Annotated in this window: 44 protein-coding genes, 5 tRNA genes and 2 riboswitches; of the genes, 43 read left to right on the forward strand and 6 right to left on the reverse strand. The window is 44.4% G+C overall.

Annotation, left to right across the window (positions count from 1 at the left end):
• On the forward strand, positions 1-92 hold a 92-nt coding region (locus tag KDM92_RS17480), incomplete at its 5' end, for an IS3 family transposase (RefSeq protein ID WP_212683795.1).
• A 118-nt stretch (positions 93-210) separates the two neighbouring features.
• On the opposite strand, the gene KDM92_RS17485 is transcribed toward KDM92_RS17480, so the two are convergent.
• A complete protein-coding gene (locus tag KDM92_RS17485; protein WP_212685666.1) occupies positions 211-1,005 on the reverse strand; it encodes a 3-hydroxybutyrate dehydrogenase in 795 nt (264 codons plus the stop codon).
• 117 nt (positions 1,006-1,122) lie between these two features.
• Between KDM92_RS17485 and KDM92_RS17490 the strand changes: the two genes are divergently transcribed.
• The 10 genes from KDM92_RS17490 to KDM92_RS17535 all read left to right on the forward strand — a co-directional run bounded on the left by KDM92_RS17490 (position 1,123) and on the right by KDM92_RS17535 (position 16,632).
• Positions 1,123-1,986 carry an alpha/beta fold hydrolase gene (locus tag KDM92_RS17490; RefSeq protein ID WP_212685667.1) on the forward strand — a complete coding sequence of 288 codons (864 nt, stop codon included), beginning with the start codon at positions 1,123-1,125 and terminating at the stop codon, positions 1,984-1,986.
• A gap of 55 nt (positions 1,987-2,041) precedes the next feature.
• On the forward strand, positions 2,042-2,386 hold the full coding sequence (locus tag KDM92_RS17495) for a RidA family protein (protein ID WP_212685668.1): 345 nt from the start codon (positions 2,042-2,044) through the stop codon (positions 2,384-2,386).
• 23 nt (positions 2,387-2,409) lie between these two features.
• Entirely contained in the window at positions 2,410-4,647 is a 2,238-nt protein-coding gene (locus KDM92_RS17500) for a RelA/SpoT family protein (RefSeq protein WP_212685669.1), read from the forward strand.
• A gap of 256 nt (positions 4,648-4,903) precedes the next feature.
• Positions 4,904-6,058 carry a M28 family peptidase gene (locus tag KDM92_RS17505; RefSeq protein WP_230408414.1) on the forward strand — a complete coding sequence of 385 codons (1,155 nt, stop codon included), beginning with the start codon at positions 4,904-4,906 and terminating at the stop codon, positions 6,056-6,058.
• 138 nt (positions 6,059-6,196) lie between these two features.
• A complete protein-coding gene (locus tag KDM92_RS17510; protein ID WP_212685670.1) occupies positions 6,197-7,882 on the forward strand; it encodes a M14 family zinc carboxypeptidase in 1,686 nt (561 codons plus the stop codon).
• Between the two features lie 151 nt (positions 7,883-8,033).
• A riboswitch (glycine riboswitch) is annotated at positions 8,034-8,139 on the forward strand.
• A gap of 11 nt (positions 8,140-8,150) precedes the next feature.
• Positions 8,151-8,276, forward strand: a riboswitch (glycine riboswitch).
• Between the two features lie 82 nt (positions 8,277-8,358).
• Complete coding sequence (gcvT, locus tag KDM92_RS17515) at positions 8,359-9,483, forward strand: glycine cleavage system aminomethyltransferase GcvT (RefSeq protein WP_212685671.1); 1,125 nt, start codon at positions 8,359-8,361, stop codon at positions 9,481-9,483.
• A 133-nt stretch (positions 9,484-9,616) separates the two neighbouring features.
• Entirely contained in the window at positions 9,617-9,994 is a 378-nt protein-coding gene (gene gcvH, locus KDM92_RS17520; protein ID WP_189346712.1) for a glycine cleavage system protein GcvH, read from the forward strand.
• A gap of 241 nt (positions 9,995-10,235) precedes the next feature.
• Positions 10,236-13,115, forward strand: coding sequence for an aminomethyl-transferring glycine dehydrogenase (gcvP, locus tag KDM92_RS17525; RefSeq protein ID WP_212685672.1), 2,880 nt, complete (start codon positions 10,236-10,238; stop codon positions 13,113-13,115).
• A gap of 639 nt (positions 13,116-13,754) precedes the next feature.
• A complete protein-coding gene (locus tag KDM92_RS17530) occupies positions 13,755-16,025 on the forward strand; it encodes a M9 family metallopeptidase (RefSeq protein ID WP_212685673.1) in 2,271 nt (756 codons plus the stop codon).
• 274 nt (positions 16,026-16,299) lie between these two features.
• Positions 16,300-16,632, forward strand: a complete 333-nt coding sequence (locus KDM92_RS17535; protein WP_212685674.1) for an energy transducer TonB — start codon at positions 16,300-16,302, stop codon at positions 16,630-16,632.
• 115 nt (positions 16,633-16,747) lie between these two features.
• Here the strand turns inward: KDM92_RS17535 and KDM92_RS17540 are convergent, their stop codons facing one another.
• Together KDM92_RS17540 and lexA are read right to left on the reverse strand one after the other, a co-directional pair.
• Positions 16,748-17,212 (reverse strand): Mpo1 family 2-hydroxy fatty acid dioxygenase, encoded by a 465-nt coding sequence (locus KDM92_RS17540; protein WP_212685675.1) that lies wholly within the window; start codon positions 17,210-17,212, stop codon positions 16,748-16,750.
• A 386-nt stretch (positions 17,213-17,598) separates the two neighbouring features.
• The gene (gene lexA, locus KDM92_RS17545) at positions 17,599-18,252 is read right to left on the reverse strand and encodes a transcriptional repressor LexA (protein WP_212685676.1); all 654 of its coding nucleotides are present in this window, start codon (positions 18,250-18,252) and stop codon (positions 17,599-17,601) included.
• Positions 18,253-18,552: 300 nt separating this feature from the next.
• Between lexA and rpsF the strand changes: the two genes are divergently transcribed.
• The 7 genes from rpsF to KDM92_RS17580 all read left to right on the forward strand — a co-directional run bounded on the left by rpsF (position 18,553) and on the right by KDM92_RS17580 (position 23,457).
• Complete coding sequence (gene rpsF, locus KDM92_RS17550; RefSeq protein WP_186917837.1) at positions 18,553-18,921, forward strand: 30S ribosomal protein S6; 369 nt, start codon at positions 18,553-18,555, stop codon at positions 18,919-18,921.
• A 42-nt stretch (positions 18,922-18,963) separates the two neighbouring features.
• A complete protein-coding gene (priB, locus tag KDM92_RS17555) occupies positions 18,964-19,278 on the forward strand; it encodes a primosomal replication protein N (protein ID WP_212685677.1) in 315 nt (104 codons plus the stop codon).
• A 9-nt stretch (positions 19,279-19,287) separates the two neighbouring features.
• Positions 19,288-19,572, forward strand: coding sequence for a 30S ribosomal protein S18 (gene rpsR / locus KDM92_RS17560; protein WP_186889822.1), 285 nt, complete (start codon positions 19,288-19,290; stop codon positions 19,570-19,572).
• Positions 19,573-19,609: 37 nt separating this feature from the next.
• Positions 19,610-20,062, forward strand: a complete 453-nt coding sequence (gene rplI, locus KDM92_RS17565; protein WP_189346723.1) for a 50S ribosomal protein L9 — start codon at positions 19,610-19,612, stop codon at positions 20,060-20,062.
• Positions 20,063-20,241: 179 nt separating this feature from the next.
• Positions 20,242-21,630: a replicative DNA helicase gene (locus tag KDM92_RS17570; RefSeq protein ID WP_373295247.1), complete on the forward strand. Its 1,389-nt coding sequence runs from the start codon at positions 20,242-20,244 to the stop codon at positions 21,628-21,630.
• Between the two features lie 118 nt (positions 21,631-21,748).
• Positions 21,749-22,375 carry a DUF47 domain-containing protein gene (locus KDM92_RS17575; RefSeq protein WP_189346725.1) on the forward strand — a complete coding sequence of 209 codons (627 nt, stop codon included), beginning with the start codon at positions 21,749-21,751 and terminating at the stop codon, positions 22,373-22,375.
• A gap of 71 nt (positions 22,376-22,446) precedes the next feature.
• Positions 22,447-23,457 carry an inorganic phosphate transporter gene (locus tag KDM92_RS17580; RefSeq protein ID WP_189346726.1) on the forward strand — a complete coding sequence of 337 codons (1,011 nt, stop codon included), beginning with the start codon at positions 22,447-22,449 and terminating at the stop codon, positions 23,455-23,457.
• An 85-nt stretch (positions 23,458-23,542) separates the two neighbouring features.
• On the opposite strand, the gene KDM92_RS17585 is transcribed toward KDM92_RS17580, so the two are convergent.
• From KDM92_RS17585 to KDM92_RS17595, 3 genes are all read right to left on the reverse strand, one after another.
• On the reverse strand, positions 23,543-24,301 hold the full coding sequence (locus KDM92_RS17585; RefSeq protein WP_212685679.1) for a LytR/AlgR family response regulator transcription factor: 759 nt from the start codon (positions 24,299-24,301) through the stop codon (positions 23,543-23,545).
• Positions 24,302-24,334: 33 nt separating this feature from the next.
• Positions 24,335-25,657 carry a sensor histidine kinase gene (locus KDM92_RS17590; protein WP_212685680.1) on the reverse strand — a complete coding sequence of 441 codons (1,323 nt, stop codon included), beginning with the start codon at positions 25,655-25,657 and terminating at the stop codon, positions 24,335-24,337.
• A gap of 285 nt (positions 25,658-25,942) precedes the next feature.
• Positions 25,943-28,171 (reverse strand): bifunctional diguanylate cyclase/phosphodiesterase, encoded by a 2,229-nt coding sequence (locus KDM92_RS17595; protein WP_230408415.1) that lies wholly within the window; start codon positions 28,169-28,171, stop codon positions 25,943-25,945.
• A 248-nt stretch (positions 28,172-28,419) separates the two neighbouring features.
• Here KDM92_RS17595 and aroC point away from each other — a divergent pair, with 248 nt between their 5' ends.
• From aroC to nadC, 25 genes are all read left to right on the forward strand, one after another.
• Positions 28,420-29,499 carry a chorismate synthase gene (gene aroC / locus KDM92_RS17600; protein ID WP_212685681.1) on the forward strand — a complete coding sequence of 360 codons (1,080 nt, stop codon included), beginning with the start codon at positions 28,420-28,422 and terminating at the stop codon, positions 29,497-29,499.
• 256 nt (positions 29,500-29,755) lie between these two features.
• Positions 29,756-31,159, forward strand: a complete 1,404-nt coding sequence (gene leuC, locus KDM92_RS17605) for a 3-isopropylmalate dehydratase large subunit (protein WP_212685682.1) — start codon at positions 29,756-29,758, stop codon at positions 31,157-31,159.
• A gap of 24 nt (positions 31,160-31,183) precedes the next feature.
• Positions 31,184-31,315 (forward strand): entericidin A/B family lipoprotein, encoded by a 132-nt coding sequence (locus KDM92_RS17610; protein WP_212685683.1) that lies wholly within the window; start codon positions 31,184-31,186, stop codon positions 31,313-31,315.
• A gap of 2 nt (positions 31,316-31,317) precedes the next feature.
• Complete coding sequence (gene leuD, locus KDM92_RS17615; protein WP_212685684.1) at positions 31,318-31,965, forward strand: 3-isopropylmalate dehydratase small subunit; 648 nt, start codon at positions 31,318-31,320, stop codon at positions 31,963-31,965.
• 36 nt (positions 31,966-32,001) lie between these two features.
• The gene (gene leuB, locus KDM92_RS17620) at positions 32,002-33,072 is read left to right on the forward strand and encodes a 3-isopropylmalate dehydrogenase (protein ID WP_212685685.1); all 1,071 of its coding nucleotides are present in this window, start codon (positions 32,002-32,004) and stop codon (positions 33,070-33,072) included.
• 44 nt (positions 33,073-33,116) lie between these two features.
• Positions 33,117-34,244: an aspartate-semialdehyde dehydrogenase gene (gene asd, locus KDM92_RS17625; RefSeq protein WP_212685686.1), complete on the forward strand. Its 1,128-nt coding sequence runs from the start codon at positions 33,117-33,119 to the stop codon at positions 34,242-34,244.
• Positions 34,245-34,574: 330 nt separating this feature from the next.
• Positions 34,575-37,265: a motility hub landmark protein FimV gene (locus KDM92_RS17630; protein ID WP_230408416.1), complete on the forward strand. Its 2,691-nt coding sequence runs from the start codon at positions 34,575-34,577 to the stop codon at positions 37,263-37,265.
• Positions 37,266-37,337: 72 nt separating this feature from the next.
• On the forward strand, positions 37,338-38,156 hold the full coding sequence (truA, locus tag KDM92_RS17635) for a tRNA pseudouridine(38-40) synthase TruA (RefSeq protein ID WP_212685688.1): 819 nt from the start codon (positions 37,338-37,340) through the stop codon (positions 38,154-38,156).
• Positions 38,157-38,353: 197 nt separating this feature from the next.
• Complete coding sequence (gene lepA, locus KDM92_RS17640) at positions 38,354-40,147, forward strand: translation elongation factor 4 (protein ID WP_189346736.1); 1,794 nt, start codon at positions 38,354-38,356, stop codon at positions 40,145-40,147.
• Positions 40,144-41,040 carry a signal peptidase I gene (gene lepB, locus KDM92_RS17645; protein WP_212685689.1) on the forward strand — a complete coding sequence of 299 codons (897 nt, stop codon included), beginning with the start codon at positions 40,144-40,146 and terminating at the stop codon, positions 41,038-41,040. Before lepA ends, lepB begins: the two co-directional genes overlap by 4 nt.
• Positions 41,041-41,055: 15 nt before the next feature.
• On the forward strand, positions 41,056-41,454 hold the full coding sequence (locus KDM92_RS17650) for a DUF4845 domain-containing protein (RefSeq protein WP_212685690.1): 399 nt from the start codon (positions 41,056-41,058) through the stop codon (positions 41,452-41,454).
• A 9-nt stretch (positions 41,455-41,463) separates the two neighbouring features.
• Complete coding sequence (rnc, locus tag KDM92_RS17655) at positions 41,464-42,318, forward strand: ribonuclease III (protein WP_212685691.1); 855 nt, start codon at positions 41,464-41,466, stop codon at positions 42,316-42,318.
• A 4-nt stretch (positions 42,319-42,322) separates the two neighbouring features.
• Positions 42,323-43,228: a GTPase Era gene (era, locus tag KDM92_RS17660; RefSeq protein WP_189346740.1), complete on the forward strand. Its 906-nt coding sequence runs from the start codon at positions 42,323-42,325 to the stop codon at positions 43,226-43,228.
• A 24-nt stretch (positions 43,229-43,252) separates the two neighbouring features.
• Complete coding sequence (gene recO / locus KDM92_RS17665) at positions 43,253-44,074, forward strand: DNA repair protein RecO (RefSeq protein WP_212685692.1); 822 nt, start codon at positions 43,253-43,255, stop codon at positions 44,072-44,074.
• A complete protein-coding gene (gene pdxJ / locus KDM92_RS17670) occupies positions 44,071-44,829 on the forward strand; it encodes a pyridoxine 5'-phosphate synthase (protein WP_212685693.1) in 759 nt (252 codons plus the stop codon). Before recO ends, pdxJ begins: the two co-directional genes overlap by 4 nt.
• Positions 44,826-45,239: a holo-ACP synthase gene (gene acpS, locus KDM92_RS17675; protein WP_212685694.1), complete on the forward strand. Its 414-nt coding sequence runs from the start codon at positions 44,826-44,828 to the stop codon at positions 45,237-45,239. Before pdxJ ends, acpS begins: the two co-directional genes overlap by 4 nt.
• On the forward strand, positions 45,232-47,121 hold the full coding sequence (uvrC, locus tag KDM92_RS17680) for an excinuclease ABC subunit UvrC (RefSeq protein ID WP_212685695.1): 1,890 nt from the start codon (positions 45,232-45,234) through the stop codon (positions 47,119-47,121). Before acpS ends, uvrC begins: the two co-directional genes overlap by 8 nt.
• Before the next feature lie 113 nt (positions 47,122-47,234).
• Positions 47,235-47,831, forward strand: coding sequence for a CDP-diacylglycerol--glycerol-3-phosphate 3-phosphatidyltransferase (gene pgsA, locus KDM92_RS17685; RefSeq protein WP_189346745.1), 597 nt, complete (start codon positions 47,235-47,237; stop codon positions 47,829-47,831).
• Positions 47,832-47,874: 43 nt separating this feature from the next.
• Positions 47,875-47,950, forward strand: a tRNA-Gly gene (locus tag KDM92_RS17690).
• A gap of 35 nt (positions 47,951-47,985) precedes the next feature.
• Positions 47,986-48,061 (forward strand) — tRNA-Gly (locus tag KDM92_RS17695).
• A gap of 34 nt (positions 48,062-48,095) precedes the next feature.
• Positions 48,096-48,171, forward strand: a tRNA-Gly gene (locus tag KDM92_RS17700).
• A gap of 102 nt (positions 48,172-48,273) precedes the next feature.
• Positions 48,274-48,347: transfer RNA gene (locus tag KDM92_RS17705), tRNA-Cys, on the forward strand.
• A 71-nt stretch (positions 48,348-48,418) separates the two neighbouring features.
• Positions 48,419-48,511, forward strand: a tRNA-Leu gene (locus tag KDM92_RS17710).
• A gap of 129 nt (positions 48,512-48,640) precedes the next feature.
• Positions 48,641-49,774 carry a quinolinate synthase NadA gene (nadA, locus tag KDM92_RS17715; RefSeq protein ID WP_212685696.1) on the forward strand — a complete coding sequence of 378 codons (1,134 nt, stop codon included), beginning with the start codon at positions 48,641-48,643 and terminating at the stop codon, positions 49,772-49,774.
• Positions 49,775-49,782: 8 nt separating this feature from the next.
• Complete coding sequence (gene nadC / locus KDM92_RS17720; protein ID WP_212685697.1) at positions 49,783-50,673, forward strand: carboxylating nicotinate-nucleotide diphosphorylase; 891 nt, start codon at positions 49,783-49,785, stop codon at positions 50,671-50,673.
• Positions 50,674-51,074 lie beyond the last annotated feature (401 nt).

Raw genomic sequence — 51,074 nt, forward strand, 5'->3', positions numbered from 1 at the left:
AATACATTCACTACTATAATCATGAGCGAATCAAACTAAAACTAAAAGGGCTGAGTCCTGTTCAATACAGAAATCAGCCCTCCTATGCATAACTAACAAACTGTCCAACTATTTGGGGTCACTTCATTCCTCAGGCTTTTTTTCTACTAAGGATGCTACCAACAATTATTTCTACGGATGATCGATTGAATCGATGCAATCCGCAAATCTTTATTGCGCGACCCAGCCACCATCCATATTCCAAGCAACACCACGAATCTGTGTTGCTGCATCACTGCAGAAAAATACTGCTAGTGCACCTAATTGTTCTGGTGTGACGAATTCACCCGATGGCTGTTTTTCAGAGAGTAGTGATTTCTTCGCTTCTTCATTGCTGATGTTGTCGCGCTCGGCACGCGCATCAACTTGTTTTTGAACCAGCGGTGTTAGCACAAAACCTGGGCAGATCGCATTGCAGGTGATTGCGCTATCTGCGGTTTCTAAGGCTGTGGTTTTGGTGAAACCGACTAAGCCATGTTTGGCTGCGACATAAGCCGATTTTTGCGCTGATGCGACCAAGCCGTGTACCGAGGCGACATTGATAATTCTGCCCCAATTTTTTGCACGCATAGAAGGCAAAGCGAGTCGCGTCGTATGAAAAGCTGAGCTTAAATTGATAGCGATGATGGCATCCCATTTTTCAACAGGAAAATCTTCAATTGCCGCCACATGTTGAATCCCCGCATTATTGACGAGAATGTCGACGCCACCAAATTCGTTTTGTGCTTGCGTCATCATCTCAGCGATTTGACTAGTTTGTGTCATGTCGGCGTTTGAATAAATTGTTTTGACTTGAAACTCATGTTCGATCGCAGCACGTAAAGCAGCAATTTCTTGCAAATCGCCAAAGCCATTCAAACAGATATTCGCACCTTCTGCGGCTAGTGAACGGGCAATTCCCAAACCGATTCCTGAAGTTGAACCAGTGACTAAGGCAGTTTTTCCGACGAGTGATCGAGATTGCATGCTGTTTCCTATAGAAAAATCAAAAATAGTGTGAGAAAAAAGAAGTTCAAAAGGATTTTATGCTAAACCCTCGGTAAAATGGCAGCTTACTTTCTTAATCCAACAAAGAATTTTTATATGACCGTTCGTCGTCAATTTGTGCAGTGTTTTTCTCCCGCAGGTCTTCACCGGATGTCGTATAAAGAATGGGGCGACCCGCAGAATCCCAAAGTGCTGATTTGCGTGCACGGTATCACGCGGGTTGGCGATGATTTTGATGCTTTAGCATCGGCTTTGATGGATGAATATCGGGTGATTTGTCCTGATGTTGTGGGACGCGGCTATTCAGATCGCTTGGCAAATCCTCAGCTATATCAAATACCGCAGTACGTCAGTGATATGGTGACTTTAATCGCTCGCTTAAATCCGCAAACCATAGATTGGTTTGGTACTTCAATGGGCGGTTTGATTGGTCTGATCTTGGCGTCGATGAAAGACAATCCTATTCGTAAATTGATATTGAACGATGTCGGTCCCAGTCTGCGATTCGATGGGTTGAAACGGATTGGCGAATTGATCGGACAAGACGTACGTTTTGATACGTTTGAACAAGGCGTGCAATTTATTCGCGAGGTGTCTAGTTCGTTCGGGCTGCACACAGATGCACAGTGGGAAAAACTCGCTCGTGATGTACTGCGCCAGAATGCAGAAGGTAAGTGGATACGACATTATGATTTGGGTTTGGCACTGCCTGTTCAAGCGACCACCTTGGAAGCCGCAGCGATCGGAGAAAAAATGCTTTGGGCTGCGTATGATGCCATTCGTTGTGAGACTTTATTAGTACGTGGTGCTGAATCGGATTTATTGAGCGTTGAGACTGCGCAGCAAATGCAAATTCGTGGGCCACGTGCGCAATTGATTGAGATTCCTGGTGTTGGTCATGCGCCTACTTTCATCAATGCGGATCAAATTGCGATTGCTAGAGATTTTTTGTTGAATTGAAATGACTTGAACTAAGTTTAGTTAAGTCAGATTAGGGAATGGGAGTTTGAGTGTGATGCAGCGTTTTCATGTGGGACCACGATTGTCCGAGTTTGCGATTTTTAATAAGACGGTCTATTTGGCGGGACAGGTTCCCGAGGACACGAGTCAGGATATCGTTGGGCAAACCAATAATGTTTTGGCGCAAATTGATCGGTTATTGGAAGAAGCCGGTAGTGATAAATCGCGAATTTTGATGTGTCAGATATTTATCACCGATATGGTAAATATGGCTGGTATGAATCAAGCATGGGATGCTTGGGTTGCACCAGGAAATGCGCCTCCACGCGCCACTGTGCAAGCAGCTTTGGCGAATCCAGATTGGTTGGTTGAAATTGTCGTGACTGCTGCGCAAAAGTAATGTGCATTTGAATGTAAAAATATATGGTCTCTCTATCTGCATCGCTTTCTGAGGCACAAATAGTCGAAGGATTGTCGGCTGCCGATGCCGCACGCGTTTCGCAAGCCTTGGAATTCGTTACGCCATTTTTTGAAGCTAGGAATATCGTTACAGAGCAAAATGCTTTGCAATTTGCAATCGGTGTGGCATCGACTTTGGCGATGTTGAAAACCGATGTGGATACGCGTATAGCTGGTTTGCTGTTCGAGTTGACGGAAATTAATCCTTTAGCGTCAGAAAAAATTGAAGCACAGTTTGGTAATGACATTGCTGAACTGGTAGCGGGAGTGCGCCGTTTGATGCGGCTGCGTGAAGCCACATTAACGCAGCATGATGTCGGACGAGGTAAAGACGAATCAGAGCGTACCGCGTCGCAAATGGAAGTGCTACGCAAAATGGTATTGGCGATGGCCAACGACATGCGCGTTGTGTTGGTACGTTTGGCTTCTCGCGTGACAACGCTACGTTATTTTGCCGAATGCAAGCGCGAGGATGGTGCTGCTCAGCAATACGCAAGTGAGACCATGGATTTATATGCGCCGTTGGCGAATCGTCTGGGTGTATGGCAATTGAAATGGGAGTTGGAGGATCTCTCGTTTCGCTTTTTAGAGCCGGATCAGTATAAGCGCATTGCCAAAATGCTAGAAGAGAAGCGCGTCGAGCGCGAAAGCTTCGTGGTATCAGCGATTGCCCGTTTGGAGCACGAATTAAAGACGGTTGGTGTGAAGGCGGAAGTGAGTGGCCGCCCTAAGCATATCTACAGCATCTGGAAAAAGATGAAAGGCAAGCGAGTCGATTTCGATGAGCTATATGACGTCCGCGCATTTCGTGTGATTGTTGATGATATTAAAGATTGCTATGCGGTCTTGGGGATTTTAAATAATTTGTGGACGCCGATTCCTCAAGAATTCGATGACTATATTTCGCGTCCTAAGCCAAATGGCTATAAATCATTACACACTGTGGTGGTGGTCGAAGATGGACGACCACTGGAGGTGCAAATACGTACTAAAGAAATGCACCAATTTTCAGAGTTCGGCGTAGCTGCCCATTGGCGTTACAAAGAAACGGGTGGTTCGAATTTTTCAGCGCAAGAATACGATGAAAAAATTGCTTGGTTAAGACAATTACTGGCATGGAAAAATGAAGTGTCCGATGTGGTGGTCGATCAAGAGCAATTGCAGCGTGAATGGGTCGAAAAAGTCAAAGCTGCAACGCTTGATGACCGCATATATGTGCTGACCCCGCAAGCGCGCGTAATTGAATTGCCTACCGGCGCGACCCCTGTTGATTTTGCTTATCAGCTGCATACGGATGTCGGCCATCGTTGTCGCGGTGCGCGTGTTGATGGTGTGATGGTGCCCTTGAACACGAAGTTGAAAAATGGTCAGACTGTTGAAATCATCACGCTCAAAATTGGTTCGATTCAAACTGGACCATCACGTGATTGGTTGACGCCGGAATATTCTGTCGGTACTCGCACGCGCAGTAAGATTCGTGCTTGGTTCAATGCGATTGATCAAGAGATTACGCTCTCCACCGGTCGCGGCATGATAGAAAAAACGCTGCAAAGAGAGGGTAAAACCTCGGTGAATTTAGAGGAGCTGGCTCGCAAGTTGAGCTTCGCAAGCCTCGATGATTTATTTTTGGCTGTGGGTAAGGAAGAATTCAGTCTGCGGCAGGTTGAGGCTGCGCTACGTGACGATCCCGTGGTGGAGGCTAGTCCTGAATTTATTATCTCGGGAAAAATTCGTTCATCAAGCGTCGCGCATGGAGCAAAATCAGGGGTTTTGGTTGTTGGTACGGACGGTTTGATGACGCAATTGGCGCGCTGCTGTAAGCCTGCACCGCCAGATGATATTGTGGGTTTTGTAACGCGTGGAAAAGGTGTTTCTATCCATCGATTAAGTTGCAAAAACTTTGCCGAGATGCGTAATAAGGCACCAGAGCGCGTGATACAAACTACCTGGGGAGATGGCGGTAAGGATACGGTCTATCCAGTGGATATCTTTGTGATGGCGCAAGATCGACAAGGCTTGTTGAGAGATATCTCCGAAGTGTTTTCGCGCGAGAAAATTAATGTGATCGGAGTTAACACGCAAAGCGCGAAAGGGCAGGCAAAAATGTCCTTCACTGCGGAGATCAATGGAACCAGCCAATTGCAGAAAGCATTGACGGTCATTCGTGAAGTCGGTGGTGTGCAAGAAGTACGTCGCGCTTGATTCGCCTGAGTAGTTAGGAGCCCAATTACATGCGTGCATAGCGGTGCGGAATTCTTATTTCGTAAGTATTATGGGTGTGAGTGTAAAAGTTTTTCTGTCCATTGGAACTTATTCGCAGTTTCTTGCTCTGAATAGTCGTTTTATTGATCTGATAAAAAAATATTATCGCTAGTTTGTGTAAGAAGCAGGGTGTATTGGTGTTTAGATTGATGCTTAGTAGACATGGCGAGATCTTCAAATTAAGGAGTGGGATGAAATGCAAAAGAAAATGAATCGGATGAAGTTGGCTTGTGTCGCGGCATTGGTGTCACAGTGTTTGATGGCTTCTAGTGTTAGTTTTGCGCAGGTAAAAGAGACCACTGTATCGAAGAAGGCACCTGCTATCTCAGCCGCAATGCAAGCAACAGTCGATCGTATTTCTGCTGATTCTATGCGCGGTCATTTGACATTTTTGGCTTCTGATTTGCTAGAAGGGCGTGATACACCTTCACGTGGTTTGGACTTGGCTGCCGAATACATCGCAGCACAATTTCGTGCGATTGGACTAGAAGCGGTTGGCAATGATGGCTACTTTCAAACTGCTGATTGGAATGTGTTGAAGAAAGAAATTCGTCGTCGTCCTGGTGCGCCAGTGCCTCCAGCAGAGGCAGAGCCTACAACACCGACGATAGTAAGAAATGTGATTGGCGTATTGCGCGGATCTGATCCAGTATTGCGCGATAGCTATGTATTAGTCACAGCGCATTACGATCACGTTGGTATCAAGGCAAATGAAGTTGGCGATAAGATTTTTAACGGTGCAAACGATGATGCAAGTGGCACGGTTTCGGTGATCGAATTGGCTAAAGTTTTTGCCAGCATGAAAGAGCGACCAAAACGCAGTATCGTTTTTATGACTTTCTTCGGTGAAGAAAAAGGCTTGGTCGGCTCACGCTATTATGGGAAAAATCCAGTCTTCCCTATCGAGAAAACGATTGCCGGGATTAACATCGAACAAGTTGGTCGTACTGATGATTCTGAAGGGCCGCAAGTGGCTTCTTTGGGTGTTACCGGATTTGATTTCTCTGATGTTGGCGCAATTATCAAACAAGCTGGCGATAAAACAGGGATCAATGTCTGGAAACATCCGGTAAATAGCGATAATTATTTCGGTGCAAGCGATAACAAGTCTTTAGCAGAGCAAGGGATTCCTGCGCATACGATTAGCGTTGCCTATGCTTTCCCCGATTACCATCGTCCAGGTGACGAAGCACATAAGATTGACTACGACAATATGGTAAAGGTGAATCGTGCTGTAGCGGTTGCGGTTGAGCAAATTGCGAATAGCCCAGCGATTCCTAAATGGGATGATAAAAATCCAAAGGCCGCGAAATACTTAGAGGCTTGGAAACAACGCAATCCTAACAAGTAAATTTAACTAGCAATAATTTGCGAGCATGATCGATAACGACCTGGGTAAGCGTTTGCTCAGGTCGTTTTTTTACTTTTTGGCTTCCGAAATTGAAAATTAACTAGTATCGCTAACCGCACTCATAACGCACTCATAAAAATGAAATCAATCAAGAAATCTACAATCGTTCTCATCACCTTAGTCAGCATCGTTGGATTAGCGCAGGCGAGTGATAAATCTCACGACTCTACTTGGCCACAAGCACGCTTTGAAATAAATAATTATCAAACGACCAGCTCGGTCGCTGATGTGGCGCAATTTATGTCGGCGCTACAAAAAAAAGATAAAGCTTTGAAACCCTATCAACCCAAAAATGCGCCACGAACGACGGAAACTGGGCAGCCATTGAATGCTTGGCGTTTGGCGGCGACCGGTAAAGATCCTTTGCGCGTTTACATCAACGCTGGTATTCATGCCGGCGAGGTGGAGGGTAAAGATGCGATGCAAATTATTTTGCGTGAATTAATCCAAGGAAAATATCCAGAAATTCGTCAATCGATAGAAATCGTTACCTTACCGACCTACAACGCCGATGGCGCTGATGCGCAAGATCCGCTAAACCGTCGCCATCAACCCAATCCAGCCGGCGGCGTTGGTCCGCGTGAAAATGTGTTTGGCATCGATTTAAATCGCGACATGATGAAGGCCGCTGCTGCAAACACGCGTTGGATGTTGGCGATGTATCAGGATTTTCAGCCTGCTGCGGTTTTTGATTTGCATACAACCAATGGTAGTTATCACGGCTTTCATATTACTTATGAACCAGCGTGGGCGACTGGAGGCGATGCACCATTACAAGGTTTGAATCGAAGAATGTTGACTGATGTAAGAGCGATGATGCTTAAACAGGGAATGCCAACCTACGACTATGGAAATTTTCGCTTCGATAAAGACAAAAAAATTGTTGGGTGGGAATCTGCATTTTCTTCGCCGAATTTAGTGAGTAATTATCCAACGCTGCAATATGCACTAGGTGTATTGGTGGAGTCGTATGTGTATCGTAGTTTTAAAGAGCGGATTGAAGATAATCGCTTATATGTGGTCGAGCTGTTGCGCTGGTTGGCGGCGAATAAAGAGCAAGTAAAGCGCGAACAAATGGCTGCGAAAACACGTTGGGCAGATCAATGGAAAATCAATGATGCGCGTTTGCCATTGCGCACCGAAATGACGCTTGCCGAGACGTATACTTTTGAAGTGGTTGATCCGATCAAAGATGCTAACGGCCAAATTATTGGAGAGAAGTCCCGCACGAAAATGGATTTACCCGCGTATGTCGCGTTCAAAGCCGTTGATGAAATTCGTGTGCCGCAAGGTTATCTAGTTGATCCTGCTTATGCCGAAAAGTTACGCCCGATTTTGGAAGCGCATGGTTTGAACGTGTTGCCAGGTTCGGCCCGTCCTAGGGGAGAGGCCTTGATGTATTTTCACGAAACGGAGCGCAATATTGCAAAAGATACTTTCCAAGGTGTTTTTACGGCGCAAATTAAGGGACAATGGAAAGAGCAAATGCCAGAAAAACGCGCGGGTTATGCTTGGTCCAATGAGACACTGGATAAAGCGATTTACGTGCCTTTGAATCAGCCTTTGGGTCGTTTAGGTTTTTACTTACTAGACCCGCGCAGCGCTGATGGACTTGTCTATTGGGGCTATTTGCATGCGTATTATGCACGTGGGAAAGGTATGTGGGGCGAGCCACCACGTCAACCAATTTTGGCAGTTGGTAGCGCGGCTGCGAATTATACAAGTGAGAGCGCTGCTGGAAAACCAGAGCGCGTGCAGGAGTAGCTTTATTGATGATCCAGCTTGATTAGCTTCTAACAAAATAAGCGCGTTTTTACGCTAATTTGCATAAGACAATTGACACTTTATTACGCAATAAAATGTGAAAAAAAGTGCCGTGAGAAGAAATGACCCTAAGGTTTCGGGTTATAATCGCGGCACTTGATCGGGAGAGAGCGTGGCTCAGAAAGCAAACAGAGCAAATCGCCGCCGAAGGGGCTAATACCCAACAAACTCTCAGGCAAAAGGACCGATCAGCGGGGTGGTGTGAAAACTCCCCTACTCTGGAGAGCGGTAGCAGCGCAAAATATTCACGCTGAACTACCCACCGAAGGTGCGACGAGAATTGTTCAGTGATGACTTCTCGTAATCTCTCAGGTACCAGGACAGAGGGGTAAAACGAAGCAACAGCGATGCGAATGAATTATTCGTATGCGGTTTCGTCCCTTTTTTATGTCCAATCTTGGTACTGAGGCACTCACATGACGCAAGCAACTCTTAAAGTAACTCCCTTGAACGCAGCACACCGTGCAGCCGGCGCGAAGATGGTTGATTTCGGCGGTTGGGATATGCCGGTGAACTACGGCTCCCAAATCGAAGAACATCACGCAGTCCGCACTGACGTTGGCATGTTCGACGTATCTCACATGTGCGTGGTTGATCTCAAAGGCGAGAATGTTCGCAGTTTCTTGCGCGGCCTGGTTGCTAACAATGTCGACAAATTACAAGTTTCTGGCAAAGCGCTGTATTCAGCGATGTTAAAGCCAGAAGGCACAGTGATCGACGATTTGATCATCTACTTCATGAATGAAACTTGGTTCCGTTTGGTCGTCAATGCAGGCACAGCGGAAAAAGACGTCGCATGGATGAACGCGCACAATGCAGCAACCAATGCAGGTATTACTATCACGCAGCGTCGCGATGGCGCAAATGCATATGGTTTGATCGCGGTGCAAGGTCCAAACGCACGTGCAAAAGCTTGGGAAGTTTTGCCAGAAACCAAAGCTGCCAGCGCAGAAATGAAACCATTTAATGCTGTGATCGTTGACAACACTTCCTTCGGTGAGGTGATGGTGGCGCGCACTGGTTATACAGGTGAAGACGGTTTTGAAATCGCAGTTTCCGCAGAACGCATCACTGATTTGTGGAATGCCTTGGCAGCCGCTGGAGTTAAGCCAGCAGGCTTGGGTGCACGTGATACTTTGCGTTTAGAAGCGGGTATGAATTTGTACGGCCAAGATATGGATGAAACAGTCAATCCATTAAACGCTGGTTTAGCATGGACGATTGATCTGGTCGCAGATCGTGATTTCGTCGGCAAAAAAGCTTTGCAAGAACAGGGTCAAACACAGCAATTCCTAGGTTTGATTTTGCGTGAAAAAGGCGGCATTTTGCGCGCTCATCAAAAAGTCGTTACTCCACATGGTGATGGCGAAATCACTAGCGGTACTTTCAGCCCAACTATGCAAGAAGCGATTGCATTGGCTCGTTTGCCGATGGGTGTAGCGATTGGTGACACAGTGCATGTACAGATTCGTGATAAACAATTAGCAGCAACAGTGGTGAAACTGCCGTTTGTGCGTAACGGTAAGGTTTTGGTGGCTTAATTATTTTTTGCCGCAGAGGCGCTGAGTACGCAGAGTTTTTTGAAGTATTTCTCTGCGATCTCTGCTCCTCTGCGGCAAAGGTTTTCGTTTTTTGCTTTTATAGATAATCAATTCAAATTTTTTGGAGAACAATATGACAATTCCAGCAGATCGTAAATACACAGAATCCCACGAATGGGTACGCGTTGAAGCAGACGGCACAGTTTCCGTTGGCATTACAGACTTCGCACAAGACGCACTGGGCGATATCGTTTTCGTGGACTTGCCAAAAGTCGGTGCAAGCTTGGCGGCTGGTAAAGATTGCTGCGTAATCGAATCTGTTAAAGCAGCTGGCGACGTATACGCACCAGTGGCTGGTGAAGTTGTTGCGGTAAATGACGCAGTTGTGGATGAACCTGCTTCTATCAACACCGGCGCATTTGACGCTTGGTTGTTCAAATTGAAGCCAGCAAATGCAGCAGATGTTGATGCGTTGATGTCTGCAGAAGCGTACGCAAAAAATATTGGTTGAGTTTTGAATACCCCTCTCCCGTAAGCGGGAGAGGGGCAGGGGTGAGGGCGGTGTTTATTTGTGGGTTGTCCATGAATGAGATGCTAGCGTTTGATTTTAGAACTTCCTCGTTATTCATTTATATTTATTAAACCTCCCTCACCCTAACCCTCTCCCGCTTGCGGGAGAGGGGATAAAGCCACAGTCCTAACGGACGGCTGCTCCCAATCGTTGAATTTTGTTTTACTACCCCAAAAATACCATGACACGTACTAGCCTTTCCCAACTTGAGGCACATGATGCCTTTATCGCCCGTCATATCGGCCCATCAGAAGCAGAACAAGCTGCTATGCTCAAAGTGTTGGGCTATGCGGATCGTACCGCTTTGATCGATGCGATTGTTCCAGCGAATATCCGTCGTAAAAATGTTTTGCCTTTGGCGCAATTCACAGAAGCAAAATCTGAAACCGAAGCTTTGGCAACATTGAAGGCATTGGCGAGCAAAAATAAAGTGCTCAAGTCTTTCATCGGCCAAGGCTATTACAACACGCACACGCCAGGCGTGATTTTGCGTAATATTTTTGAAAATCCAGCTTGGTACACGGCTTACACGCCATACCAACCAGAAATTTCTCAAGGTCGCTTAGAAGCGATTTTGAACTTCCAACAAGTCATCATGGACATGACAGGCATGGACATCGCGAATGCGTCTATGCTCGACGAAGGTACAGCCGCTGCCGAAGCGATGACCTTGATCCAACGTGTTGGTAAATCAAACTCTAACGTGTTCTATGTAGCGCATGACGTCTTGCCGCAGACACGTGAAATCATCGAAACACGTGCTAAACCTTTGGGCATAGAAGTGCGAACCTTGACAGGCAATGAAGCGATCGAAAACGAATGCTTCGGCGTACTCTTGCAATACCCAAGTGTCGACGGTGAAATCCGCGACTACCGCGAATTCACAGCTGCTGTCCATGCGAAAGGCGCGATGGTGATCGCTGCAGCTGATTTGTTGGCATTGACCTTAATCGAAGCGCCAGGTACTTGGGGTGCTGACGTTGTCGTCGGTAACAGCCAACGCTTTGGTGTGCCGCTCGGTTTCGGTGGTCCACACGCTGGTTACATGGGCACTAAAGACGCATTCAAACGTTCTATGCCAGGTCGCTTGGTCGGTGTGACTGTCGATGCGCAAGGTAAGCAAGCTTACCGTTTGGCGTTGCAAACACGCGAGCAACATATCCGCCGCGAAAAAGCGACTTCCAACATCTGTACAGCGCAAGTATTGTTAGCAGTGATTGCGTCGATGTACGCGGTCTATCACGGCCCAGCAGGTTTGAAACAAATCGCACAACGTACACACCGTTTGACTGGCACTTTGGCTGCTGGTTTGAAACAAATGGGCGTTGCGATCGCTAACAGCTCTTTCTTCGATACATTGACAATCAATGTTGCTGATGCCGCAGCGGTACATGCAGCAGCGCAAGCGGCAGGTTATAACTTGCGTCAGATCAGTGCGACACAAGTTGGCGTGTCTTTGGATGAGACCACAACACGTGCAGACGTTGAAGCTTTGTGGGCTATCCTCGGTCAAGGCAAAGCAGCTCCAGCATTTGACGCGACTGAAGCAAGTGTGGCCAATGCCTTCCCAGCAGCATTGGCACGTACAACAAGCTACTTGACGCATCCAACGTTTAACCGTTACCACGCAGAACATGAAATGCTGCGTTACCTGCGCAGCTTGGCGGATAAAGACTTGGCGCTCGATCGCACTATGATCCCGCTCGGTTCATGCACGATGAAGCTGAATGCAACGTCTGAAATGATTCCAGTGACATGGCCAGAGTTTTCGAACATTCACCCATTCGCACCAAACGATCAAACCATCGGCTATCGCGAAATGATTGATCAGTTAGAAGCGATGTTGTGTGCAGCGACAGGTTACGATGCAGTATCTCTGCAACCTAATGCGGGTTCACAAGGTGAGTACGCAGGTTTGTTAGTGATTCAGGCTTATCACCAATCTCGCGGTGAAGGTCATCGTAATATTTGCTTGATCCCATCTTCTGCACACGGTACTAACCCAGCTTCCGCATCGATGGTTGGCATGGAAGTGGTTGTGGTAGCTTGCGATGACAACGGAAACGTTGATTTGGCTGATTTGAAAGCGAAAGCTGAAAAACACAGTGCCAACTTGGCAGCAGCGATGGTAACTTACCCATCCACGCACGGTGTGTTTGAAGAAGGCATTCAAACTTTGTGCGAAATCGTTCATGCACACGGCGGTCAAGTGTATGTTGACGGCGCGAATATGAATGCGTTGGTCGGCGTAGCGGCTCCAGGTAAATTCGGTGGCGACGTTAGTCACTTGAACTTGCATAAAACTTTCTGTATTCCACACGGTGGTGGTGGACCAGGTGTTGGTCCAGTTGCAGTTGGCGCACACTTGGCAAAATTCTTGCCGAATCAACGCTCTAATGGTTATGTCCGTAGCGAATCTGGTATCTCTGCTGTGAGCGCGGCACCATTTGGTTCTGCCTCCATTTTGCCGATCTCATGGATGTATATCGCCATGATGGGTGCAGAGGGCTTGAAAGCCGCGACAGAAACAGCGATTTTGGCAGCGAACTACATCGCGAAGCGTTTGGCGCCACATTATCCCGTGCTGTACACAGGCCACGATGGCTTGGTTGCGCATGAATGTATTTTGGATTTGCGCCCATTGACCGATGCAACAGGCATCTCCAATGAAGACGTGGCCAAGCGTTTGATCGACTTCGGCTTCCACGCGCCAACCATGAGCTTCCCAGTACCAGGCACATTGATGATTGAGCCAACAGAAAGCGAATCACAAGCTGAGTTGGATCGTTTCATCGACGCGATGATCACGATTCGTGAAGAAATCGCTAAAGTAGCGAGTGGCGAATTCGATGCTAAAGACAATCCACTTAAAAATGCACCGCATACTGCAGAAGTATTGGTTGCTAATGAATGGAATCATGCCTATGGCCGCGAAGTGGCAGCTTATCCAGTCCCAGCTTTGCGTAAGCAAAAATACTGGGCACCAGTAGGTCGTGCTGATAACGTCTACGGTGATCGCAACTTGTTCTGCGCTTGTGTACCGATGAGCGATTACGAGTAAAAAAGGTAGTAGAAATTACGACTCGCTTATGTACTAAATACACATAAGAAGTTGGCAAAGAGGACATGTGAGGTTTGCATGTCCTTTTTTTATGGTGATTTAAGTTGTAAATGCCATGCCTTGGAAACCCTTGTTAAATAAGCTTTTCCAAGATTCCTATCTGCGTAGCTTGATATATTCTGGCTTAGCCCAGGATGTGATTTCAAGTTACTTTAAACAGTAAATAGGCTAATCAGAATTGCTGTGTGGAATAGATTCATTTTTTTACCACACCATGCAAAATTTAAATATATTTGTATGTTTTAAATTTACTTAAAATTTGGATTTATTCCGTTCTGCAGATATTTTCTCTGTTTTTGTGAATGGCAAGATAATTTCGCAATTTAAATAAAAATATATCGTTGATATTCTTTAAATATATTTATAAGATGGCTTTGTCTTTGGATCTTTGACTGATCTCTTCGGGAGGGGAGTTAGTCAGCGTGATTAGACTTGGGATTTATGTTAGACACATGAATCCTAAAAAAAGACAGACGGATGATTGCGTGCATGCGCAGCGCATACGTCAAAAGCTTGGTTTGATGATGTTGCTTGTGTAAACGTCAAACCACCCATAACTAAAATATATAGGAGTCAATGATGTCATATTTACGAGTATCCATTCTCGCTGCTGGTTTGCTTGCAGCGAGTAGTAGTTGTTTAAGTTCAGCAGCGATACAGGATCATGCGCACGATCATCAAAAGAGAAAGCAAGCACCAAGGCCAATGCAGCGCGCTGAGTTGCCGCCTAGTGTTGAACAAACGAAGTTCAATTTACCTATTAGTAAAAGTGACAAGCAAAAACTTTTCAACAAATCAAGCCGCCAGAGTAGATCGCTGATACAAGCAGATAGTGCCAGCATGGCAGTAGCCACGCCGGACTGTAAAGATATGAACAAGCTTGCAAGCTACAGCGGTGCAGCTTTGGCGGACTATCTAGTGAACTTGCCAGATTATGAGTGTACTTATGGCTTGTTTTCGTTAACGCCGGCACAAGCTGCAACGGTCTATTCCGCTTCGAATTTGAACACGATTGTAAATCGTTTTAGCCAAGAGGCGAGTGCGTATAACGCAAGCAATATTCGTTTGGTGAATTTAGCACTTTATTTGCGAGCAGGTTTTTACTTAGCAAGTGGAAGCGTTATCCCTAAGCCGGCAACTAGTGTGGTCACTAACTTGCGCACGCCGATTCAGCAACTGGTTAATGGCAGCGCGCTCTATCAATCAAATACTGCTGGTTCGACTACTGCTGGTGAAGTAATGAAGTTAATTACTAACTTGAACGATGAAGTTTTCTATTTGCCGAGTATGAAGACGGTGATTGAACGATTTACTAATACAGCGTCAAGCCCGAATGCAGCGAGTGCCTTATTGCAAGATTCTGCCGCAGGTGCCTTGACTGGTGCCTTGACTGTGTTTTTCTACGCACATTCACGTCCAGATGTGGGCACTGCGATGTTAAACCCTGTCTATTCGAGCACATTGAATAATTTTGTGGTCAACAATAAATCCGCGTTATTGAATTCTTCCGCAGCTTACCAATTAAAAGATACTGAGAATGAGGCATTTCGCTTTATGCAGTATCCGTCGCTGTTAGCAAACATTAAACCCATGGTCAAATATCAATTATCAACGTCTAGTATGACAGGCGTTGATAGCGATTTGTGGCTTAATGCGGCGGTGGCAGTTGATTATTACGATAGCGCCAATTGTGCTGAATATGGCACTTGCGGTTATAAGACTCAGCTGGCGAATGCGGTATTAAAAACCAGTTATACCTGTAGCCCAACCATTAAGATTCGTGCGCAGGATATGACAAGTGCACAACTACAAGACTCATGCAATATCTTAGCCGCTGAAGAAAATTATTTTCACAATATGTTGTTGACTAATCGTACGCCAGTAGCGAATGACAACAATAAGTCGCTGGAACTAGTTGTCTTTGATGATTACGCTAACTATAACAAGTATGCGGGTGCGATTTATGATATCGCAACCGACAATGGTGGCATGTATTTAGAAGGTGATCCAGCAGATATCAATAATCAAGCCCGATTTATCGCGCACGAGGCCTCATGGTTGCGTCCTACTTTTACCGTTTGGAATCTTGAACATGAGTATGTTCACTATCTTGATGGGCGATTCAATTTATATGGCGATTTTGGTGAAAGTATTGCTAAACCAACTGTGTGGTGGATAGAGGGACTGGGAGAATATCTTTCCTACAAAAATAACTACCAAGCAGCAATTGATGCGGCGAAACCGGGAACTTACAAGTTGAGCACCATATTAGGAAATACTTATTCAATGTCTGACTATGTCACGCGCGCGTATCGTTGGGGTTATATGGCAGTGCGTTTTATGAATGAAAGGCACCGCAGTGATATCGATGCCATACTACCGAAATTACGCAGTGGCGATTATGCGGGATACCAGAATCATATCAACGCAATTGGTACTCGATATGACGCAGAATTTGCATCTTGGGTGCAAACGGCTACTGTCAATGGTGAACCGCCGATGCCAACGCCACCAGTCGTTACTTTACCTGCCTGTTCATCAAATTCTCAATTGGGTAAAAATTGTTCCATTCGGAACTTGTCATCAAGTACGCAAGCATACGTTTACATCATGTTGCCGGCTGGGGCAAAAAACTTAAAATTATTTACCAATGGTGGGACTGGAGACGTCGATCTCTATGTAAAAAAAGCGGCTTACCCAAGCACCAGCTCCTATGATGCAGCGTCATTGAAGGCGGGAAATAATGAGAGCGTATTTTTTGCCACCCCGAGTTCAGGAACTTGGTATTACATTGTGTTGAAGGCGAAGCAAGCTTTCACTGGAGTGAATATAAATGCCAGTTACGACTAGGCTTCAGCATTTATTCATCGCTACGCTTCCCTAGTGCGTGATGATTTTGCCGGACGAGTTTGATCGCTTGTCCGGTTTTTTTATGATCGATGTGATATCAAACAAGAGAATATATTTACGGTTGGCAATAAAATCTGATGAAATTTTGTGCAAAGCTATTGCTCTATGGAAAAACTTTCTTTAGAATGTCGTCTGTTTCCATGTGGCAATCATTGTTTGATTTCTTGATCAAGTCTTCATGGGTTTCTCTCAATCTCTTTCCGGTGATCCGACTATGAAAAAAATCGTATTGGCAGTTGCTTTGTTCAGTTCCGTATTGGCAGTCAATGCTGCAGAAGTTCCTATGGTAGAAAAACAGACTTGTGAAAAAGCTGTTTATCCTAAGTCTTCTTTGATGAACGAAGAAACTGGTACGGTTATGTTGTCCGTTCTAGTTGGTGCAGATGGTAACGTGGTTGATTCCAAAGTTGATCAATCAAGCGGTTCAAAAGCACTTGATAAAGCTGCAGTTAAAATTTACGCTTCATGCAAATTTAAACCTGCGATCAAGGATGGCAAACCTCAGCAAGCTTGGGCAAAATTAGAGCACGTTTGGAGCTTGTCTTAATTCTTTGCTGTTTGAGTTAGAAAAAAACGCGTTCATGAAACGCGTTTTTTTTCGTCTTCTTCGTCTTTCGCGACCTTCTAGAAAGTGTCATGAAGCACTATAAATTTAAACAAAACTAATACGGAAGTTTCCAGCGTCGATATAAGAAACTAATCACAAATAAAGGACCAATTAAGAGGAAGCGTACATCTTCAAGAAATGACGGCTTTTTTCCTTCAATTTTGTGACCAATAAATTGAAAAATCCACGCAATGACAAAAGCGATAATCGCGACTTGTAAAATCATTTGCTGTGGTAGGTACCACAGAAACACTAACATCGCAGCAGCCATCAAACTCATACCTACCGCAAAACCGACAGACAGACTTAGGTAATACAGCAAAGCCGCCGCCGTTACCGCTAGTGCTATGCTTGGATGTATGCTCCAGACCAAAGCCAACACAGTCCACATGATCACAGGTACACAAATAAAGTGAATAACTTCATTGGTTGGATTGCGATGACTTTCTGCATATTGATTCAGCAGCAGCTCAACTTTTCTAGCAGAGGGAGGGATTTCTGTTGATTGTATGGTTTGCATTTTTTTTCTCCGTGAACAAATGCATTTAGGGTAAAACAAATTTGTTCTCGGCGATATTTCATTCACTTTGTTTCTATGGAAAACAACAGAGTGTGCACTCTAATTTTTATCGATTTTATGTCTATTTCTTGAAGTCTATTGATTGCAGAAAACATGATATCTGCTTGAAGATTGTCGATTTATGTATGCGTATACCAAATAGATTCATTCAACGTTGCGATTGTGAATAATGAAAATGCGACACACCAAGTCTATTTGGTATGCCGCATTTTTGGTATTTTTATTTAGCGATTTATGTTTGAGTCTTTCAGAGATTGTCTGGTGTGCCTTATCGCCACTGTGCTCTAGATTTGCTTACTCTCACTCAGCTTTTTTTGGGGGAGTTATTACCAACTACGCATTAAACCAACCGCGAGACCTTCAAGTGCGAAATCTGCTTCATTTTCGTTGACAAAAATTGTTGAGAAGTCGGGGTTTTCAGGATGTAATTCGATACCTGATGACGTCTTTACATAGCGTTTTACCGTAACGTCATCGCCAATGCGTGCAACGACGATTTGTCCATTGCGCGCGGTGTCGGTTTTCTTTACAGCGAGTAAATCGCCATCCATGATGCCAATGTCGCGCATTGATAAGCCACGAACACGCAATAAGAAATCAGGTTTTGCTGAGAACAGAGAAGGATCTACTTGATATGTTGATTCCACATGTTCTGTTGCTAAAATTGGAGATCCTGCGGCGACTCTACCGACCAGTGGTAAGCTCAATTGCATCAGCGCAGGATGAGGTAGTGCTAACTGTTGATTGGGCATCGCTCCGGCTAGTTCTGAGTCTCGCAAACGAATGCCGCGTGATGTGCCTGCAGCTATTTCAATCACACCTTTTCTGGCTAATGCTTGTAGATGCTCTTCCGCAGCGTTGGTTGATCGAAACCCTAATTCATTTGCAATTTCGGCACGGGTCGGTGGAAACCCTGTATTTTGAATGGCATCTTTAATTAGATTAAGAATTTGTTCTTGGCGAGCGGTGAGCTTGAGCATATGAATTCCAATTAGGCTGTATGTATAAGCAGACTGTATTTTTATACAGTGCGACTTTGAATGCAAGTGATTTTGCATTTTTTCTGCATATGCGGCGCTTAGTTGAGTGAGACCTCAGCAGAATTCGTGATTTTCAACACAAATGCGTGCCGAAAGCCACGATTTTTATGTGAGTTGCGAGGAGTAATATACTCCGGACTTGATTGTGGTGCAAAAGTGCGTTATCATCGTGGGCTGTCCTCTTCCTGCACTCGTCTTGACGCCGAGGCAGGCTATATTTTTTGTCCACAAGGAGAAATTATGCGTCATTATGAAATCGTATTTATCGTACATCCCGATCAAAGCGAGCAAGTGCCTGCGATGATCGAACGTTACAAAGCTACTGTAACAACACGTGGTGGCCAAGTTCACCGTGTTGAAGATTGGGGCCGTCGTCAATTGGCTTACATGATTCAAAAATTGGCTAAAGCTCACTATGTTTGCATGAACATTGAGTGCGACGCTGAAACTTTGCTCGAATTGGAAACAGCATTCAAATTTAATGATGCGGTTTTGCGTCACTTGACAGTGAAAATGAAAAAAGCAGAAACAGCTCCTTCTCCAATGATGAAGTCTGTGCAGAAAGAAGATTCTGCTAAGGCACAACGCGTAGAAGCGCCAGCAGCTTAATAATTTTGACTAAGAGCGTGTTAGGACTGTAGATATAAACTTGTGAATCAACTGAAAGTCGTTGCCACCGTAGTCGAGAAATCGATGTTGCGTTATACCCCAGCTGGGATTCCTATTGCAACAGCTACTTTGGTACATGCCTCTAAGCAAGAACAAGCAGGCGGCCAGCGCCAAGTTGAGTTTGAAATTCCAGCGATTGCAGCGGGTGAAATTTCAAAACGATTCTTGGAGATACAGTTAGGTGCAGCAATGGTATTTACAGGATTTTTAGCGCGTAAGAACCGCAACAGCAAAAGTATCGTTTTTCATGTGACTGAGTTTGAAGTCGTAAAAAACGAAACAAATTTACTAGATTAGGAGCCAAAAATGGCATTCGGTAAAAAATTTGATAAAAGCAAATTGAAACAAAAGCGTCAGCAACAAAATCCTTTGTTCAAGCGTAAAAAATTCTGCCGCTTCTCAGCAGGTCATGTAGCTGCTGTTGACTACAAAGACATCGATACATTGAAAGATTTCATCCAAGAAAACGGCAAAATTATGCCTGCACGTTTGACTGGTACTAAAGCTTTGTATCAACGTCAAGTTGACACAGCAGTGAAGCGCGCACGCTATTTAGCGTTGTTGCCATACACTGATTTGCACACAGCGTAATTCATCGAATAACGCAGACAGAAATTAGGAGAAAAAAATGCAAGTTATTTTGATGGATAAAGTCGTTAATCTCGGCAACTTGGGTGATGTAGTTCGTGTTAAAGATGGTTACGCTCGTAACTTCTTGATCCCACAACGTATCGCTCGTCGTGCAACTGCAGCAGCGATCGCTGAATTTGAAGCGAAACGCGCTGAGTTGGAAAAAGCAGCAGCTGCGAAGTTGGCTGAAGCACAAGCACAAGGCGAGAAATTGAACGGTTTGACAGTTCAAATTTCTCAAAAAGCAGGTGTTGATGGTCGTTTGTTCGGTTCTGTAACAAACTTCGACATCGCTGAAGCGTTGACAAAACAAGGTTTCGCAGTTGAAAAAGCGCAAGTGCGTTTGCCAACTGGTCCTTTGAAAGCAACTGGCGACCATTCTGTTTCTGTGGCATTGCACACAGACGTAGTAGTGGACGTAATCGTTGCAGTTTTGGGCGAGCAAGCGTAATTCGTTCTCTTTGAGAGCAAAAAAGAAGCCGGGTTTTCCCGGCTTTTTTTATGGGTAGATTGGCTTTATTAAAAGAGCTTGTGTATCTAGTATCGGTTCGAAAGAATCACTATTTTGAATGCGATGAATGCCACACTTCTTCTATTTTTGCGTTCGAATAAAAAGGTATAATGCGCACCATGAAACAAGCACCTGATCCTCAGCTAGACTCACTCCGTGTTCCACCTCATTCCATCGAAGCAGAGCAATCTGTCTTGGGTGGCTTGCTGCTGGATAATGCCGCTTGGGATAGGATCGCGGACTTTATCGGTGAAGAGGATTTCTATCGATTCGACCATCGTTTAATTTTTCAAGCGATTGTCAAACTGATTAACTCTTCGCGGCCAGCTGACGTTATTACCGTATTTGATTTTCTCAATGCAGCAGGAAAAGCTGATGATGCAGGCGGATTAACTTACCTGAATGCCTTAGCGCAAAACACGCCATCTGCGGCAAATATTCGTCGTTATGCCGAGATTGTTCGAGATCGCGGTGTGTTGCGTAAGTTGATTACAGCCGCCGATGAAATTGCCGGACAAGCTTTGAATCCGCAAGGTAAAGAAGTCAAGCAAATGCTGGATGAAGCGGAAGCGAAGATTTTTGCGATTGCTGAAGAGGGCGCGCGTGGCGCTCAAGGCTTTCAAGCGATTCAACCTTTGCTCACGCAAGTTGTTGAACGTATTGATGAATTATATAACCGTGATCACACCAGTGATATTACGGGGGTACCGACCGGATTTGTCGATCTGGATCGTATGACTTCTGGTTTGCAGCCAGGGGATTTAATTATTGTTGCAGGTCGTCCATCGATGGGTAAGACTGCATTTTCGATCAATATTGGTGAGAATGTAGCGATTGATAGTGGCTTGCCTGTCGCCGTGTTTTCCATGGAGATGGGCGGCGCTCAGTTAGCAATGCGTATGTTGGGTTCGGTTGGTAAGTTGGATCAGCATCGATTACGTACCGGACGATTAATTGATGAAGACTGGCCACGTCTGACTTATGCCATTCAAAAAATGAATGAAGCGCAGTTTTACATCGATGAGACGCCAGCATTAAGTTCAATTGAGTTGCGCGCTCGTTCGCGTCGTTTGTCGCGCCAGTGTGGCAAGTTAGGTTTAATTATTATCGATTACTTGCAGTTGATGGCAGGTAATTCAGGTGGCGAGAATCGTGCGACCGAGATTTCAGAAATTTCTCGAAGTATGAAAGGTTTGGCGAAAGAACTGGGTTGTCCAGTCATTGCTTTGTCGCAGCTAAACCGCTCATTGGAACAACGCCCCAATAAGCGTCCTGTTATGTCAGATTTGCGCGAATCAGGTGCGATTGAGCAAGATGCTGACGTTATTTTGTTTATTTATCGCGATCAGGTTTATAACCCCGATTCGCCAGATAAAGGCACCGCTGAGATCATTATTGGTAAGCAACGTAATGGCCCGATTGGCAGCGTCCGTTTAAGCTTCTTGGGGGAATATACCAAGTTCGATAATTACATTGGTTCCTTATCGATTTATGGTGATAATGAGTAATTTGTTTTTAGTTTTTATGTAGTAATTGGCAGTAACCACTAAGTCAGATGATCTCGGTAATCGGTAAAGCGGTATATCGAGACTTAATATAAAAATTTTCTATTTTCAGGGAAATAACATGTTCGGACGATTAATGCCCACAGAGGGTAAATTTTTTGATCTCTTCAATCAACACGCAGATTTATGTGTGAAAGGTTCGAAAGAGATGGTCGCGTTGATGACCAATTTTGACGATTTGGAAATTCGTGTACATGCGATTGAAGGTATTGAGAAGCAAGCTGACACCGTTACCTACACGGCAATTGAATTGTTGCACAAAACCTTTATTACGCCGATCGATCGCGATGATATTCACAAATTGATCACCAAGATGGATGACATTTTGGATTTGTTGGAAGATGCGGCGCAGACAATTTCTCTTTACGATATTCGTGAAATTACACCAGAAGCACAACGTTTAGCAGAGCTATGCTTGGCATGTTCACTAAAAGTGAAAGATGCCGTTGGTCTATTGCATAACATGGATAACTCACGTCAAATTTTGACAATTTGCGAAGAAATTGATCGTTTGGAATCTGATGCAGATCACGTGATGCGTGCTGCGATGTCGAAGTTGTTCCGTGATGAACCAGATGTACGTAACTTGATTAAGCTGAAGGCGATCTACGAGATTTTAGAAACCGTCACGGATCGTTGCGAAGATGTGGCGAACATCATTGAAGGCATTATTGTTGAAAACGCATAAATACTTGCCCTTTAATCTGTTTGTCTTTTGCATTGTCTAATCGATGATGCGTAAAAAGAAAGTTCACATCTATGGAAACTTTAAATCCGACTTTGACGGTCATCATTATATTGGTGATCCTCGCATTGCTTTTTGATTTTATGAATGGTTTTCACGACGCCGCAAATGCGATTGCGACCGTCGTGTCTACTGGTGTATTAAAACCTGGTCAAGCTGTGGCAATGGCAGCGCTATTCAACGTGTTAGCTTTTTTTGTGTTCAGTTTATCCGTCGCTAAAACGATAGGTAAGGGGACAATCGAGCCATCGGTGATTGATCACTATGTCATTTTTGGCGCTCTGATTGGTGCTTTGTTTTGGAACCTTGTCACTTGGTATTTTGGTATTCCATCCTCTTCTTCCCACGCTTTGATTGGTGGTTTGATTGGTGCTGCGGTCGCAAAAGGTGGTACAGACACTTTGATCGCGAGTGGTTTGTACAAAATCATCTCATTCATCGTATTGTCACCGCTTTTGGGATTTGTACTTGGATCACTAATGATGCTCATTGTATCGTGGCTTTTTGTGAAATCAACGCCAAATAAGGTTGATAAGTGGTTCCGTCGATTGCAATTGGTTTCTGCTTCCGTATTTAGCCTTGGTCATGGTGGTAATGATGCGCAGAAGACTATGGCGATTATTTGGATGCTGTTAATTGCGACAGGTTATTCTAATGCGTCTGATGCAGCGCCTCCGGCATGGGTTGTTTACTCCTGCTATGCAGCGATTGGTTTCGGCACTTTGTTTGGTGGTTGGCGTATCGTCAAAACGATGGGGCAGAAAATTACCAAGTTAAAGCCAGTTGGTGGTTTTTGTGCAGAAACTGGTGGTGCAGCAACCTTAATTTTTGCAACGATTTTTGGTATCCCTGTATCGACAACGCACACCATTACTGGCGCGATTGTTGGGGTTGGTTCGGCGCAAAAAATGTCCGCAGTTCGATGGGGTGTTGCGGGTAACATTGTTTGGGCTTGGATTTTGACTATTCCAGCTTCTGCTTTTGTGGCAGCGATTGCCTGGTGGGTGGGTACAAAAATTTTGTAATCTGTCCGCTTGAAAAAAATCCCAGACATGTCTGGGATTTTTTTTGTCTTTGAATTGACGTTAATATCTTTGATTTTGAGACTGACTACATTTGTTTAAACAAATGGACGAAACTACGACTCACTTCGAGTTTTTCTGTCAACCCTTTTATTTGTACTAAGTGTCTGCCACGCATATCTCTAACCACACCAGAAATCGCTTTTGAGTTGACTAAGGTTGACCGATGAATTTGCCAAAATAAATGTGGATCAAGTTCTTCCGCTAAATCGCGCACTGGTTTGCGGATTAAGGCCTCATAAGTTGCGGTTTGAACGCGCGTGTATTTTTCGTCTGATTGAAAAAATAGAATATCTTCAACTGGAATCAGTCGTAATTCTTGGCCAATAGAGGCTTGTATCCATTGTAGATAATTCGGCTTGGGTGCAATGCCTAGCTGTTTCGCAAGTTGCGCCAGCATATTGCTCATATCATTTGGTTCTGCCGCTGTATTTAAACGTACTTTTAGGCGTTCTACTGTTTTACTCAAGCGATCGGTATCTGCAGGCTTTAAGACATAATCAACCGCACCTTGTTCAAACGCTTCAACTGCATATTGATCATAAGCGGTAATGAAAACGATGTGTGCTTTTGTGCCGATTTCTTTTGCTGCTTCCAGGCCTGTTTTTGCAGGCATGCGAATATCTAAAAAAGCGAGATCGGGCTTGTGGGCCTCGACTAACTGGATGGCTTCCTCGCCATTTTTTGCCTCATCTAGAATTTCTAGTTCGGGCCATACTTGTTGCAAGCGCAGACGCAATTGGTCGCGCATCAATCTCTCATCATCAGCAATAATCGCAGTAGGCATGTTTTTCTCTTTCTTCGTCTATCTTATCAATGGTTATTTCGCAATTTCGTAAGGAAGCTCTATGGTAACGCAGACGCCATTAGGCTTGTTAGGAGAAATAATCATTTGTGCTTTATCTTTATAAATTAATTTAAGTCGCTCGCGAATATTTTGTAAGCCTAAGCCAGTACCGTTACTCGGTACCGCGCCGAAACCTAAACCATCATCGGTCACGCTAACGCGCAATTTATCTTGAATTAATTCTGCGCGGAATTGCAGAGTACCGCCTTCAGCTTTGACTTCTAAACCATGCTTGATAGCGTTCTCGACGAGGGACTGCAACATCATTGGTGGGAAACTCGCTTTTCTCAATTCTTCAGGCATGATGAAGTCGATATTCAGGCGCTCTTCCATGCGCATTTTTAGTAATTCTAAGTAGGATTTGACCATGTCGGCTTCGCGACCTAGATTTGTTTTTGCCGCGTTTTCGCGCATTTGTGGCAATACGGCTCTTAAATACGCGATCAAGCTACGTTGCATTTTTGCGGCACGTGGCGGATCGGTTTCAATTAAGAACTCGACGGAAGCGAGCGTGTTAAATAAGAAATGCGGCTCAACTTGTGCTTGCATCATTTGCATCTGCGCTTCACTTACTTGACGTAGCAGGGATTCACGTTCAGCGGTAGCGTTTGCTTCTTTGGCCTTTTCTTCTGCGCGGACTTTGCCACCTAGTAAAGCCTTCATGCCGAACAAGCCAAATACAAGTAGCAGCACGAAATTTTGAAACCAGCGTGATGATTTTGTTTTCTCTTCATCGGTCGCTTCGGCAGCGGCATCTGCTGCCGCGCGTTCCATTTCTGCGCGAATTTCTCTAGCTAATTCTTTCGGTAACTTGATGTGGACATCATCTTTGCCAAACGTAATTCCAGGTAATTCTGAGTTTTGCTTGGCCTCCGGTAAATCACTAACCGCTGATTCAATTTTAGACGCTACTTTTTCTTGGTTTTCATCAATGATTTGCCAACCAGAGCCATCAATTTCCACACGTTTGTCGCTACCAATCTTCTCTGGTGCTTTGATTCGAATACCCGTGTTGTCAATCTCAATTTTTTTGTCATCTATGGTGACGCTATTGCTTGATGCGGCATTCTTTGAAGCTGTTTTCTTTTGTACTTTTTTAACTTGTTTAGGTTCGTCGGGGGAGAAAAAAGTATTTTGAATAATATCTGCGGAAGCAAGCAATAACACTGCGAAGAGAAAAAACTTCCACCAAGAGAGTTTGCTTACCCAGGTCGCTGTTTTGTCGAAGGCAAAATTTAGCCAAGTCAAGGTATTACGTGTGACTAGTTTGATGGTTTCTATTGTTTTGGGATCCATTTTGGCTAACGGTGATTGATTGAAATGGGCGCTATACGCATTCACTAGAACCGATGTGGCGGTATTTATATTTGTACTTTATCGGAATGCTTAAGCGAAGGTGCGCAAAATGCGATGATCTGACAAATCACGGGTATAGAATGAAAATATCGATCTACATTATTTGTCGGGGCATTAGATCGATTTTCTTGGATTGATCTATGTGCTATGAATTGATAAATGCGTTTTAGTAACAGTCACATTCTCATGTATCTGTAATGTGAATCGACTGGTCTAATTTAAGCATTATTTACTGGCAAGCCAATTGCGTAAATCTTCTTTAGTCAGTGGTCTCGCATACAAATAACCTTGCGCTAAATGGCAGCCAAAAGACATTAGGGTATCAGCCTGATGTTCAGTTTCTACACCCTCGGCAATGACTTTAATGTTTAAACTTTGACTAAGTTGTACGATCATCTTAGCAATATTGCCTTCGCCAGATTTACTGCCGATCTCATTCACAAACGCACGATCAATTTTGAGTTTGTCGACATTCAGTTTCTGTAAGTGACTGAGCGAAGAGAAGCCAGTGCCAAAGTCATCAATCGATACTTGTGCGCCGAGTTGTTTAATTTGATGTAGTGTTTGAATTAGCAAGGCGGGATCGGTCATTGCCATTGACTCGGTGATTTCCAATTCAACGCAATGTGCCGGTGCTTTGGTGTCGGCCAGCGCGCGCTTTAAACTATCGAGGAAAAGTGGATGAGAGAATTGCGCTTGAGATACATTCACCGCCATTTTGAATTCGGTGAAACCGAGCTTGTGTAATTCCATTAACTCGAAACATGCGCTACGCAAGACCCACTCACCGATATCGACAATTAATCCAGAATATTCTGCAATTGGAATAAATTGATCCGGTGGTACAAATTGACCATCTTCGGTTTTCCAGCGCAATAGAGCTTCAGCACCAACTGCGCGCTCTGTGCGCATATCAATTTGTGGTTGGTACACGACGAACAGACGTTCATTTTCAAATGCAGCACGAAGCGCATGCATCATGCGTACGCGTTCTCGAATCTCAACACCCATATCGACAGTGAAATAGCTGAACGATGATCGTTGATGCGATTTCGCGCGTTTCAGTGCAATATTCGTATCCTTTAACGCATCTGAGCTACCACCATCGTAATTGCCAAGACGTACCAAGCCGATTGTTGACGAGAGTTGAACTTCTTGTTGATCAACGTTGAATGGCAACTGAAAGACGTTTGAAATATTTTCTGGATAAACGAGGTTTTCGTGACCCAGCAGGGCAAAGGTATCACCGCCGACTCTGGCTAAATGGCAGGCTGCGCCAAAATGATCTAATAAACGTTTCGCAACCGCGCACAGCAACATATCACCAAATTGATGACCTAAAGCATCGTTGGTTTCTGCGAAATGGTCGATGTCGATTAAACACAAGACACTCTTGTCTCGATTTGATGCAGTCAATGTATCGGTTAATGTTTGCAGTAATTTGAGGCGGTTGGCTAAGCCAGTCAGCGGATCAAAATAAGCGTATTTATGCAGCCGAGATGTGAGCATTACATTGTTGAGTCCGACCGTCACGTTGCTACAAAAAACGTCAAGTAGGCGCTTTTCTAAATCGTTAATCGGTGTTTGTAAATAAACCGCAATATTTCTTTGCCCCACGTTTTCAAAAAACAATACGGTTGCATCTGCACCAAAAATATTCTTTTTGTTGGTGATGCTTTCTTGAAGTGTTTGGTGCAATTCTGGCTGCTGAATTCGCCCGATTTTTTGCTCAATACCATTAGCAAAACTGTGGCTGCCAGCGATGATTGTGAAGTCAAGCGCACCTGTTTCTGCATCGCTATCATCTGAACTGCAAATTAAGCCTTCAACTTTTCTACCAAACAAGATATTCAGTTGTTGCAATACGCTGGAAGCAAAATTTTGCAAACCTTTTTGCGACATCAGCTCAGTACTGGCGTTAACGATGAGCTCTAATCCGCGCTGATTTGCGGTGATAGCACAAATTTGTTCATAAGAACGAATTGCTGAAGTGACCGTGGTGTAGAGTTTTGTTCTAGTAAGTTCGGATTTGGTTTTGTAGTCATTGATGTCGTAGTCGCGAATGGCATCAATTTCAGGAGCATAGCCAGGTTGACCTGTGCGTAAGATAATGCGGACATCGTGCATGCCTAAAGTTTTTCGAACATAATTGACTAAATTCAGGCCTGCATCTTCTTTCTCCATCACGACATCAAGCAAAATGACGGCGATGTTTGATTCTTGCGCCAAAATCTGTCTTGCTTCTGATGCGGAGTAGGCGTGTAAAAAACTAAGAGAGCGGTTTTGGATTTCAAGATTGCCCAGCGCGAACATCGTGGCAGAGTGCACATCCGGATCATCGTCGATAATCATGACACGCCAACTTGGCAAAGGAGTATTGGTGTCGTTTAAGTGCTCGGCACTTAACTCGTCCATGAATACTAGCGCATCGTCATTCGCATGCATTTCGCTCATCTTTGTTTATGCTCCCTAGCGGTGACATGTCGTCTTTTAAGTTATTTTATAACTGCATCATTTAGTCATGATGAGTGTTGCTCCAGTATAAAACAACTAGTGCAAAATAAAGTGTTGGTTTGGTGCAAATGTACTGTTTAAATTTGATTTTTCTATTAAACGATCATACGCACCTAGTCTTATCTCTGAAGAATTGGGTTAAGGCTGATAAAATGTGTTTAATTTTTACACCTCTATAGCGAAAAAATATGTCTGGAAATACCTTTGGTAGCTTATTTACGGTGACCACTTTCGGAGAATCTCATGGTCCGGCGATTGGTTGTATTGTTGACGGTTGTCCTCCGGGATTGGAGTTGTCTATCGAAGATATTCAACCAGATTTGGATAGAAGGCGGCCAGGGACTTCACGCCACGTTACGCAGAGGCAGGAGCCTGATACGGTCGAAATATTATCTGGTGTGTATGAAGGTAAAACCACAGGCACTCCGATCGCCTTGATGATTCGAAATCAAGATCAACGTAGTAAAGATTATGGCAATATTGTGGAGACCTTTAGGCCAGGACATGCTGATTTTGCCTACTGGCATAAATATGGCATCCGCGATCCTCGCGGTGGTGGACGATCTTCTGCAAGGTTAACCGCGCCTGTTGTTGCGGCAGCAGCAATCGCAAAGAAGTGGCTATTTCAAAAATTTGGTACAACATTCAATGGTGCTATGACTCAGCTGGGTGAGATTGCTATTCCATTCGAATCTTGGGCTCACACTTCTGAGAATCCTTTCTTTGCTGCGACGTCAGATGCAGCCTTGATCGCACGTCTTGAAGATTTTATGGATCAACTACGTAGAGTTGGTGATTCTATTGGCGCGCGCATCGACGTTGTTGCGAATAATGTGCCAGTTGGCTTGGGTGAACCGATTTACGATAAGCTCGATGCAGAAATCGCCTATGCGATGATGGGCATTAATGCAGTCAAAGGCGTAGAAATCGGTGCTGGCTTTGCTTCTATATCGCAGCGCGGTTCCGAACACGGTGATGAAATTACATCAACTGGATTCCTTACCAATAATTCGGGTGGAATTTTGGGTGGGATTTCTACTGGTCAGGAAATCCGTGTTTCTATGGCGATCAAGCCAACTTCTTCAATTCGCGTTCCTAAACAGTCGATTGATAAGCAAGGAAATTCAGTGATGGTTGAAACTTTTGGGCGTCACGATCCTTGTGTTGGTATTCGTGCTACTCCGATCGCAGAAGCTATGTTGGCACTGGTATTGATGGACCATGTTTTGCGCCATAGAGCGCAGTGTGGTGATGTCAGTGTTGCGTAAGAATGGTATGGTCGGAGCGAAGTATGATTTACATATTTCGTCCCATTTTGAGAAAAATGTTTCAAAATAAACGATGGTGATTTGTCTGAATCGCGCAAATTTTTGTGTTTATATTCTGCATTTGTGATTTTTAGCAAATTTTATTTTGAGAAAAATGCTTTTAAAATGATCGTATAAGCGGTTTTGCGTTGCACAATTGTGGCATAATCAAAAGCTGTTTTTAGCTTTATGAATTCTTTAATTTCAGGCACCGATTATGGCCAAAACGCTTTACGATAAACTTTGGGAATCGCATGTAGTGCATACCGAAGATGATGGAACTGCAATTCTTTATATTGATCGTCATCTTTTACACGAAGTCACCAGTCCTCAGGCCTTTGAAGGTCTTAAACTAGCAGGTCGTCAACCTTGGCGAACCTCCGCAAATCTGGTCGTGGCTGATCACAATGTTCCAACCACCAATCGGCAAGGTGGAATCGTTGATCCTACTTCACGATTGCAGGTCGAGACGCTTGATACGAACGCTAAACAATACGGATTAACCTACTTTGCAATGAATGATTTGCGTCAAGGCATCGTTCATGTCATTGGCCCAGAGCAGGGGGCAACTTTGCCTGGTATGACAGTGGTTTGTGGCGATTCACATACTTCAACCCATGGTGCATTTGCTTGTTTGGCACATGGGATTGGCACTTCTGAAGTTGAGCATGTGCTGGCAACGCAAACTTTACTCGCAAAGAAATCAAAGTCGATGTTGATTCGAGTCGATGGCGATACACCAGCAGGTGTAACGGCAAAAGATATCGTATTGGCGATCATCGGAAAAATTGGCACCGCTGGCGGCACCGGATATGCAATCGAATTTGCTGGCGATGCGATCGCGCGACTTTCTATGGAAGGGCGCATGACGGTCTGCAATATGGCGATTGAGGCTGGCGCACGCGCTGGCATGATTGCGGTTGATCAAACGACCATCGATTATGTAAAAGGACGACCTTTTAGCCCCAAAAACCACGATTGGGAAAAGGCGGTAGCGTACTGGAACACATTGCACAGCGATGACGGTGCCCAGTTTGATGCAGTAGTTACCTTGAATGCGCAAGATATTCAGCCACAAGTAACTTGGGGTACCTCACCGGAGATGGTGGTTGCGATTGATGGTCAAACTCCAGATCCACAAAATGAATTAGATCCGGTTAAGCGGGATGCAATTGAAAAGGCGCTCGCTTACATGGATTTGCAGCCGAATATGCCAATGAGTGCGATTCAGATTGATAAAGTATTTATTGGTTCTTGTACTAACTCTCGTATCGAGGATTTACGTGCTGCGGCACAGGTGGTTGCGGGTAAAACACGTGCTTCCAATGTGAAGTTGGCGATGGTGGTGCCGGGTTCTGGGTTGGTTAAGCAGCAAGCCGAGCAAGAGGGGTTGGATAAAATCTTTACTGCGGCAGGATTCGAATGGCGCGAGCCTGGTTGCTCTATGTGTTTGGCAATGAATGCTGATCGCTTGGAGCCTGGCGAGCGATGTGCTTCGACATCGAATCGGAATTTTGAAGGTCGCCAAGGACAGGGTGGACGTACCCATTTAGTATCGCCAGAGATGGCTGCTGCCGCAGGTATTGCAGGCCATTTTGTCGATGTACGCAATTTCGCGTAATTTATTCATGAACGGAAATTGAAAATGAAAAAAATCACTACATTCATCACTATCTCGTTAATCTTGATGGGCTTAGCCGGTTGCAATACGATTCAAGGTATCGGTAAAGATGTCAAGAAAGCAGGCGAAGTGGTTGAGAGCGCTGGAAAAAAATAGTCATGAATAAATTTACTTTGCTGCATGGCCTAGTCGCTCCTTTGGATCGTGCGAATGTCGATACAGATGCGATCATTCCTAAACAGTTTCTGAAGTCGATTCAACGAACAGGATTTGGTCCTAATTTGTTCGACGAGTGGCGCTATTTGGATCGAGGTGAACCTGGTGTTGATAACAGCAAACGGCCCTTGAATCCCGAGTTTGTGCTGAATCAAGAGCGTTATCGTGGTGCTTCTATTCTCTTGACTCGCCAAAATTTTGGCTGCGGGTCTTCGCGTGAGCACGCACCTTGGGCGCTGGAGCAGTATGGTTTTCGCGTGATTATTGCGCCGAGTTTTGCTGACATCTTTTTTAATAATTGCTTTAAAAATGGTTTGCTTCCTATCGTGCTAAACGAGGCTGTGATTGATCGTTTGTTTAATCAGCTTAGTGTGCAAGAAGGATTTGAGTTAACTGTTGATTTGGAAAGACAGCAGGTGATTGTCCGCGCTACAGGGGAAGCCTTTGAGTTTGAGGTTGACGCTTTTCGAAAGTATTGCCTATTAAATGGTTTGGATGACATTGGTCTAACCTTGGTGCATGCCGACAAAATTCGTGCTTTTGAAAAGCGAAGGATGTCAGAGCAACCCTGGCTTGCAAATACCATTTAGTTTTATTGATCAAAATATTTTTTGTTAAAGACAAGCATGAAAATTGCAATTTTACCGGGTGACGGCATTGGTCCTGAAATCGTCGATCAGGCCGTAAAAGTTTTAAAAGCCTTGGGCGAGCCCTTTGAGATGGAATTCGCTCCGGTTGGTGGTGCTGGTTACGAGGCAGCGGGTCATCCCTTGCCAGAATCGACTTTGAAATTGGCAAAAGAAGCTGATGCAGTTTTGTTTGGTGCAGTCGGTGATTGGAAGTACGATACTTTAGATCGGCCGTTACGTCCGGAGCAGGCGATTTTAGGCTTGCGTAAAAATTTGAATTTATTTGCGAATTTACGTCCAGCGATTTTGTATCCCGAATTAGCAGGCGCTTCGACCTTGAAGCCTGAAGTGGTTTCTGGTTTGGATATTTTGATTATTCGTGAGCTGACAGGCGATATTTATTTTGGACAACCGCGCGGTGTTCGTGAATGTCCAGATGGCCCATTTAAAGGTCAGCGAGAAGGCTTTGATACGATGCGTTATGCAGAAGGTGAAATTCGACGCATTGCACATGTCGCGTTTCAAGCAGCGCGTAAGCGTAATAAGCGACTCACTAGCGTTGATAAAGCAAATGTGTTGGAAACTTTCCAGTTCTGGAAAGACATCATGATTGATGTGCATAAAGAGTATCCTGATGTGGCATTGGATCACATGTATGTTGATAACGCGGCGATGCAATTGGTGCGTGCGCCTAAGAAATTTGATGTCATGGTTACTGGTAATATGTTTGGCGATATTTTGTCAGATGCTGCCGCGATGTTGACTGGTTCAATTGGCATGTTACCTTCGGCATCGCTTGATGCAAACAATAAAGGTTTGTACGAACCGTCGCATGGTTCCGCGCCCGATATTGCTGGCAAAGGTATCGCGAATCCGTTGGCAACAATTTTATCAGCCGCAATGATGTTGCGCTATTCTTTGGGTAAGGCAGAGCAAGCTGATCGTATCGAAGCAGCGGTGAAAAAAGTATTGACACAAGGCTTGCGTACGGCCGATATCTTTGAAGATGGATGTAGTAAAGTTGGTACCTCGGAAATGGGCGATGCGGTTGTGAATGCTTTAGGTTGATTTTTATGTGAAACAGGGAGACCTGTAATTTTTAGGGAAAGATGATGAAACTAGTTGGTTTGGTCGGTTGGCGTGGAATGGTTGGTTCCGTACTCATGCAGCGTATGCAGGAAGAGGGCGATTTTGCTCATATAGAACCAGTGTTTTTTTCAACTTCTAACACCGGTGGCGCAGCGCCAACGATGGCAAAGAATGAAAAAACATTGAAAGACGCAAATGATATTGAAGCGCTCAAAAAGTGCGACATTATTATTACCTGCCAAGGTGGTGACTACACCTCTGAAATTTTTCCTAAGTTACGTGGCGCTGGCTGGAGTGGTTTTTGGATCGATGCAGCATCGACATTGCGTATGGAAGATGACGCCATTATCGTGTTAGATCCTGTCAATTTAGACGTGATTAAGAATGCGATGAGCCGTGGTGTGAAGAACTATGTCGGTGGTAATTGCACAGTTTCTTGTATGCTGATGGGCTTGGGTGGCTTGTTCCAGCATGGTTTAGTTGAGTGGATGTCTTCGATGACTTACCAAGCGGCATCTGGTGGTGGTGCGCAACACATGCGCGAATTGCTGACTCAGTTTGGTTCTATCAATGCTGAAGTGAAAGCTTTGCTTGACGATCCAGCGGCAGCAATTTTAGAAATTGATCGCAAGGTTTTGGCGAAGCAACATAATTTTAGTGCAGATGAGACCAAGCAATTTGGCGTTCCTTTGGCTGGCAACTTAATCCCTTGGATCGATAAAGATTTGCACAACGGCGTTTCTAAAGAGGAATGGAAAGCCGGCGTTGAAACAAACAAAATTCTGGGTCTGGGTGAAGCATTTGGATCTAAAGCAATTCCAGTAGACGGTTTATGTGTTCGCATCGGTGCAATGCGCTGTCATTCTCAAGCATTGACAATCAAATTAACCAAAGACGTGCCGTTAGACGAAATTACCGATATGCTCGCGCAAAACAATCCTTGGGCTAAGGTCGTACCGAATACGCGTGAAGATTCGATGCGTGACTTAACGCCAGCGGCAGTCACGGGTGGTTTGACAATTCCTGTAGGTCGTTTGCGTAAAATGCAAATGGGCGGCGATTATTTGTCCGCTTTCACTGTCGGTGATCAATTGCTTTGGGGGGCGGCTGAGCCATTACGTCGTATGCTTCGAATTTTGATCGAAAAATAAAGTAACTTTATTTGTCAAAGGTTGCAATAAAAAAGGAATGAACTTCATTCCTTTTTTTTATTTGTTTATTTTATTGTTGCTGAAAATTGTCTAGTGGTAACAACGAATTGGCTATGAAAGTGCTAATTCCGCTCTTAATGTATTTACCATATCTAGAATTCACGTTAAGCTTGCGCGACAAGTAGGGTAATGTTATCTTCGGCTAACATACCTTTCGTTTGAGCAATTTTGCTTGATTCAGCAGCAATTTTGTGTTGACTAAATTTCCCAGGAAATGTTCTAAAAATGCATAATTACAAACACTTACCGATAAGTTTTTTGGGAAGTAAGATGCTTAAAGCAGCAGCCTTAACTTCATTACTTGTCTTCTCAAATGCATATGCCACGGGCTTGGGAAAGTTAACAGTACTATCCTCACTTGGTCAGCCGCTCAGGGCAGAAATAGAGTTGACTTCACCAAATAAAGAGGAAATCAATTCTCTGGTGCCGAAATTGGCGTCAATTGAAGCTTTTAGACAAGCGAATATCGAGTTTAACCCAGCATTGTTGTCTTTGCGCTTCGCTGTTGAACAGCGTGGCAACTCCTATATTATCCGCGTCACTTCGACGCAAGCCATGAATGAGCCTTGGGTTGATTTTCTTTTGGAAATGAATGCGAGTAATGGCAAATTAGTTCGTGAATATACTTTTTTGTTAGATCCAGTTGACTTATCGACAGGCCAATCTGCGCAAGTGGTAAATCCAAGTGGTTCTAGTGCAAAAAGTCTTGCTTCAGGCCAGATCGCAAGCGCAGAGCCAAAGGCGAAAGTTTTAACTGCCAATCAAGAGTCTGAAAGCATAAAAAAAACGCCAATTAAAAGTACTGCTCCTAGTAAATCTGCCAATGCGGATGGTCGCCAATATCGGGTGAAACCAGGCGATACCTTGATGCGTATTGCTTCGTCAAATTTGAATGGCGTTTCGTTAGATCAAATGCTAGTAAGTATTTACCGCGCGAATCCACAAGCGTTCGTTGGCGACAATATGAATCGTCTCAAGGCAGGACAGATTTTGACGATTCCTGAAACTGAGGAAGCGAAAGTCAGTTCAAGTAGCGAAGCTCGTCAAGTGGTGCAAACACACTCAGCAAATTTTAATGCGTACAGAAATAAGCTTGCTGGCCAAGTTTTAACGGCTCCAGCAGAATCTATCGCCCAGAAGAAACAAGCCGCTAGTGGTGCAATCACTGCAAAAGTGAAGGAAGTGCCAACTGCCGCAAATGAATCGCTCGATAAGTTAAAATTGTCAAAAGTAGCCGAAGCTGGAGTTAAAAGTGCACCTGCAAAAGGGTTTTCAGAAGAAGATCGTATTGCTAAAGATAAGGCACTTGCAGAAGCCAATGCAAGAGTTAAAGAGTTAGAGAAAAATGTTGGTGAGTTAAATAAGTTGTTGGCGATGCCATCCAAAACAGCTGCGCCAGCGGTTGCGAGTGCCGCAAGTGCTTCCAGCGCATCGAAAGCGAGTGAAGTTGCTTCTGCATCGAAACCTGCTGCAATGAGTGCATCAGCATCTGCTGCTTCAGTTGCAACAAGTACAGCATCAAGTGCAGTATCAAGTGCAAGCAAAGCTGAGAGTGCGTCTGCATCAAGTACTCAAGTTGCTAGCGCTGCTAGTGCTGCGGCAAGTGCAGCGAAGCCTAAGCGCACGCCACCGCCTCCGCCACCAGTAGTTGAGGAAGAATCCTCATGGTTTGATTCTAAATATTTAATCGCAGCTGGTTTGCTGGCTGCGCTGGGTGGTGCAATCGGCATTTATTCTTCGCGTAAGAAAAAGGTATCTCATCAGTTTGAAGATAGTATATTGACTGGATCTAGCCTAAAGGCAAACTCCATGTTCGGTTCTACTGGCGGGCAAAGTGTTGATACCAATAATAGTGTATTCAATTCGAATTTTGCGCCTTCAGCTAGTCAGCTAGATGCGAATGAAGTTGATCCGGTAGCTGAGGCAGATGTGTATATCGCTTATGGACGAGATTCTCAAGCAGAAGAAATTCTGAAGGAAGCATTGAAGACACAGCCAGATCGTCACGCGGTACGCCTAAAACTCTTAGAGATTTATTTTGGTCGCAAAGATTTGCGATCATTTGAGTTGTTTGCTGGTGAGTTGTACGGCATGACCCGTGGTGAAGGTGAGGACTGGGGGCAAGCTGCTTCAATGGGTATTTCCTTGGATCCAAATAATCCATTGTATGCTGGCGCAAGTGCGCAGCTCGAAGCTTATGCTGGTGCAGGCTTGGGTCAGCCAACTCAACCACTGGAAGATCTCGACCCAGAAGCCTTGTTGGAAAATTCCTTGTCAGAGGATATGTTGGAGTCGATCAGTATTATTGACACTGCGTCTGCACTATCGGATGAGGCAGCAAATGAGAATGATAAATCCGAATCAGCTCAAGCATCTTTAGATGATGGTTTGGACTTTGATTTGGATATCGCAGAAAAGCAAGATGACCAGAGTGAATCGGAAGAGTTCCCAGTTACTTTGCCTGAAATTGATGCGGTAAGTTCAATTAAGCCGCCAGTCGAAGAAGAAATGCCAGTGATCGACTTCGGGTCTATCGATTTCGACTTGGGTGGAGATGATCCAGTTGAAGCTGCGCCTGCTGTTCAGGAGCCAGTGGAGTTGGCATTATCAAACGAAAGTCCAGCGATTGAGGCGCAAGAGGAGTTTGATATTGGGTCCTTGGATTTTGTGTCAGTAGATGAAGTTCAAGAACCAATTAAAGAAGCACCGCTGATGATGCAAGAAGAGGTTAAGTTAGATTTCGGTTTGGATGCGGCAGACGCGGCGCCAATAGAATCAGTCGATTCTGTTGAAGATGTTTCGCCTTATAATGCGGAGATGGCAACTAAGCTTGATTTGGCTGTCGCTTACCGTGAAATCGGCGATAAAGAAGGCGCTAGAGAATTGTTAGATGAAGTGATTAAGGGCGGATCTAGCGAGCAAGTTGATAAAGCGAAAAAAATGCTCGAAGAGTTGAGCTAGAAATTATATTTGCAAACTAAAAGGGCGCTGCATGTTGTCAGCGCCCATTTTTATTTTAAGCGCAGCGGATTGATGTCATTGAATAGAATTATTTTGGGTGTTGAATACCAAGGAACTGCTTATCAAGGCTGGCAGACGCAGCCCAATGGCAATACCGTGCAAGATATCTTGGAAGTAGCGTTGCAGAAATTTTCAAAGAGCCCAATTCAGACCATGTGCGCTGGGCGTACAGATGCGGGTGTGCATGCGATTGAACAAGTTGTTCATCTTGATACCCCATTACAGCGTGAGATGTATTCTTGGGTGAATGGTGTGAATGCTTTCTTGCCGCCAGATATTGCGGTACGTTGGGCAAAGGAAATTCAAGTGGATGAACAGGATGAGAATGCTTTTCATGCGCGATTCAGTGCGTATTCACGCACGTATCATTATCTGTTGCATAACTCGAGTATTCGCTCTCCAACCTGGTCTGGAAGAGCTGGGTGGTTTTTTAGACCTCTGAACTTAGAGCCTATGCGTGAAGCAGCCGAATATTTGTTAGGGGAGCGCGACTTTACCGTGTTTCGAGCTGCTGCATGTCAGGCAAAATCGCCAGTGAAGCACATGTACGAAATAAAAATTCGTCAACAAGGAGAGCTAATTGTGTTCAGTTTGCGTGCGAATGCATTTTTGCATCACATGGTGAGAAATATTGTCGGTTCTTTGATTTTTGTTGGAATGGGGCGCAGAGACCCAGTATGGATTCGAGAATTGTTAGAGTCTAGAGACCGAAGTTTGTCTGCCCCAACATTTATGCCAGATGGTCTGTATCTCGCAAAGATTGATTACGAGGATAAATGGGACTTGCCACCAGCACGATGTGAGAATCTCCCATACGGATTGTCGTTTTAGTTCCAGTTTAAATTGTCCTACTCACTGCTTTTAAGTTTAGCTAAGTTGTAAGCTTTTGATCTTGCTTGAAGGAATTTGAGACAGGTGTAGGTGAAATCCGGTAAAATGTTGTTTTTGCATAACCCAATTTTTAGGCGCTAGCCTGGGGAAATTGCCCAGTATTGGCGCCTTTTTTGTAATCGGTTTTAGTCTATCTAATGAATAACATTCGTAATTTTTCAATTATTGCTCATATTGATCACGGTAAGTCGACTTTGGCGGACCGTATTATTCAGCTGTGCGGTGGTCTGTCCGACCGTGAGATGGAAGCACAGGTTCTCGATTCTATGGACATTGAGCGTGAGCGTGGAATTACGATTAAAGCGCAGACTGCAGCGTTGCAGTATAAGGCGCTCGATGGTCAAATGTACAATTTGAATTTGATCGATACACCTGGACACGTCGACTTTAGTTACGAAGTGAGTCGTTCTCTATCCGCTTGTGAAGGTGCTTTACTCGTTGTAGATGCATCGCAAGGTGTTGAAGCGCAAACTGTGGCGAATTGCTACACTGCGATTGAGCTAGGTGTGGAAGTTGTACCTGTTTTAAATAAAATTGATTTGCCTTCCGCTGACCCCGATAACGCCATTAATGAAATTGAGGAGGTAATCGGGATTGAAGCCAGTGACGCGGTGCATTGTTCTGCCAAAACAGGCTTTGGTGTTCGTGATATTTTGGAATCCTTAATTCAGAAAGTACCACCGCCACAAGGTGATCCAGATGCGCCTTTACAAGCCCTGATTATTGATTCATGGTTTGATAATTATGTTGGCGTTGTGATGTTGGTACGTATCGTAAACGGTACTTTGCGTCCAAAAGATAAAATTTTGTTCATGGCGACTGAAGCGCAGCATTTGGTTGAAAGTGTCGGTGTGTTTACACCAAAGTCGCTCAGCCGTAGTGAATTGTCCGCGGGACAAGTGGGCTTTATTATTGCGGGTATCAAAGAATTAAAAGCCGCTAAAGTCGGTGACACGATCACCACAGTGGGGCGCGTTGCTGCCGAACCTCTGCCAGGTTTTAAAGAAGTTCAACCGCAGGTGTTTGCAGGCTTGTTCCCAGTTGAAGCTAATCAATATGATGCATTGCGAGACTCACTTGAAAAGTTAAAACTCAATGATGCTGCGCTGATGTACGAGCCTGAAGTATCGCAGGCCTTGGGATTTGGATTCCGTTGCGGCTTCCTTGGCTTGTTGCACATGGAAATTGTGCAAGAGCGATTAGAGCGTGAGTTTGATATGGATCTCATTACGACAGCGCCAACTGTCGTGTATGAAGTTGAGATGGGTGATGGCACTGTGTTGATGGTGGATAACCCATCAAAGATGCCAGATCCGTCGAAGATCGAAGAGATTCGCGAGCCGATCGTAACCGTAAATTTGTACATGCCGCAAGAGTATGTCGGTTCAGTGATTACGCTTTGTACTTCTAAGCGTGGTGTGCAAATGGATATGAGTTATCACGGACGTCAAGTTAAGTTAACTTATGAAATGCCGATGGCGGAAATCGTGTTGGATTTCTTTGATCGTTTGAAATCGACGTCACGTGGTTACGCCTCTATGGACTATGAGTTCAAAGAGTATCGTGCTTCAGATGTGGTTAAAGTTGATATGCTGATCAACAGCGAAAAGGTCGATGCCTTAGCGATTATCGTTCATCGTGCCAATGCGCATTATCGAGGCCGCGCAGTTGCCGCTAAGATGCGCGAGTTGATCCCACGCCAAATGTTTGACGTGGCAATCCAAGCTGCGATTGGTGCCAATATTATTTCACGTGAAAATGTGAAAGCTTTGCGTAAGAACGTCTTGGCGAAGTGCTACGGTGGTGATATCAGCCGTAAGCGCAAGTTACTTGAGAAACAAAAAGCAGGTAAGAAGCGTATGAAACAAGTGGGCTCTGTGGAGATTCCACAAGAAGCATTTTTGGCAATTTTGCAGGTGGAAGAGAAATGAGTTTTCAATCCTTAATCAGCAATTTTGCTTTGATTCTATTTGTTTTGATGGTGGTTACGGGTGTAATCTGGGCTTTCGATCGCTTTGTCTTATTACCTAAGCGAAAAGCAAATGTTTCTGCTGCTTTGCAAGAGTTGGAAAAAAACGGCAATTTGGATCAGGCAAGCCGTTCTCAATTGGAAGCGAGTATGATGCGTCAACCAGTATGGGTTGAGTATTCCGGTAGTTTCTTTCCTGTGATTGCCTTAGTTTTTGTATTGCGTTCATTCCTGTTTGAACCCTTTAAGATCCCATCGGGTTCAATGTTGCCAACGCTGTATGTTGGTGACTTTATTTTGGTGAATAAGTTTACTTACGGTATTCGACTTCCTATCCTAGATAAAAAGATCATTTCCGTAAATGAGCCTCAGAGAGGTGATGTGATGGTGTTTAGGTTTCCAAAAGATCCGAGCCAAAACTATATTAAGCGGATTGTCGGACTACCTGGCGATACTGTTGTTTACAAAAACAAAAAATTAATTGTGAATGGTGTCGAAAGTCAATACGAGTCGCAACCTGAATTTCTACATGAAGGACCACAGCTGAGTTATTCAAAGCAATTTAATGAAAAGTCTGGCAGTTTGACGCATCGTATTCTCAACGATGATGATCGTCCAGCCGGTATCGCAATGTTTGGTGAAGCAAATTTTCCCTATGCCGATCAATGTATTTATGAAATTGAGGGAGTTACTTGTAAAGTTCCTGCTGGTCATTATTTTATGATGGGTGATAATCGAGACAACAGTCAAGATAGTCGTTTTTGGGGTTTTGTGCCTGATCAGAATATCGTCGGTAAAGCTTTTTTCATTTGGATGAATTTCAGTGATTTAAAGAGAGTTGGTAGTTTTCAATAAAATTGGAGAAATACGATGTGTACATATCAACAATTAGCTCGCCCCAAAAGTCGTGGAATGTCTTTAGTTGGATTGATATTTGTTCTTGGCATTTTGGCTGTATTAGTCGTTTTGGCATCAAAAATTGCGCCGACCGTGATTGAATACATGTCGATAAAGAAGGCAATTACCTCGGTTAAGTTGTTGAATAGTAATTCTGCCTCTGAAATTCAGTCCGCGTTTAACAAACAGGCTGACGTTGGTTATATTACGTCGATTACAGGTCGAGATTTGATTATTGAGAAGAGCGAGACTGGTTTAGAAATCGGATTTTTTTATACTAAAAAAATTCCATTGGTAGGTCCGGCAAGTTTGTTGCTGGAATACCAAGGAAGTACGGCGAAAAATTCACAGCCTCAAAAGAAACAGGAATAAGTTGGCTTTATGAACGAACAGTTGTTGCAAAAGCGTTTGGGGCACCAATTTAATGATGTTGCACTTTTGCAGCAAGCATTGACACACCGCAGTCATAGCGTCTCTCACAATGAGCGTCTTGAGTTTCTGGGAGACTCTATCCTTAACTGTGTCGTTGCATCGATTTTGTTTGATACATTTGATAGTATCGACGAGGGGGATTTGTCGCGAGTGCGTGCAAATTTGGTGAAGCAACAATCACTGTTTGAGATTGCGCAAAAAATGGAGCTTTCTCAATTTTTGCGACTTGGTGAAGGCGAATTAAAGTCAGGCGGTTTCCGCCGACCATCGATATTGGCCGACACACTAGAGGCTTTATTTGGAGCGATTTATCTCGATGCCGGATTTGAAGCCGCACGCAAAGTGATCAAGTCCTTGTATGAGCCAATCTTGGTCTCGGTTGATCCTACTACTTTGGGTAAAGATGCGAAAACTCTATTGCAAGAATTCTTGCAGAGTAAGAAGATTGCTTTGCCTCAGTACAATGTAGTTGCCACGCATGGCGCTGCACATAATCAAGAATTTGAGATTGAGTGTCTGGTTCCGAAATTAGAGGTGCAAGTGTTTGGTACCGGCGGTAGTCGCCGCGCAGGCGAACAAGCTGCAGCTAAATTGGCTTTGGAAACAGTTGTTAAGTTGTTGTCAAAAACGCCCACCAACAAAAAATCAAAACCACGCACTTCGCAATTGAAGTTAGCAGGTATAGCGACGATACAATCGACTGCTGCTGCGAATGATCAAAAGCAAACCGCGCAATCGATTGTGAATCAGCACGATGAGCAATTGTCTTTGGATGTTTCACTTCCGCTGACCATACAAAAGTAAATTGATGATTAATGAAATTTTAGAAAATCCTGAATATCGCTGTGGCTATATCGCGATAGTTGGACGTCCTAATGTCGGCAAATCGACTTTGATGAATGCCTTGATTGGAGCAAAGGTAAGTATTACTTCGCGCAAGGCGCAGACTACGCGTCACCGTATTACCGGGATTCAGACCAAAGATCAAACACAATACGTGTATGTGGATACGCCAGGATTTCAGACACGTCACTCGAATCCACTTAATCGTACTTTGAATCGCACAGTCACGAATACCCTGATGGCATCGGACGTTATTTTGTTTATTATTGAAGCAGGTACGTTTGGGCAGGCTGATCAGCAGGTCATTGATCTGTTACCAAAAAATGTGCCATGTATTTTGGTGATTAATAAGTCCGATAGAGTAAAAGATAAAGCGATTTTGATGCCATTTGCGCAGAAAGTGATGTCTTTGTTCCCATTTGCGGCAGTCGTTCCTGTGTCAGCGACACTTAAATTTCAATTAGATAATCTGGAACGCGAGACGCGTAAGTATTTGCCATTAAATCCGCCTATTTTTGGTGAGGACGACATTACTGATCGCAGTGAGAAGTTTTTGGCGACTGAGATTGTGCGCGAAAAATTGTTCCGGTTTGTTGGTGATGAATTGCCTTATACAAGTACTGTATTGATCGAGAAATTTGAGCAAGAAGGAAATTTGCGCCGCGTATTCGTCGCCATTTTGGTCGATAGAGATGGACACAAATCGATGGTAATTGGTAACAAAGGTGCTCGCCTCAAAGATATTTCGACACAGTCGCGACAAGACATGGAAAAATTGTTCGGTGGCCCTGTGTATTTGGAAATCTGGGTGAAAGTGAAATCTGGATGGGCCGATAACGAAGCAGGTTTGCGTGCCTACGGTTACGAGTAAGCGCATTCCATCAGTGAGATATGATTGAATAAAGAAGTCAAAGTCGTGCTTACGAATCCTAAACGTAGGACACGCACCAGCGAACGTAATGCTACTAATCAAAGTGCGTTCGTAACTCCGTCGCGAACTAACAAAGAGCTTCGCATTCTTCATCAGCCCGGTTTTGTGCTGCATTCTTATCCCTACAAGGAAACTAGTCTTATTGTAGATGTCTTTACTCGAGAGTTTGGACGGGTTTCGCTTGTTGCAAAAGGCGCAAAGCGTCCGACTTCAGCCTTGCGCAGCGTTTTACAGACTTTTCAGCCATTAAATATTTCTTGGACAGGAAAATCCGAGGTTCGTACTTTGACTGCTGCAGAGTGGGTTGGGGGAATGTTGCCGCTAGAGAAATCTGCTCTGTTGTGTGGCTTTTATCTTAATGAGCTCTTGGTAAAGTTCTTGTTGCGTGATGAGATAAGTGTGACGCTATTTGACTTGTATGTGTCGAGCTTGAACCAACTCGCGCATAATGAAGCGCCAGCTATTGTATTGCGTAAGTTCGAGCTTATACTCTTGCAGCAGGCTGGATTATTAGGTGATCTGACTTATTGTATTAACACGCGTGGCAGTGTTGTTCCAGACGAATCGTATGTGCTGGAACCGGGTGTGGGGGTTCGTCAAGTGGGCGAAGTTGAACAAATTCCAAATGTCAGAGGTAAGACTTTGCTAGATATGTCGATTGGCAATTATGCTGATCCGCAAACACAAGCGCAAAGCAAACAATTGATGCGATTTTTGCTGCACTATCATTTGCATGGCGTTCCGCTGAATACACGTCAAATTTTAATTGATTTACATAAGCTATGAATATACACGGACAAACACAGACTATTGATCTGGGCGTTAATATCGATCATGTGGCAACGCTTAGAAATGCGCGTGGCACTATTTATCCAGAGCCTTTGAAAGCGGCACTGTTAGCCGAAGAAGCAGGTGCAGATTGTATTACTTTGCATTTGCGCGAAGATCGACGTCACATCAAAGATCGCGATGTGGAAGAAATTCGCCCACGTTTATTAACGCGCATGAATTTGGAAGCGGCAGTGACGCCAGAGATGATTGATTTTGCTTGTCGAATCAAACCACAAGATGTGTGCTTGGTGCCCGAGCGAAGAGAAGAAGTTACGACTGAAGGTGGCTTAGATGTAATTCGTTACTACAAACAAGTTGAAGTCGCTTGTAAGCAATTGACGCAAGAAGGGATACGCGTCAGCTTGTTTATTGATGCGGATAATCAGCAGATTCAAGCGGCGAAAGACATTGGCGCGCCAGTGATTGAACTCCATACTGGACGTTATGCAGATGCGACCTTAGATACCGAGCAAGAGCGGGAACTTGCTCGCATTGCGAAGGGCGTTGATTTTGCATTGAGTTTGGGTTTGAAAGTAAATGCCGGTCATGGATTGCATTACACAAATACCCAAGCGATTGCAGCGATTCGCGGAATTTCTGAGCTGAACATTGGTCATGCCATTGTTGCGCAGGCGGTTTTTGTTGGCTGGCAAAAAGCAATCTCTGATATGAAAGCCTTAATGGTAAAGGCGCGATTGGACGCTAAATGATATTCGGAATTGGTACCGATATCATCAAGATTTCGCGTATTCAAGCAGCGTTGGAGCGTCATCCACACCGATTTGTAAAAAGAATTCTCGGTACTGATGAGCAATTAGTTTATCAAGAACGCGCGGCGCAATCTTCGCGTCGTGCAGTTTTGTACTTGGCAACGCGTTTTGCGGCGAAAGAGGCTTTCGCAAAAGCGATAGGATTGGGTGTGCGGCATCCGATGAACTGGTATTCAGTTCAGATTTGTAGTGATCAAATTGGTAGGCCGCACTTTCAATGTGAAGGTGAATTGCTGGCTTGGATGCAAGCTCGTTCGCTGGTCGCACATTTATCCATTTCAGATGAAGACGAGTTTGCTATCGCCTATGTGATTGTCGAACAAGATGTGCCAAGAGGCTTAAATGAGTAAAGCAAGCGTATCTAATACCTCCGAATCGACGTTGGATAATGTGCTTGCATTAGTCGCTGCACTACCAAATTTGCCCGGTGTGTATCGCTACTTTGATACGAATGATCAGGTTTTGTACGTAGGCAAAGCGCGTGATTTAAAAAAACGTGTTTCTAGTTATTTTCAAAAAAATCTGAGCAGTCCGCGAATAGCCATGATGGTAGCGAAGATTGCGCGTCTCGAAACTACCGTTACTCGAAGTGAAGCTGAGGCTTTAATCCTCGAAAATAATTTGATTAAAGCACTCAAGCCTCGCTATAACATTTTATTTCGTGACGATAAATCTTATCCCTATCTAAAAATTACGCAGGAGAAGACGCCGCGTATGACTTATTTTCGCGGCGCAATTGATAAGAAACATCATTATTTTGGGCCGTTCCCGTCCGCCTGGGCGGTGAAAGAGTCGATGCAGTTGTTGCAGAAGATATTTCTTTTGCGTAGTTGTGAAGATAGTGTGTTTTCGAATCGAACCCGCCCCTGTCTGCTGCACCAAATTCAGCGTTGTAGTGCACCGTGTGTCGATTTGATTTCTGCAGAGGATTATCAATCTGATGTTGAGGATGCATCGAATTTTTTACGTGGTCGTCAATCTATTGTTTTAGCGAAGCTAGAACAGAAGATGCTGGGATATGCGCAAAATCTGGCATTTGAAAAAGCTGCGGTGGTGCGTAATCAAATGTCTGCATTGTCAAAAATTCTGCATCAACAAAGTATGGAGCTCGCGGGCGACGCGGATATTGATATCGTCGCGGTAGTCGTAGAAGGAGGTCGTGCTTGTGTGAATTTGGCGATGGTCAGAGGTGGCCGCCATTTGGGTGACCGATCTTATTTTCCAAGTCATCTCGAGTTGCTTCAAACAACGCCGAACGATGGAATAGAAAAAGAAGTGATGATCGCCTTTATGGCACAGCATTACATCGATCAATTTATTCCTCATCAAATTATTTTGAATGTCGAAATTGATGCGCCAGAATTGATGCTCGCATTAATGGAGCAGTGTGGGCATAAGATTCATCTGAGTTTTCAGCCACAAGAAACCAAGCGCGCGTGGTTAGATATGGCAGAGAAGGGCGCTCGACTTGCTTTGGCTCGCGCATTATCTGAACAAGGTACTCAGCAGTTGCGCACAAAAGCATTGCTCGATGTGATGGAGCTTGAGATCGCTGACATAGATTTATTTCGCATCGAATGTTTTGATATCAGTCACACGCAGGGTGAGGCAACGCAAGCTTCTTGTGTCGTCTTTCATCACCATGCCATGCAAAACAGTGAATACCGTCGTTTTAATATTCAAAATATCACGCCTGGCGATGATTATGCGGCGATGCGTCAAGTGATTTATCGTCGATTTGAAAAGTTTGCGAATACTGCAGAAGAGTCATCTGATCTGCAGGCGATTATGCCGGATATCGTGTTGATTGATGGTGGCAAAGGGCAGGTTGAGGTAGCTCGTCAAGTGTTCGTTGAACTCGGTCTTGATACCAGCATTATTGTGGGTGTCGCAAAAGGCGAAGGGCGTAAGGTCGGTTTAGAAACATTAGTATTTGTCGATGGGCGAGAACCGAAAGAGCTGGGGAAAGAATCTGCAGCCTTAATGTTGATTGCTCAGATTCGAGACGAGGCCCACCGATTTGCGATTACTGGAATGCGAGCAAAGCGTGCCAAGGCTCGCCAAACTTCTAAGTTGGAAGATATCGATGGCATTGGACCAAAGCGTCGTCAAAAATTACTGGCGCGATTTGGCGGCATAAAAGGTGTTGAAGACGCAAGTGTAGAGGACCTAATGGCGGTGGATGGAATCTCTCGCGTTTTGGCGGAAGAAATTTATCAACGTCTGCGTTAATTGAGGCGGTTCATACGTAAATTTTTGATTTGCTTAGTTGAAATGTGAAATTATTTGTGTGAGTCTGTCTCAGGCAAAATATAATGTAGCGAAATCTCTATTGACCAATAAAAATGCCATTCAATTTCCCCATTCTATTAACATGGTTACGCGTTGCTCTTATCCCTCTGGTGGTAGGAGTTTTCTACTTGCCAGATTCGATTCTTTCTCCTTACGAAAAGAATCTTGCTGCGACATTGATTTTTATCGTTGCGGCGGTAACTGATTGGTTTGATGGATTTTTAGCTAGACGTTGGAATCAAACTTCAGCATTTGGTGCATTTTTAGATCCAGTCGCCGATAAATTGATGGTCGCTGGTGCACTCTTGGTACTTGTCCAATGGAATCGTGTCAACGCGGTAATTGCCTTCATTATTATTGGGCGCGAAATTACAATCTCTGCTTTACGTGAATGGATGGCGCAAATTGGTGCATCGAAATCGGTGGCGGTAAGTTCATTAGGGAAAATTAAAACAGCGGCTCAAATGATCGCTATTCCCATGCTGCTGTTTTACGGAGAGCTGTTTGGCTTCATAGATACGATATTGTGGGGACGTATATTGTTGTTGATCGCAGCAGTACTTACTGTATGGTCGATGTTTTACTATTTACAAAAAGCATGGCCCCTTATCAAAGAAAAAGCAGGAAATCTTATAGATCATAATTCTTGACAACTTTTGCAGGTGCTATATAATGCACGGCTGTTGTCGCAGCGCGGGAATAGCTCAGTTGGTAGAGCGCAACCTTGCCAAGGTTGAGGTCGAGAGTTCGAGACTCTTTTCCCGCTCCAAGTTTTTTGCGGTAATGATGTTTAAGTAGTGCAATGCGGGAATAGCTCAGTTGGTAGAGCGCAACCTTGCCAAGGTTGAGGTCGAGAGTTCGAGACTCTTTTCCCGCTCCAAGTTTTTTGCGGCAATGAAGTTTAGTATTGCAATGCGGGAATAGCTCAGTTGGTAGAGCGCAACCTTGCCAAGGTTGAGGTCGAGAGTTCGAGACTCTTTTCCCGCTCCAGATTCCGAAGGGAAGCACAGCTTCCCTTTTTTGTTCGAAAGTTGTTCCGCTTTTTGTTTATGGTGACTTAAGAGTCGACGTTCAAGCAAAATAGCAACCCTTGGCGGGGTAGCAAAGTGGTTATGCAGCGGCCTGCAAAGCCGTAGACGCCGGTTCGATCCCGACCCCCGCCTCCAAGAATTTTGATAGTTAAGTTTCGAACTATCATGAAGTAACAAGCTAGCAAATTGCTAGATGCAAGTTGAGTGCCCGAGTGGTGAAACTGGTAGACACATCGGACTTAAAATCCGCCGCTTTCCGTAAAAGGGGCGTGCCGGTTCAATTCCGGCCTCGGGCACCATTAGTATGTTTTAAGCAGTCCAAAGAAGTTTCGGTCTACGTGCCATATTAAAAATTTAAAAAAACCGCACTTTTAAGGAAGTGCGGTTTTTTTTTATCTGTTAAATTGGATTTTTCTTTGAGAGTTGATATGGAAGCGACAAAAGTAATTGAGTTTGAGCGTCCTCAGATGGATGTGGGTAGTAGTTGTGTTGCATCAGCTTGGGCGCGTGTGCCGGATATGCCAACAGCAGATGAAAAAGTACAATTAAAGAAGAAAATTGCAGATCTACTGAAAGAAAAGCAGGCCGTCTTGGTGGCGCATTATTATGTTGACTCTGATTTGCAGGATCTTGCTGAAGAAACGGGTGGGTGTGTTTCTGACTCCTTGGAAATGGCGCGTTTTGGGCGAGATCATGCAGCAAAAACTTTGGTTGTCGCTGGTGTGAAGTTTATGGGTGAGACAGCCAAAATTCTCAGCCCCGAAAAAACGATTTTAATGCCAGATATGGATGCTACTTGTTCATTGGATCTTGGTTGTGATCCTGCTGAATTTGCTGCGTTTTGTGATGAGTATCCTGATCGCACGGTCGTTGTGTATGCAAATACAAGTGCAGCGGTAAAGGCGCGTGCTGATTGGATGGTCACGTCGAGTGTGGGCTTGGATATTGTGGCCGATCTGCATGCACAAGGGAAAAAAATTCTGTGGGCTCCCGATAAACATTTGGGGAGTTATATCCAAAAACAGACTGGCGCTGATATGTTGCTGTGGCAAGGCTCATGCCTCGTTCACGATGAGTTTAAGGGTATCGAATTAGAGATTTTGAGGGAGTCTCATCCTGCTGCGAAGATTTTGGTGCATCCGGAATCTCCGGCGGCGGTAGTTGCTTTGGCAGACGTGGTCGGATCTACTTCCCAATTAATTAATGCTGCAAGAACTATGGATGCGCAAGAGTTTATCGTTGCGACTGATAATGGGATTTTGCATAAGATGCAAATGGCTGCGCCAAGCAAGAAATTTATTGTGGCGCCAACGGCGGGGAATAGTGCAACCTGTAAAAGCTGTGCGCATTGCCCTTGGATGGCGATGAACGGACTGCGTAATCTTTTGCATGTGTTAGAAACTGGTGAAAATCAAATCCAAGTTGATCCCGTCATTGGGCGAAAGGCAAAGTTGTCAATTGATCGTATGTTGGATTTCGCCGCTGCTCGAAAAACGAACGTGAAGGCGAGTGGTGATTTGGCTCAGGATGGAAAATTGTTTTCTGGTGTTGGCCCAGCATAAGGGATGTTATGAGTGTTCAAAATACAAATTTACAAAATGCATTTGCTCCTTTTGATTCGGATTTGTCGAAAGCACTAAGTGCGAGTGTTGCGCTTGCTTTGCTTGAAGATGTTGGAAGTGGTGACTTGACGGGTGAGCTTGTGCCGGCCGACGTGCAAGTTGTTGCGCATGTTTTGGTGCGTGAAGAGGCTGTGTTGTGTGGTGCGCCTTGGTTTGATGCTGTGATGTTTGCGCTTGATAGTTCGATTGTGATTGACTGGCAATATGCTGAAGGTGATCTGATGAGTGCGAATACGATCGTTTGTAAAATTCAAGCCCCAGCACGTAGTTTATTAACTGCGGAACGTAGTGCGCTCAATTTTATGCAATTGTTGTCGAGTGTTGCGACCGCTACTCGTCGCTATGTGAAATTAATTGAGGGAACATCTGCTGCTATTTTAGATACGCGTAAAACTTTACCGGGTATGCGTCTGGCGCAAAAATATGCGGTGCGTGTTGGCGGCGGTAAGAATCAGCGATTGGCTTTGTATGACGGAATTTTGATTAAGGAAAATCATATTGCTGCAGCGGGCGGTATTGCGTCAGCATTGCTCAGTGCAGGTGAGGTTGCAGCCAAATATGATCGTCAAATTAGTGTGCAAATTGAGGTTGAGTCTCTAGATGAATTGCGTCAAGCATTGGATGCAGGGGCGACTTCGATTCTATTGGATAATTTTACTACGTCAATGATGCGCGAGGCTGTGACTGTAAATTCTGGTCGCGCCTTGTTGGAGGCATCGGGTGGAGTGGATTTGACGTCAGTGCGTGCGATTGCTGAGACTGGTGTTGATCGTATTTCAATTGGTGCACTGACTAAAGATATTCGCGCGATTGATTTTTCATTACGGGTTCAATCTTAATTTGTATTTGATCTTGATGTAAAAGCGCTCCAATTGTGGAGCGTTTTTTTTATGGGAAGTTTTAAACGATTTATTCGAATTATTTAATTTATTCAGTATGGCGAAATAAGCCTTGCCAAGGAAGTGAAGGGTTTGCTATAGTTCGCCTCCCGTAGAAATGCGGGTGTGAAATAAGAGTAATGCAAGCAGTAAGACGTTGATTTTCCTGGTGTTTAAATCGAGTAGTAAGAAACGATTTAAGCGAAATAAAAAACAGGGGGTTGACGAGAAGTTGGAAGTGCTGCATAATCTCGTTTCTCTGCTGCTGACGAACACAACGCTTCGAAGCAAAAGCAGAAAAGAATTGAAGATCTTTAACAATTAACAGTCAATAAATGTGGGCACTTGATAGTGATAGCGAC

Source organism: Affinundibacterium baiyunense, from assembly GCF_018139645.1.
Classification (GTDB): Bacteria; Pseudomonadota; Gammaproteobacteria; order Burkholderiales; family Burkholderiaceae_D; genus Undibacterium; species Undibacterium baiyunense.

Coding starts and splice junctions, on each gene's coding strand:
- KDM92_RS17485 (WP_212685666.1), bottom strand. CDS start 1,005: ATGCAATCTCGATCACTCGTCGGAAAAACTGCCTTAGTCACTGGTTCA.
- KDM92_RS17490 (WP_212685667.1), top strand. CDS start 1,123: ATGACCGTTCGTCGTCAATTTGTGCAGTGTTTTTCTCCCGCAGGTCTT.
- KDM92_RS17495 (WP_212685668.1), top strand. CDS start 2,042: ATGCAGCGTTTTCATGTGGGACCACGATTGTCCGAGTTTGCGATTTTT.
- KDM92_RS17500 (WP_212685669.1), top strand. CDS start 2,410: ATGGTCTCTCTATCTGCATCGCTTTCTGAGGCACAAATAGTCGAAGGA.
- KDM92_RS17505 (WP_230408414.1), top strand. CDS start 4,904: ATGCAAAAGAAAATGAATCGGATGAAGTTGGCTTGTGTCGCGGCATTG.
- KDM92_RS17510 (WP_212685670.1), top strand. CDS start 6,197: ATGAAATCAATCAAGAAATCTACAATCGTTCTCATCACCTTAGTCAGC.
- gcvT (WP_212685671.1), top strand. CDS start 8,359: ATGACGCAAGCAACTCTTAAAGTAACTCCCTTGAACGCAGCACACCGT.
- gcvH (WP_189346712.1), top strand. CDS start 9,617: ATGACAATTCCAGCAGATCGTAAATACACAGAATCCCACGAATGGGTA.
- gcvP (WP_212685672.1), top strand. CDS start 10,236: ATGACACGTACTAGCCTTTCCCAACTTGAGGCACATGATGCCTTTATC.
- KDM92_RS17530 (WP_212685673.1), top strand. CDS start 13,755: ATGTCATATTTACGAGTATCCATTCTCGCTGCTGGTTTGCTTGCAGCG.
- KDM92_RS17535 (WP_212685674.1), top strand. CDS start 16,300: ATGAAAAAAATCGTATTGGCAGTTGCTTTGTTCAGTTCCGTATTGGCA.
- KDM92_RS17540 (WP_212685675.1), bottom strand. CDS start 17,212: ATGCAAACCATACAATCAACAGAAATCCCTCCCTCTGCTAGAAAAGTT.
- lexA (WP_212685676.1), bottom strand. CDS start 18,252: ATGCTCAAGCTCACCGCTCGCCAAGAACAAATTCTTAATCTAATTAAA.
- rpsF (WP_186917837.1), top strand. CDS start 18,553: ATGCGTCATTATGAAATCGTATTTATCGTACATCCCGATCAAAGCGAG.
- rpsR (WP_186889822.1), top strand. CDS start 19,288: ATGGCATTCGGTAAAAAATTTGATAAAAGCAAATTGAAACAAAAGCGT.
- rplI (WP_189346723.1), top strand. CDS start 19,610: ATGCAAGTTATTTTGATGGATAAAGTCGTTAATCTCGGCAACTTGGGT.
- KDM92_RS17570 (WP_373295247.1), top strand. CDS start 20,242: ATGAAACAAGCACCTGATCCTCAGCTAGACTCACTCCGTGTTCCACCT.
- KDM92_RS17575 (WP_189346725.1), top strand. CDS start 21,749: ATGTTCGGACGATTAATGCCCACAGAGGGTAAATTTTTTGATCTCTTC.
- KDM92_RS17580 (WP_189346726.1), top strand. CDS start 22,447: ATGGAAACTTTAAATCCGACTTTGACGGTCATCATTATATTGGTGATC.
- KDM92_RS17585 (WP_212685679.1), bottom strand. CDS start 24,301: ATGCCTACTGCGATTATTGCTGATGATGAGAGATTGATGCGCGACCAA.
- KDM92_RS17590 (WP_212685680.1), bottom strand. CDS start 25,657: ATGGATCCCAAAACAATAGAAACCATCAAACTAGTCACACGTAATACC.
- KDM92_RS17595 (WP_230408415.1), bottom strand. CDS start 28,171: ATGAGCGAAATGCATGCGAATGACGATGCGCTAGTATTCATGGACGAG.
- aroC (WP_212685681.1), top strand. CDS start 28,420: ATGTCTGGAAATACCTTTGGTAGCTTATTTACGGTGACCACTTTCGGA.
- leuC (WP_212685682.1), top strand. CDS start 29,756: ATGGCCAAAACGCTTTACGATAAACTTTGGGAATCGCATGTAGTGCAT.
- KDM92_RS17610 (WP_212685683.1), top strand. CDS start 31,184: ATGAAAAAAATCACTACATTCATCACTATCTCGTTAATCTTGATGGGC.
- leuD (WP_212685684.1), top strand. CDS start 31,318: ATGAATAAATTTACTTTGCTGCATGGCCTAGTCGCTCCTTTGGATCGT.
- leuB (WP_212685685.1), top strand. CDS start 32,002: ATGAAAATTGCAATTTTACCGGGTGACGGCATTGGTCCTGAAATCGTC.
- asd (WP_212685686.1), top strand. CDS start 33,117: ATGAAACTAGTTGGTTTGGTCGGTTGGCGTGGAATGGTTGGTTCCGTA.
- KDM92_RS17630 (WP_230408416.1), top strand. CDS start 34,575: ATGCTTAAAGCAGCAGCCTTAACTTCATTACTTGTCTTCTCAAATGCA.
- truA (WP_212685688.1), top strand. CDS start 37,338: ATGTCATTGAATAGAATTATTTTGGGTGTTGAATACCAAGGAACTGCT.
- lepA (WP_189346736.1), top strand. CDS start 38,354: ATGAATAACATTCGTAATTTTTCAATTATTGCTCATATTGATCACGGT.
- lepB (WP_212685689.1), top strand. CDS start 40,144: ATGAGTTTTCAATCCTTAATCAGCAATTTTGCTTTGATTCTATTTGTT.
- KDM92_RS17650 (WP_212685690.1), top strand. CDS start 41,056: ATGTGTACATATCAACAATTAGCTCGCCCCAAAAGTCGTGGAATGTCT.
- rnc (WP_212685691.1), top strand. CDS start 41,464: ATGAACGAACAGTTGTTGCAAAAGCGTTTGGGGCACCAATTTAATGAT.
- era (WP_189346740.1), top strand. CDS start 42,323: ATGATTAATGAAATTTTAGAAAATCCTGAATATCGCTGTGGCTATATC.
- pdxJ (WP_212685693.1), top strand. CDS start 44,071: ATGAATATACACGGACAAACACAGACTATTGATCTGGGCGTTAATATC.
- acpS (WP_212685694.1), top strand. CDS start 44,826: ATGATATTCGGAATTGGTACCGATATCATCAAGATTTCGCGTATTCAA.
- uvrC (WP_212685695.1), top strand. CDS start 45,232: ATGAGTAAAGCAAGCGTATCTAATACCTCCGAATCGACGTTGGATAAT.
- pgsA (WP_189346745.1), top strand. CDS start 47,235: ATGCCATTCAATTTCCCCATTCTATTAACATGGTTACGCGTTGCTCTT.
- nadA (WP_212685696.1), top strand. CDS start 48,641: ATGGAAGCGACAAAAGTAATTGAGTTTGAGCGTCCTCAGATGGATGTG.
- nadC (WP_212685697.1), top strand. CDS start 49,783: ATGAGTGTTCAAAATACAAATTTACAAAATGCATTTGCTCCTTTTGAT.